This is a genomic window from Methylobacterium sp. Leaf123 (assembly GCF_001423405.1).
GTDB lineage: Bacteria > Pseudomonadota > Alphaproteobacteria > Rhizobiales > Beijerinckiaceae > Methylobacterium.
In genome coordinates this window covers 54,139-109,560 of record NZ_LMNS01000002.1, presented here as the reverse complement: position 1 = coordinate 109,560, position 55,422 = coordinate 54,139, and the positions used below count along the sequence as shown (strand labels likewise).

56 protein-coding genes (2 of these 56 cut by a window edge) are annotated in these 55,422 nt (G+C 69.0%); 17 read left to right on the top strand and 39 right to left on the bottom strand.

The features are described 5' to 3' along the window. Positions 1-1,624: the 3' portion of a methyl-accepting chemotaxis protein gene (locus tag ASF53_RS04045; protein ID WP_056194243.1), read on the top strand. 74 nt of this gene lie to the left of the window's left edge; the window shows 1,624 of its 1,698 coding nt (coding positions 75-1,698); its start codon lies beyond the left edge, outside the window; its stop codon occupies positions 1,622-1,624. Between the two features lie 521 nt (positions 1,625-2,145). On the opposite strand, the gene fliQ is transcribed toward ASF53_RS04045, so the two are convergent. The 11 genes from fliQ to ASF53_RS03990 form a co-directional block, all read right to left on the bottom strand. Next, positions 2,146-2,412, bottom strand: a complete 267-nt coding sequence (fliQ, locus tag ASF53_RS04040) for a flagellar biosynthesis protein FliQ (protein ID WP_056194240.1) — start codon at positions 2,410-2,412, stop codon at positions 2,146-2,148. Positions 2,413-2,580: 168 nt separating this feature from the next. Continuing rightward, positions 2,581-2,988, bottom strand: coding sequence for a flagellar hook assembly protein FlgD (gene flgD / locus ASF53_RS04035; RefSeq protein ID WP_056194238.1), 408 nt, complete (start codon positions 2,986-2,988; stop codon positions 2,581-2,583). Positions 2,989-2,994: 6 nt separating this feature from the next. Then, on the bottom strand, positions 2,995-3,480 hold the full coding sequence (flbT, locus tag ASF53_RS04030; RefSeq protein WP_502690552.1) for a flagellar biosynthesis repressor FlbT: 486 nt from the start codon (positions 3,478-3,480) through the stop codon (positions 2,995-2,997). A 46-nt stretch (positions 3,481-3,526) separates the two neighbouring features. Next, a complete protein-coding gene (gene flaF / locus ASF53_RS04025; protein WP_056194231.1) occupies positions 3,527-3,877 on the bottom strand; it encodes a flagellar biosynthesis regulator FlaF in 351 nt (116 codons plus the stop codon). A gap of 41 nt (positions 3,878-3,918) precedes the next feature. Beyond that, positions 3,919-4,971 (bottom strand): flagellar hook-associated family protein, encoded by a 1,053-nt coding sequence (locus ASF53_RS04020; RefSeq protein ID WP_056194229.1) that lies wholly within the window; start codon positions 4,969-4,971, stop codon positions 3,919-3,921. A gap of 7 nt (positions 4,972-4,978) precedes the next feature. Continuing rightward, a complete protein-coding gene (gene flgK / locus ASF53_RS04015) occupies positions 4,979-6,442 on the bottom strand; it encodes a flagellar hook-associated protein FlgK (RefSeq protein WP_056194225.1) in 1,464 nt (487 codons plus the stop codon). A gap of 78 nt (positions 6,443-6,520) precedes the next feature. Next, entirely contained in the window at positions 6,521-7,732 is a 1,212-nt protein-coding gene (locus ASF53_RS04010; protein ID WP_056194222.1) for a flagellar hook protein FlgE, read from the bottom strand. Positions 7,733-7,934: 202 nt separating this feature from the next. Further along, positions 7,935-9,263, bottom strand: coding sequence for a flagellar protein export ATPase FliI (fliI, locus tag ASF53_RS04005; RefSeq protein ID WP_003606033.1), 1,329 nt, complete (start codon positions 9,261-9,263; stop codon positions 7,935-7,937). Between the two features lie 4 nt (positions 9,264-9,267). Further along, the gene (gene flgF / locus ASF53_RS04000; protein ID WP_056194219.1) at positions 9,268-9,996 is read right to left on the bottom strand and encodes a flagellar basal-body rod protein FlgF; all 729 of its coding nucleotides are present in this window, start codon (positions 9,994-9,996) and stop codon (positions 9,268-9,270) included. A 5-nt stretch (positions 9,997-10,001) separates the two neighbouring features. Next, a complete protein-coding gene (locus ASF53_RS03995; RefSeq protein WP_056194216.1) occupies positions 10,002-11,255 on the bottom strand; it encodes a DUF1217 domain-containing protein in 1,254 nt (417 codons plus the stop codon). A gap of 181 nt (positions 11,256-11,436) precedes the next feature. After that, positions 11,437-12,006 (bottom strand): hypothetical protein, encoded by a 570-nt coding sequence (locus ASF53_RS03990; protein WP_056194213.1) that lies wholly within the window; start codon positions 12,004-12,006, stop codon positions 11,437-11,439. Between the two features lie 203 nt (positions 12,007-12,209). On the opposite strand from ASF53_RS03990, the gene ASF53_RS03985 reads away from it, so the two are divergent. Together ASF53_RS03985 and ASF53_RS03980 are read left to right on the top strand one after the other, a co-directional pair. After that, on the top strand, positions 12,210-12,509 hold the full coding sequence (locus ASF53_RS03985) for a PilZ domain-containing protein (RefSeq protein WP_056194209.1): 300 nt from the start codon (positions 12,210-12,212) through the stop codon (positions 12,507-12,509). 453 nt (positions 12,510-12,962) lie between these two features. Continuing rightward, a complete protein-coding gene (locus tag ASF53_RS03980) occupies positions 12,963-14,750 on the top strand; it encodes a flagellin N-terminal helical domain-containing protein (protein ID WP_056194206.1) in 1,788 nt (595 codons plus the stop codon). A 105-nt stretch (positions 14,751-14,855) separates the two neighbouring features. Here the strand turns inward: ASF53_RS03980 and ASF53_RS03975 are convergent, their stop codons facing one another. Next, the gene (locus tag ASF53_RS03975) at positions 14,856-15,536 is read right to left on the bottom strand and encodes a response regulator transcription factor (RefSeq protein ID WP_056194201.1); all 681 of its coding nucleotides are present in this window, start codon (positions 15,534-15,536) and stop codon (positions 14,856-14,858) included. A gap of 391 nt (positions 15,537-15,927) precedes the next feature. On the opposite strand from ASF53_RS03975, the gene ASF53_RS03970 reads away from it, so the two are divergent. Further along, on the top strand, positions 15,928-17,199 hold the full coding sequence (locus tag ASF53_RS03970) for an aspartate aminotransferase type Ic (RefSeq protein ID WP_056194198.1): 1,272 nt from the start codon (positions 15,928-15,930) through the stop codon (positions 17,197-17,199). Here ASF53_RS03970 and ASF53_RS03965 read toward each other — a convergent pair. The 9 genes from ASF53_RS03965 to ASF53_RS03925 form a co-directional block, all read right to left on the bottom strand. Next, the gene (locus tag ASF53_RS03965; protein WP_056194195.1) at positions 17,196-18,299 is read right to left on the bottom strand and encodes a Fic family protein; all 1,104 of its coding nucleotides are present in this window, start codon (positions 18,297-18,299) and stop codon (positions 17,196-17,198) included. The genes ASF53_RS03970 and ASF53_RS03965 overlap by 4 nt on opposite strands. Before the next feature lie 53 nt (positions 18,300-18,352). Next, on the bottom strand, positions 18,353-19,474 hold the full coding sequence (locus ASF53_RS03960) for an ATP-dependent DNA helicase (RefSeq protein ID WP_056194192.1): 1,122 nt from the start codon (positions 19,472-19,474) through the stop codon (positions 18,353-18,355). Between the two features lie 47 nt (positions 19,475-19,521). Continuing rightward, entirely contained in the window at positions 19,522-20,445 is a 924-nt protein-coding gene (gene hemF / locus ASF53_RS03955) for an oxygen-dependent coproporphyrinogen oxidase (protein ID WP_056194189.1), read from the bottom strand. A gap of 43 nt (positions 20,446-20,488) precedes the next feature. Next, positions 20,489-22,666, bottom strand: a complete 2,178-nt coding sequence (locus ASF53_RS03950; RefSeq protein ID WP_056194185.1) for a TonB-dependent siderophore receptor — start codon at positions 22,664-22,666, stop codon at positions 20,489-20,491. Between the two features lie 191 nt (positions 22,667-22,857). Next, positions 22,858-24,564: a flotillin family protein gene (locus tag ASF53_RS03945; protein WP_056194181.1), complete on the bottom strand. Its 1,707-nt coding sequence runs from the start codon at positions 24,562-24,564 to the stop codon at positions 22,858-22,860. Between the two features lie 36 nt (positions 24,565-24,600). After that, complete coding sequence (locus tag ASF53_RS03940) at positions 24,601-25,269, bottom strand: OB-fold-containig protein (RefSeq protein WP_056194176.1); 669 nt, start codon at positions 25,267-25,269, stop codon at positions 24,601-24,603. After that, positions 25,266-26,405, bottom strand: coding sequence for a PspA/IM30 family protein (locus ASF53_RS03935; RefSeq protein ID WP_056194172.1), 1,140 nt, complete (start codon positions 26,403-26,405; stop codon positions 25,266-25,268). The genes ASF53_RS03940 and ASF53_RS03935 overlap by 4 nt, the downstream gene beginning before the upstream one ends. A gap of 263 nt (positions 26,406-26,668) precedes the next feature. Continuing rightward, positions 26,669-28,366 (bottom strand): methyl-accepting chemotaxis protein, encoded by a 1,698-nt coding sequence (locus ASF53_RS03930; protein WP_056194169.1) that lies wholly within the window; start codon positions 28,364-28,366, stop codon positions 26,669-26,671. A 195-nt stretch (positions 28,367-28,561) separates the two neighbouring features. Further along, on the bottom strand, positions 28,562-29,011 hold the full coding sequence (locus ASF53_RS03925) for a tRNA (cytidine(34)-2'-O)-methyltransferase (protein ID WP_056194166.1): 450 nt from the start codon (positions 29,009-29,011) through the stop codon (positions 28,562-28,564). Between the two features lie 124 nt (positions 29,012-29,135). Here ASF53_RS03925 and ASF53_RS03920 point away from each other — a divergent pair, with 124 nt between their 5' ends. From ASF53_RS03920 to ASF53_RS03910, 3 genes are all read left to right on the top strand, one after another. Further along, the gene (locus ASF53_RS03920; RefSeq protein ID WP_056194163.1) at positions 29,136-30,992 is read left to right on the top strand and encodes an ABC transporter ATP-binding protein; all 1,857 of its coding nucleotides are present in this window, start codon (positions 29,136-29,138) and stop codon (positions 30,990-30,992) included. Positions 30,993-31,016: 24 nt separating this feature from the next. Then, the gene (locus ASF53_RS03915; RefSeq protein ID WP_056194159.1) at positions 31,017-32,435 is read left to right on the top strand and encodes an MATE family efflux transporter; all 1,419 of its coding nucleotides are present in this window, start codon (positions 31,017-31,019) and stop codon (positions 32,433-32,435) included. Positions 32,436-32,499: 64 nt separating this feature from the next. Continuing rightward, positions 32,500-32,847, top strand: coding sequence for a DUF3140 domain-containing protein (locus ASF53_RS03910; RefSeq protein WP_056194155.1), 348 nt, complete (start codon positions 32,500-32,502; stop codon positions 32,845-32,847). A gap of 15 nt (positions 32,848-32,862) precedes the next feature. Here the strand turns inward: ASF53_RS03910 and mtnA are convergent, their stop codons facing one another. From mtnA to ASF53_RS03870, 8 genes are all read right to left on the bottom strand, one after another. Beyond that, positions 32,863-33,954, bottom strand: coding sequence for an S-methyl-5-thioribose-1-phosphate isomerase (gene mtnA, locus ASF53_RS03905; protein WP_056194152.1), 1,092 nt, complete (start codon positions 33,952-33,954; stop codon positions 32,863-32,865). Positions 33,955-34,021: 67 nt separating this feature from the next. Next, positions 34,022-34,216: a type II toxin-antitoxin system HicA family toxin gene (locus ASF53_RS03900; RefSeq protein ID WP_056194150.1), complete on the bottom strand. Its 195-nt coding sequence runs from the start codon at positions 34,214-34,216 to the stop codon at positions 34,022-34,024. A gap of 85 nt (positions 34,217-34,301) precedes the next feature. Then, a complete protein-coding gene (locus tag ASF53_RS03895) occupies positions 34,302-34,529 on the bottom strand; it encodes a DUF1902 domain-containing protein (protein WP_056194147.1) in 228 nt (75 codons plus the stop codon). A gap of 75 nt (positions 34,530-34,604) precedes the next feature. Further along, on the bottom strand, positions 34,605-34,808 hold the full coding sequence (locus tag ASF53_RS03890) for a DUF1902 domain-containing protein (protein ID WP_056194144.1): 204 nt from the start codon (positions 34,806-34,808) through the stop codon (positions 34,605-34,607). A 124-nt stretch (positions 34,809-34,932) separates the two neighbouring features. Beyond that, on the bottom strand, positions 34,933-36,555 hold the full coding sequence (gene serA / locus ASF53_RS03885) for a phosphoglycerate dehydrogenase (RefSeq protein WP_056194141.1): 1,623 nt from the start codon (positions 36,553-36,555) through the stop codon (positions 34,933-34,935). A 159-nt stretch (positions 36,556-36,714) separates the two neighbouring features. After that, complete coding sequence (locus tag ASF53_RS03880; RefSeq protein WP_056194138.1) at positions 36,715-37,890, bottom strand: phosphoserine transaminase; 1,176 nt, start codon at positions 37,888-37,890, stop codon at positions 36,715-36,717. A 254-nt stretch (positions 37,891-38,144) separates the two neighbouring features. Further along, a complete protein-coding gene (gene trmD, locus ASF53_RS03875) occupies positions 38,145-38,867 on the bottom strand; it encodes a tRNA (guanosine(37)-N1)-methyltransferase TrmD (RefSeq protein WP_056194135.1) in 723 nt (240 codons plus the stop codon). 72 nt (positions 38,868-38,939) lie between these two features. Next, the gene (locus ASF53_RS03870) at positions 38,940-39,242 is read right to left on the bottom strand and encodes a hypothetical protein (RefSeq protein WP_056194133.1); all 303 of its coding nucleotides are present in this window, start codon (positions 39,240-39,242) and stop codon (positions 38,940-38,942) included. Positions 39,243-39,351: 109 nt separating this feature from the next. Between ASF53_RS03870 and ASF53_RS03865 the strand changes: the two genes are divergently transcribed. Both ASF53_RS03865 and ASF53_RS03860 read left to right on the top strand, forming a co-directional pair. Next, on the top strand, positions 39,352-40,083 hold the full coding sequence (locus tag ASF53_RS03865; RefSeq protein WP_056194390.1) for a class I SAM-dependent methyltransferase: 732 nt from the start codon (positions 39,352-39,354) through the stop codon (positions 40,081-40,083). 68 nt (positions 40,084-40,151) lie between these two features. Continuing rightward, positions 40,152-40,946, top strand: coding sequence for a bestrophin-like domain (locus tag ASF53_RS03860; RefSeq protein WP_056194128.1), 795 nt, complete (start codon positions 40,152-40,154; stop codon positions 40,944-40,946). On the opposite strand, the gene rimM is transcribed toward ASF53_RS03860, so the two are convergent. From rimM to ASF53_RS03835, 5 genes are all read right to left on the bottom strand, one after another. Further along, positions 40,947-41,618 carry a ribosome maturation factor RimM gene (rimM, locus tag ASF53_RS03855; protein ID WP_056194124.1) on the bottom strand — a complete coding sequence of 224 codons (672 nt, stop codon included), beginning with the start codon at positions 41,616-41,618 and terminating at the stop codon, positions 40,947-40,949. Positions 41,619-41,743: 125 nt separating this feature from the next. Further along, positions 41,744-42,106, bottom strand: a complete 363-nt coding sequence (rpsP, locus tag ASF53_RS03850; protein ID WP_012452566.1) for a 30S ribosomal protein S16 — start codon at positions 42,104-42,106, stop codon at positions 41,744-41,746. Further along, entirely contained in the window at positions 42,106-42,453 is a 348-nt protein-coding gene (locus tag ASF53_RS03845; RefSeq protein ID WP_056194122.1) for a chorismate mutase, read from the bottom strand. The genes rpsP and ASF53_RS03845 overlap by 1 nt, the downstream gene beginning before the upstream one ends. Beyond that, entirely contained in the window at positions 42,450-44,012 is a 1,563-nt protein-coding gene (gene ffh, locus ASF53_RS03840; RefSeq protein WP_056194118.1) for a signal recognition particle protein, read from the bottom strand. Before ffh ends, ASF53_RS03845 begins: the two co-directional genes overlap by 4 nt. 18 nt (positions 44,013-44,030) lie before the next feature. Continuing rightward, positions 44,031-44,252 (bottom strand): hypothetical protein, encoded by a 222-nt coding sequence (locus tag ASF53_RS03835; RefSeq protein WP_056194115.1) that lies wholly within the window; start codon positions 44,250-44,252, stop codon positions 44,031-44,033. Positions 44,253-44,747: 495 nt separating this feature from the next. Here ASF53_RS03835 and ASF53_RS03830 point away from each other — a divergent pair, with 495 nt between their 5' ends. The 3 genes from ASF53_RS03830 (at position 44,748) to ASF53_RS03820 (ending at position 48,011) form a co-directional block, all read left to right on the top strand. Further along, positions 44,748-45,254, top strand: coding sequence for a hypothetical protein (locus ASF53_RS03830; protein WP_056194112.1), 507 nt, complete (start codon positions 44,748-44,750; stop codon positions 45,252-45,254). A gap of 560 nt (positions 45,255-45,814) precedes the next feature. Then, on the top strand, positions 45,815-46,900 hold the full coding sequence (locus ASF53_RS03825; protein ID WP_056194109.1) for an aromatic ring-hydroxylating oxygenase subunit alpha: 1,086 nt from the start codon (positions 45,815-45,817) through the stop codon (positions 46,898-46,900). A gap of 49 nt (positions 46,901-46,949) precedes the next feature. Further along, positions 46,950-48,011 carry an MBL fold metallo-hydrolase gene (locus tag ASF53_RS03820; RefSeq protein ID WP_056194106.1) on the top strand — a complete coding sequence of 354 codons (1,062 nt, stop codon included), beginning with the start codon at positions 46,950-46,952 and terminating at the stop codon, positions 48,009-48,011. Between the two features lie 53 nt (positions 48,012-48,064). On the opposite strand, the gene ASF53_RS03815 is transcribed toward ASF53_RS03820, so the two are convergent. The 4 genes from ASF53_RS03815 to hslV all read right to left on the bottom strand — a co-directional run bounded on the left by ASF53_RS03815 (position 48,065) and on the right by hslV (position 51,614). Continuing rightward, the gene (locus ASF53_RS03815; RefSeq protein ID WP_056194387.1) at positions 48,065-48,928 is read right to left on the bottom strand and encodes an EamA family transporter; all 864 of its coding nucleotides are present in this window, start codon (positions 48,926-48,928) and stop codon (positions 48,065-48,067) included. Between the two features lie 13 nt (positions 48,929-48,941). Beyond that, positions 48,942-49,622 carry a hypothetical protein gene (locus ASF53_RS03810; protein WP_056194101.1) on the bottom strand — a complete coding sequence of 227 codons (681 nt, stop codon included), beginning with the start codon at positions 49,620-49,622 and terminating at the stop codon, positions 48,942-48,944. Between the two features lie 6 nt (positions 49,623-49,628). Then, the gene (gene hslU / locus ASF53_RS03805; protein ID WP_056194098.1) at positions 49,629-50,942 is read right to left on the bottom strand and encodes an ATP-dependent protease ATPase subunit HslU; all 1,314 of its coding nucleotides are present in this window, start codon (positions 50,940-50,942) and stop codon (positions 49,629-49,631) included. A gap of 111 nt (positions 50,943-51,053) precedes the next feature. After that, entirely contained in the window at positions 51,054-51,614 is a 561-nt protein-coding gene (hslV, locus tag ASF53_RS03800) for an ATP-dependent protease subunit HslV (RefSeq protein ID WP_200943161.1), read from the bottom strand. Positions 51,615-51,814: 200 nt separating this feature from the next. Between hslV and motA the strand changes: the two genes are divergently transcribed. Genes motA through ASF53_RS03785 form a run of 3 tightly spaced genes read left to right on the top strand, consistent with a single transcriptional unit; the run spans position 51,815 to position 54,053 of the window. Further along, positions 51,815-52,690, top strand: coding sequence for a flagellar motor stator protein MotA (gene motA / locus ASF53_RS03795; RefSeq protein WP_003601565.1), 876 nt, complete (start codon positions 51,815-51,817; stop codon positions 52,688-52,690). A 12-nt stretch (positions 52,691-52,702) separates the two neighbouring features. Continuing rightward, a complete protein-coding gene (locus ASF53_RS03790) occupies positions 52,703-53,773 on the top strand; it encodes a FliM/FliN family flagellar motor switch protein (protein ID WP_056194095.1) in 1,071 nt (356 codons plus the stop codon). Beyond that, positions 53,757-54,053 carry a hypothetical protein gene (locus ASF53_RS03785; RefSeq protein WP_056194092.1) on the top strand — a complete coding sequence of 99 codons (297 nt, stop codon included), beginning with the start codon at positions 53,757-53,759 and terminating at the stop codon, positions 54,051-54,053. Before ASF53_RS03790 ends, ASF53_RS03785 begins: the two co-directional genes overlap by 17 nt. Positions 54,054-54,066: 13 nt before the next feature. On the opposite strand, the gene ASF53_RS03780 is transcribed toward ASF53_RS03785, so the two are convergent. Beyond that, positions 54,067-54,339: a PepSY domain-containing protein gene (locus ASF53_RS03780; protein WP_056194089.1), complete on the bottom strand. Its 273-nt coding sequence runs from the start codon at positions 54,337-54,339 to the stop codon at positions 54,067-54,069. Positions 54,340-54,538: 199 nt separating this feature from the next. Here ASF53_RS03780 and fliN point away from each other — a divergent pair, with 199 nt between their 5' ends. Together fliN and ASF53_RS03770 are read left to right on the top strand one after the other, a co-directional pair. Then, on the top strand, positions 54,539-54,865 hold the full coding sequence (fliN, locus tag ASF53_RS03775; RefSeq protein WP_003601570.1) for a flagellar motor switch protein FliN: 327 nt from the start codon (positions 54,539-54,541) through the stop codon (positions 54,863-54,865). A gap of 22 nt (positions 54,866-54,887) precedes the next feature. After that, on the top strand, positions 54,888-55,422 hold the 5' end (the start) of the coding sequence (locus ASF53_RS03770) for a flagellar motor switch protein FliG (RefSeq protein WP_056194086.1). Its footprint extends 545 nt past the window's final position; 535 of the gene's 1,080 nt are visible here — the first part of the coding sequence; it begins with the start codon at positions 54,888-54,890; its stop codon lies beyond the right edge, outside the window.

Genomic DNA, 55,422 nt, shown 5'->3' with positions numbered 1-55,422 from the left:
TGCGATAATTTTTTATGCCCATGGGACGATATCGAGCGTCTCCGATCAGACAAAACGGATCGTCGATGTTCAGGTCAAGCGCCTGGAGGCGATGCTTTTGCTCAGGCATTATGCAAACGAGACTGCGATTTTGGTTCGGAACATCGTCATCGAGACGCGCCCAAAAGAGTTGGAAGTTTACAGGAAACGTTACGATGCGGCCGTTGCTTCGACATACGCTTTCGTCGAACAACTCAATGAGGTCGCCGAAACGCCAGAACGTCGCAAGGTCAACGAAGAGTTGCGCGATGCCGCTGCAGCCCTGTTTTCCGTCAACCAGCGCGTCCTTCAACTGGGGCTCAAGAACCAGAACGACGCGGCTACCGAAGTTTTGCTGACGGAAGCCGCGGTCTCCCGCGTCAAGCTCCGCGATGCCGTTCAGGGGCGTGTCAGGGTGCTGAGCGAGGAACTCGCCGCGGCGCGAAACGAGGCGGAGCGGGCTGCGAGCCGCTCGAGCACGATCCTCAGCATCGCCTCCGCTTTGGGCTTCCTGGCCGCCCTCGCGCTGGCCTCCGTCATCACCGTGTTCGGCATCACCCGGCCGCTGGCCGGCCTCGTCGCCGTGCTGCGGCGCATGGCGGAAGGGGATGTCGATGCGCCGATCCCCGAGGCCGCCCGCGGCGACGAGATCGGCGCGGTGGGTCGGGCGGTCGAAGGCATCAAGGCGATGGTGGCGCAGAAGGCGGCGGAGCAGACCGAAATGCGCCGTATCGCCGACGAGGCCGCCGCCGCCGAACGCCGCCGCACCATGATCGAACTCGCCGACGGCTTCGAGCGGGCGGTCGGCGACATCGTCGGTCGCGTCTCCTCTTCGGCGACCGAGCTTCAGGCGACCGCGCAGCAGATGTCCTCGACCGCCGACGAGACGGCGAACCAGTCGGGCACCGTCGCCGCGGCGGCGGAAGAGGCCGCGAGCAATGTCGGCACCGTGGCGGCGGCGGCGGAGGAACTCGGCGTCTCCGTCCAGGAGATCGGACGGCAGGTGCAGGGCTCCGCCGGGCTCGCGCAGGCCGCTGTCGCCGATGCGGATCAGACCGGTCAACTGGTGCGCGAACTCAGCCGGACCTCGGCCCGCATCGGCGACATGGTCAGCATGATCTCCAACATTGCCTCGCAGACGAACCTGCTCGCGCTCAATGCCACGATCGAGGCGGCGCGGGCGGGCGAGGCCGGGCGCGGCTTCGCCGTCGTGGCGACGGAGGTGAAGGAACTCGCCAGCCAGACCTCCCGCGCGACGGATGAGATTTCCAGCCAGATCGGCGAGATCCAGGGCGTGACGGAGCGGGCCGTCTCGGCGATCGGCTCGATCACCGGGCGCATCGGCGAGATCAACGCCGTCGCCGCGACCATCGCGGCGGCCGTCGAGCAACAGGGCGCGGCCACGCAGGAAATCGTGCGCAACGTGGCCCAAGCCTCCACCGGCACGACCGAGGTGACGCGCAACGTCGTCGGCCTCGCTCAGGCGTCCGACGAAGCGGGCGCGGCCGCGAGCCAGGTTCTGGTGGCGGCCTCCGAGCTGTCGCGCGAGTCGGAGTACCTCACCAGCGAGGTCGATCGCTTCCTGGCCACCGTCCGCGCGGCCTGATCCCCGCTGCGCAAAGCCACGGCACGAACCCGAAGCCCAAGGGGCGCGGAACGGCGATGTCGTTCCGCGCCCCTTGTCATGACCGGGGCAGCCATTCGAAACCGCCGCTCGTCACGAATGGCGAGACGCCCTGAATGACGTGAACCGATTCCCTCACGGTCGCGCCGGTTGGGGCGCGGCCAGCGTGTGCGGGGGGGCGCGGGAAAGGGCGGGTCGCGAGTGGGCGAGGGGCAGGCAGAAGCTCTTAACCGTGACTCTCGAAGCCGGCCGTCACCCGTCGCATGGCTGGGCGTCGAATCGGGTGCTGCCGTGGCCTGCTCTTGGTGTTAAGGTCTTCTGTGTCGAAGCTTTTGTCCTTCCCAAGGTCGAGGCTTTCGCGCGGGACCGGGCGGTCAAGTCTCGACAGCTTCCTCCGCCCGGTCCCAACCGTTCTCCCAAGGTCGAGCCGGTCCGTGTCGGCGCCCTGGCGCCGGATGCTTCGCTTCCCAGGCGGACCGCGTTTGCGAGACGGCGACCGCGTTTCAGAACCCGGTCGCGATCCGGCCGTAGGTCATCTCGGCGAACGCATAGATCTGTGCGCCGACGAAGGTGCCGGTCACCAGCATCACCAGCAGGATCGCGACGATCTTCGGGACGAAGGTGAGCGTCACCTCCTGGATCTGCGTCAGCGCCTGGAGCAGGGCGACCGCGATGCCCACCAGCATCGCCGCGCCGACGGAGGGCCCGGCGGCGACCAGCACCGTCCAGATCGCGGAGCGGACGAGTTCGAGGGCGTCGACCTCGTTCATGATCGGGTCTTCGCAGGGCGCATCATCGTTTCAGACAAGCCGGCCGCCACCTTTCGGGACGATGCCTAGAGCGCATTCCGACGAAGCGGTCGCCGGTTCGTCGAAAGAATGCGCGTCAAAACAAGGAGCTGGAGACGCCGGCCTGATGCCGTCAGGTCGGACACGGCTCTAGCTGATCGAGATGCCGGAGGCGAGCAGCATCTCGCGGCCGTCGGTGAGCTTGGCCATCACGCCGTCGCCGGTGACCCGCACCGACTGCACCGTGCCGGTCGTCAGGCCGTCGGCCGAGCTGAGGCTCCGCCCGATGATCGCGTCGGCCTGATTCAGGAAGCTCGAGGTGAGCAGCGAATCGAGCTTCTGGTTGGTCTTGGTGGCCTGCTCGACCTGCGAGAAGGTGGCGAGCTGGCCGACATATTCCGTCGAGTCCATCGGCTTCGTCGGATCCTGGTTCTGAAGCTGGGCCATCAGCAGCGTCAGGAAGGTGTCGGCATTCATCTTGGAGGCGACCGAGGTCGCCGCCTTCGCCGCCGCGGCGGTGGTCGTGCTGGTGCTCGTGCCGGTGCTGGGGATGTCCATGGACGTTCAGGCCTTGTCGGAGGAGAGGGCCGGCCGGGTCCGCGGCCGGCGGCGTGGGCCGGAGCGGGCGGATGGCACGAGGGCGGCGGGCGGCACCTCGGGGAGGGGCGCCAACGGGCCGAGCAGGGTGGCCTCCGTCGTGTAGAGGGCGCGAATGAGCTTCAGCGCCTCGAAGGCCCGGCCCGCCTCGACGAGGGCATGCGCCGCCGCCAGCCCGTCCCGGATCGCCGGTTCGGTCGTCACGGCGAGGATGCCCTCCTCGATCCGGGTGTAGAGCGACCGGGCCGGGCCGGCCTGGGCCGGAGCGATCAGCATGGTCTGCGCCGCGAAGTAGAGCTGGCGCAGGGGCGTCGTCGCCTCCTCCGCCTGGAGGACGTGGCCCTCCAGCAGGAAGGTCGCGTCGTTCATCAGTTCGAGCGCGACCTTGCGGTCGACGCGCACCACCGCGCCGTTGATGTAGACGCGCTCGCCCGCTTTCAGGCTCAGGTGCATGGTGCGGGCAGCGGCCCGTCCGGTGTCGCGCGTCATCGCCCGCCCCTTACTGCAATCCGTCGCGGATCGAGGTGTTGACCTCGATCAAGGCTGCGAGGCTGCGCTCGGGTGTGCTCAGCACTTCTCCGGCCTCGCGCATGTTCCACAGGCCGATGGCGACGAGGTCGGCGCGCAGGGCTTCGGGCAGAGCGTTTTCGGGGTCGAGCAGGTCGGCGATCAGCACGTTCCACAGATCCTGGATCGAGCCGACGGCGGCGCTCCGCGCCGGGCCGGCCGCAGCGCCCCGTGCTTCGGCCGTGCGGAGCTGGTTGAGCGCCCGGTCGAAGGCCTCGCGCTCGCGCTCGCGACCGAGGTCGGGCGCGTCTTCCATGATCTCGGCATAGGACAGGCGGTACATCGGGGCCGACGCTCCGTACTCGGTTTCAAAAAGGCGGGCGTTCAGGAGATGAAGTTGATCAGGCTGAGGCTGCGCAACTGCGCGGTCAGCCCATAAGACATCTGCATCTGGGTCGTGATGGCATCGACCCGGCTCTTGGCTTCGGCCGGATCGACGTTTTCCAGATCCCGGATCTGCCCGGTCAGCAGGCTGGTCTGCCGGGCCATGCGCGCATTCGCGTCCGTGATCTGGCTCTGGGTGCGGCCAAGATCGGCCTGCATCGTGGTGAGGCTTCCGCTGACTTGGCCCAGCAGGTCCATGACCTTGCCCGTCGCCACGTTCTGCGCCTCCTGCGAGAGGCCGGACAGGCCGAGCCCCGAGGCGATGACGTAGGCCATGCCGAGCTTGCGGAAGGGCTCGGCGTTGGCGCTCACGGAGGTGGTGACGGTCTCGGTGAGGGAGATCTGGCTGTCGAGGGTTCGGCTCGATGCGCCCGACCACGTCTGGCCCCACTTCACCTCCGTGAACAGGCCGGTGAGCGGCCCGTCGAGGAAGCCCTTGAGCTGGTTCGGGGTGATGGTGGACGCCGCCGAAGAGCCGGGCGCGAAGCCGAAGAAGTCCGAGAAGAGCTTATCGACCGCCGTCTTGGCGGCGGAGGTCGGGTTGCCCTCGTAGGATGTCAGCGGTGCCGTCCCACTGTTCGTGCCGGCGAACACGAACTGACCGCCCGTGCTGGTGTTGAGCGCGCCCGCCAGCGCTGCGAGGCGGCCGCGCGCGGCGTCCACGAGCGTCTTCGCCCGTTGGTCGGCGGGGAGCGCGGTCAGTTCGTTGAGCGTCGCGTCGGCGGAAGAGCGAATCTCGTTGAGCGCGCCCTGCGTCGCCGCGAGCCGGGACGTGGCCGCGGTGTTGCTCTGGGTCAGCGAGGCGAGCACGGCGCTCTGCCGCCGCAGGCTGAACGCCCCGGCGACACCGCCGCCGAGCGTCGCACCGACATCGGCGAAGCGGCCGGTGGCGATCTCCTTGGTCGCGTTGGCGAGTTCGCTCTGGAGCCGTGAGGCGCCGGTGCGCGGCGCGTTCCAGAGGTTGAGGCTTGAGATGAAGCCGGTCGTCATCATGGCCGTATCACCGCACCGCGTCGAAGAGGGTCTTGAGGAGGTCGTTGACGACCGAGAGGAGCTTGGCCGACGCGCTGTAGGAGCGCTCCAACTGAAGGGCGAGGGCGGTCTCGTCGTCGCCGTTCACGCCCGCGACGTTCGAGAGCGCCTCGTTGGCGCGCGTCAGCAGGGTCTTCTGGTAGGAGGCATCGGTCGACGCGTCCTTGCGCTGCGCTTCGAGCCACCCTGCGGAGGCCGAGGCGAGGTCGGGCAGGCCGGCGGAGGTGCCGAGGCCGAGGGCCGGATCGACGGGCTGGGCCGCCGTCAGCGCGGTGAGAAGCCCGCGAAGGCGGCCCGCATAGGCCGCGTCGCCGCCCGCCGCCGGGTCGATGTAGTCGCTGCCGTTCATGCCGCCGTTGCGCAGCAGGGCGACGGAGCCGCCGCGGGCCGGATCGACCGCCGCGTGGACCGAAATCGAGGCCGCGAGGCCGGTGCGCCCGGCGCCCGTCGGCAGGATGCCGCTGCCGCCCGCGGTGAACAGGCCGGCTCGCGGACCTTCGTCAATCAACGAGAAGTCGGTCTCGGCGAAGGCATCGATCAACCCGCCGGCGAGGGCGTCGAGCTGTGCCTCGTACTGGACCGCCGCCCCGTCGCGCAGGGCCGCGAGCCCGGCGATCCGCCCGGACCCGAGCGGCATCGGCGAGGCGGGTCCGGTCACCGGCACGCCGTCGATCCTCACGCCGCCGCCGACGGTGCCCGCGGCAAAGACGGAGGTGTCCGTGAACGTGACCGTGCGCGGGCCGCGCTCGAACAGGGTCACGCCGCCATCGGTGTAGAGCGCCATGTCGCCGCCCTCGCGGGCCACGGCGTGAACGCCGATCTCCTGCGACAGCGCGGTCAGGATACGGTCGCGGTCGTCCAGTGCGTCGGTGGCATCGCCGCCGAGGGCTGTGGCCTTGGTCACGGCGCGGTTGGCGGTGTCGAACCGGACGAGGAGGTCGTTGATGCGGGTCACCGAAGCGGCGATGCCGGCATCGGCCTCCGCCCGTGTGGCGTGCACGGCGTCCGCCGCTTGGTTCAGGCTTCCCGCCAGGGCCTTGGCGGACTCGACCGCGTCACGGGCGAGCTGCGCGTTGTCGGGCTGGTTGGCGGCGGCCTGGAGCGCAGCCTGAAAAGCCGTGAGGCGCGCGGCCGGCGCTGTGGGGTCCGCGGTGTCGCCGATGGTCTGGGCGAGCTTCGTCAGCCCGGTGAGAAGGGCGTCGCCGCGGGCGGCGTCGGACGAGGCGGTGAGCGTGCGGGCATAGAGCGCCGGGTCGCCCGCACGGGTGATCGTCACCGTGGCGCCGCCCGCGCTGCCGGCGACCAGCGTCGCGATCTTGCGCGAATAGCCGGGATCGTTCGCGCCCGCGACGTTGCGCGCGGAGACGGCGATCTGGTTCGAGTTCGCGAGCAGCGAGGCGCGCGCGGTGTTGAGCGCGAGGGTGAGACCCATCGGTCGGTTCCTGGGACGCGATACGAGACGGGGGCGCCGGTGTCGGGCCGGCGCCCCCGGATGCGACGATGGTCCGCGTCAGCGCTTCAGGTTCATCAGGGTTTCGAGCAGCTCGTTGCCGGTCATGAACACCTTGGAATTGGCGGTGTAGACCGTCTGCGACTCGATCATCGTGGTCAGTTCGGTGCTGACATCGACGTTGGACTGTTCGAGTGCGCCCGCCTTCAGGATGCCGCGCCCGCCCTGGCCGGCGAAGCCGACCTGGATGTCGCCGGATTCGGCGCTCGTGGTGAAGACGTTGCCCGCCCGCGGCGCGAGGTTGTCGGGGCTCGCCACATCCGCCAGCGGCACCTTGAACGCGGCCTTGCGGGTGCCGTCGGTGTAGACGGCGTAGACCGTGCCGTCCTCGCCGAAGGCAGTTCCGCTCACGGAGGTGGGCGAGGAGCCGTTGGCGGTGCCGGAGAGGTTGTGGTCGCCGGAGAGCTGCGTCAGGCCGCCCAGATCCACGGTGATGCTGCGGCCGTTCGGCACGTTCACCAGGGCCGAGCCGCCGCCATTGACCTTGCCGTTGCCGTCGAAGGTCACGCTGGTCGAGCCGACGGACGCGCCCGGCGTCGCCGGATCGAAGAATGCGACCGTCCACGTATTGGCGGCGGACTTGGTCATCTGGACGTCGAGCGTCACCGGCCGGCCGACATTGTCGTAGACCTTGAGCGAGTTCTTCTTCGAGTAGCCGATGGCACCCGTCGCCGTCGGATCGTAGACCGGCGTCTCGAAGGAGAGGTTGCCGCTGACCGTCGCCGAGGTGGAGGGACGTGCCTCCTGGCCCATCACGCTGACATTGACCGGCTTGAGGTCGGCCACGCCGTTGAGGACCGGGTTCGGGGTGCCGTTGGCGAGGCTGTATCCCATCAGGGTGAAGCCGCCGGCATTGACGAGGTTGCCGGACTTGCCGTCGACGACGAAGTTGCCGGCCCGCGTCATGAAGGGCGCGCCGCCCGCGTCGCTCACCACGAAGAAGCCGTTGCCCTGGATCGCGAGATCCTTGTCGGAATTGGTCGAGGCGATGGGGCCGCCCTCGCTCACCGAACGGCGCAAGGTGGTCTCGACCGCACCCGAGTTGTAGTTGCCGACATCGCCGGAATCGAGCAGCAGCGATGAGAACTCGGCCGAAGTACGCTTATAGCCGGTGGTGCTGGCGTTCTGAATGTTCTCGGCCACCGTCGAGATACGGTTGGACTGAGCGTTCATTCCGGAAACGCCGGTGCGGAGCACGCCGATGAGACTCATGCGGACACCTCGTTGACTTTCGAATTCTTGCGCACTGGACACGGTGTCGCTTGCGCGGGGCTGAAGGCGTGGTCGATCACGGACGGCGATGCGTTCGGCGCTTCGTCGTCTGCCCCCGCGAGGGCGGGGCGGCGCAGGCAAGTTTTCGCAGCCTGCATAGATTTGGCTGCGTCCGCCGGGTCATCGAAATGCAAAGTCATCCTCATCCCCGCAGGGACTGGGCGAGTTCGAGGAAGGCGTCGCGGCTCGGCGGCTGGCCCGGTTCCTGGCGCAGGGCTTCGTAGATCCGCGGCACGAGGCTCACGGCCTGGTCGAGGTCGGGATCGCTGCCGGCGCGGTAGCCGCCCATGAGGCGCAGATCCCGCGTCTCCTCGAACCGCGCCATCATGCTCTTGAGCTTGCGCACCAGCTCGCGCTGGTCCCCGGTCCAGACCTCGCCCGCGAGGCGCGAAATCGAGCCGAGCAGCTCGATCGCCGGGTAGCGGCCCTGCTCGGCGATGGCGCGGTCGAGCACCACGTGGCCGTCGAGGGTGCCGCGGATCGAGTCGGCGACCGGGTCGTTGTGGTCGTCGCCATCGACCAGCACCGAGAAGATGCCGGTGATCGTGCCGGTGCCCTCCGCGCCGGGGCCGGCGCGTTCCAAGAGCCGCGGCAGGTCCGAAAAGACGCTCGGCGGATAGCCCCGCGCCACCGCCGGCTCGCCCGCGGCGAGCGCCACGTCGCGGGCGGCGTGGGCGTAGCGGGTCACGGAATCGACGATGAGCAGCACCGACTCGCCGCGGTCGCGGAAGGACTCGGCCACGGCCAGCGCCACCTTCGGCGCTTGGCGACGCATCATCGGGCTCTCGTCGCCGGTCGAGACCACGATCACGGCGCGGTCGCGAGCCGCCGCAATCGGCCCTTCGAGGAACTCGCGTACCTCGCGTCCGCGCTCGCCGACGAGCGCGACCACGACGCTGTCGAAGCCTTGCGCCCCGGCCAGCATCGCCAGCAGGGTCGATTTGCCGACGCCGGAGCCGGCGAAGATGCCGATGCGCTGGCCGGCGCAGAGCGGCGTGAACAGGTCGATCGCCCGCACCCCCGTGGGCAGCGGCGTCTTCACCCGGGCGCGGGTCATCGCGGCGGGCGGGTCAGCGTCGAGCGGAACGCTGGCAGGCCCCTCGGCCAGGGGGCCGAGCCCATCGACGGGGCGGCCGAGCGCGTCGATCACCCGGCCCTTCCAGCGCGGGTCCGGGCGCAACTGCGCCGGGCCGATGCGGTGGGCGAGGCTGCCGATGCCGGCCTCGATCCGGCTCTCGAACGGCTTCACCGTGGCGCCGGCCGCATCGATGCGGACCACCTCGCCGACCTGCGTGCGGCCGTCGGCGGAAAAGCCCATGCGGTCGCCGAGCCGCACGAAGGCGGACACGCCCGCGACCCGCGCCGCGCTGGCGGTCACCTCGCGCACGGGGCCGGCGACCCGCACCAGCGGCAGGTCGCGGCGCCCGGCCTCCATCGCCCGTTCCAGGCGCTCGATCGCGTTGAGGGTCATCGCATCACCCCTGCGGTCCCAGCGTCTTGACGGCGCCGGTGAGGGTGGTGTCGGCCTCCGAGGTCATCGTCGCCGCGCTCTCGAAGGCGCGCTGGATCGCGATGAGCTTGGTCATCTCCAGGATCGGGTTGACGTTGGCGCCCTCGACATAGCCCTGGACGAGGCCGATGCGGGTGAAGTCCTGAACCGGCCGGGCGGGCAGGCTCGCGGCGACGGCATTCTCGCCCGAGCGCGTCAGCGTCGCCTTCGGGTCGATGCTGAACAGGCCGAGCGCGCCGACTTGGTTCACGCCCTGGTGGATGCTGCCGTCGCGGCCGATCTTCGGCGGCCCGGCCTGGGGATCGAGCAGCAGGGGGCCGCCGCCGGGATCGACCACCGGCAGGCCGCCCACCGTGCGCAGCTGCCCGTTTGCGTCCATCGTCAGGCGGCCGTCGCGGGTATAGAGCGTGTCGCCCTTCGGGCCCTTTACGCCGAGCCACGCATCACCCTGCACGGCGACATCGAGGGTGGAATCGGTCTTCGTCGTCGGGCCAGCGGCCCGCGAGATGGTGTTCTTGCCCGGACCGACGAAGGCGACCTCGCCGCGGTTCGAGCGGGCGAGCAGTTCGGAAAAGCTGACTTCCTCCGCCCGGAAGCCCACCGTCGCCATGTTGGCGACGTTGTTGGCGGTGGTGGTCAGGCGCTTTTCGAGGGCGATCTGGCTCGACAGGGCGACGTAGAGGCTGCTCTGCATGGCCCTTAAGCTCCGAACCGCGCCGTCTGCACGCTCTGGAGCGTCTCGGCGTCGAGGCTGCCCGTGCCGGTGAACAGGGCGAGGATGGGGGCGCTGGCGGTGTTGTTCTGCGCGTCCCAGATCGCCGCGAAGCGCCGCACGAAGGCGTCGAGCTTGGCAGGGTCGCGGAAGCTCGCGACGTCGATCTTGCTGGCAATCATTTGGGCGCGCTTGGCCAGGGCCTCGCTCGTCGCCGCGCCGCTCGTCGCCGGCAGGCCGATCACGGTGTTGGCGACTTGGCTCAGCGCCGCGTCGCCGAGGATGTCGTAGGCGCTCGTCAGCGTCGATGCCTTGCGGGCGAAGTAGAGCGCGAGGCGCACGCCGGTATCGGCGTCGCCCGCTTCGCTCTCCAGCGATTGGCGCAGATAGGCCTGGGTGACGGTCTGGGCCATCTTGTCCGGTCCCAGATCCGTGCCGAAGCCGACATCGACGGCGGTTCGATCGGCGGAGAGCGGCGCGTTGCGGATCGTCAGGGTGCGGTTCTGCCCGCCCGCATTCACCAGCGTGTCGGCATTCGGGCCGGTGCCGCCGTAAGCGCCGTCGGCGCCGAGATCGGTCAGCGCGGTGGTCTCGAAGAACAGGCTCCCGTCGGCGGCAAGCCCCGCCTGGACCTTGCCCTTCAGGGCGGAGGCCTCGATCTGCGCCGCCACCGCCGCCGCGATCTCCGACGGCGTCACCTTGGCGGGATTCGCGACCCGCCCGGCCAGGGTTTGCGCGTTGAGCCGGATCGTGACCGATTGCGTCGTCTTGGCGTCGAGTTGGGACTCCACGAGGAAGCTCGCCTCGGCCCGGCCGCTGAAATCGTAGGTGTCGGCCAGGAGCTTCGGCGCGCTGAGCGAGGCGGGGCGCGGCGCGTCACCGAAGCGTGCGGGATCGGCGCCGTTGGCGGTGACGCCCTGGCCGAAGCTGAATGCCTTGGCGAAGGCGGTGTAGCGGTCGTCCGCAAGGCGGTTGGCGAAGCTCGCCGCGCTGGCCGCCCCTTCCTCCAGCACCTTGCGCATGAACGCCTTGGCGTAGGTCATGTCCTCCAGGCCGTAGGCCTTCATGGCATAGGCATAGAGGCGCTGGTCGCCGAGCAGGTCGTCGACCGATTTCACCCCGCCGATATGCGCCTCGTAATAGGCGGTCTCCCGGGCCACCGTCGGCTCGGCCGCCTTGCGCGAGAGCGAGGCGGGGAGATCCTTGGCGATCAGCCGGTAGCTGGTGAGGGTGTCGGTCACGGGCAGGCGCCTGAGTGGGAGCGCGGGAGGGAGGCAACCAGCGGCCCGGCGGTGCGAGCCGGATCCGACGCGTGAGGGTCTTGTTTTCGCGTCGTCTTGTCCGAAAGCCGGTTGCCGCCTTTCGGGCCGATGCTTAGGGCGGTTCCCTTGTCCCAGGCTTGTCCGCCTCCGGCCGGTCGCGTCACGGCGCCACCGGGCCGATGATCGTTTCGGTCGTGATCACGACCCAGCCCGCGCCGGTCCGGCGGATCGACAGGACGCGGCCCGCGCCGGGCAGCACGCTGCCGAGCGCGGCGGTGCGCTGGCCTTCCCGGTTCTCCAGGATTGCGATGCCGTCGGTGACCCCGCGCAGGGCGTAGGCGCCTGCGGGCGGCAGGGCCGATGACTCCGCCGGACCCTGAAGGCCGGCGGTTGCCGCCGCGGGCCGGTCGGGCAGCGAGCCGGTGGTGGCCGGATCGAAATCGGGGTCGGCGAGGCGGCCCTGCGCCACGGTCTTCTTCCAGGTGAAGGGCGCGGTGCCGGCGGGCAGCACCGCCTGCACCGAATAATCATGCGTTCCGGTCGCGATGGCGTAGCCTGCGAACCCGCTGGCGGTCAGGGCGAGCAGGACGAGGCCGGCCAGGACGGTGCGTTCGCCGGCCGCCTCGCGGGCGCGGCGGGCGGCGATGCTCCCCGCCACCGGCCGCGCCGGCAGACGGGCGGCGCGTGCGGCGGTGCCGAGGGAGGATCGCCGTGCGGAATCGGACGTCATGGAGGTCTCGGCAGGTGATCCCGGGGCGCCGCGCGAAACCGATCCGCTGCGCGTGCCCCGGGGGCGGAAGCGTCATCCTTCATGAACCGTCTACAAATATGCTTGACGTCCGGTTAACGATGCTGCGCGAAGGGACGTCCCGTCTCATCGACAGCGCCGGGGACGGTCATTAAGCCGATGGGTGAGGGCGCCGGGGAGCGAGCATGGCCGATCCGCGGGAAAATGTTTCGCCGGAAGCCGCCCCGCCCGTCGAACGGGTGGGCAAGCGCCACCGCGTCGTCCAGCAGGGCCGCATCGTCCTCGGCCCCGAACACCTGATCGCCTGCACCGTGCGCGACCTCTCGCGCCAGGGCGCCAAGATCCGCGTCGCCCCCGAACATGACCTGCCGGAGATGTTTTCTCTCGTGATCGCCGCGCATGACCTGCGCACGATGACCGTCCGGCTGTGCTGGCGCCGCGGAGATTTCGCCGGTGTCGCCTTCGAGGGCGAGCCGGTCGTTTAGAGCCGCGTCCGATCGGACGGCATCAGGCCGGAATCTCCTAAGTCTCTGTTTCGAAACGAATTATTTCGACGATCCGGTGACCCCTTCGTCGGAATGCGCTCTCGCCGCTTCTCCACAGGCACGAGGCCGACCTGTGGAGGACACGCGGCGGGACGGTGCCGGGCGGGCTCGCTTAATCGCTTCGTAACGGGGTGCGGCCATTGTCGGCTCATCGCGAGGCGCCTTCGGCAACCATACGAAGCCGCCTTCGAGAAGAGGCCAGCGGGTGAACCCTCCGACGGGTTCACAGACATGATGTCGGTCCGTTGATCCGGTGCGAGTCCGGAGGTGTGATGCGCGGCGAAACGAGCCTCCAGGGGCTCGCCGCGGCCCTCTCGATAGGGTCGTGCGGCCGCACCGGTGCAAGTCCGGTCCTGAGAACCGTCCCCCCTCTTTTTGCCGGAAGTCTGACCTGTGACCAGCTTGCTTACCAACATCTCCGCCATGACGGCGCTGACGACGCTCAAGGGCATCAACAGCCAGCTCGACGCCACCTCCAACCGCGTCTCCACCGGCCAGCGCGTCTCGACCGCCTCCGACAACGCCGCCTACTGGTCGATCGCCACCACCGTGCGCACCGACAACGCCTCCCTCTCGGCGGTCAAGGACTCGCTCGGCCTCGGCTCTTCGGCGGTCGACACCGCCTATAACGGCCTGAACTCGATCCTGTCCGACATGCAGAACCTGCGCGCCAAGCTGCAGACCGCGCTGCAGCCGGGCGTCGACCGCGCCAAGGTGCAGACGGAAGTCGCCGCTCTCCAGAGTAAGATGAAGGCAACGGCCGACTCCTCGAACTCGTCGGGCCAGAACTGGCTTTCGGTCAACTCGTCCGCCTCCAACACCGGCTATCAGGCAACGCAGAAGGTAGTGGCGGGCTTCTCCCGCGATAGCGGCGGCACGATTAACTTCTCGATGATCAACGTGAACGTGCAGAGCATCAAGCTGTACGACACCAACTCCACCAGCGTAACGACGGCAGCAACGAACGCGCAGATCGTCGGCACGACCTCGTTGACGGGAACGGCCGCCTTCAGCGCCGGTGCCGGCACGGCTGACTTCAGCGGTCCGAACGAAGTAAGCATGACTTTGACTCTGGGTGCGACCGCCACGACGGTTAGCCTGAATGCCGCTTCACTGAAATCAGCCGCGAAGGATCTCACCAAGGTCACGACTGACGAGTTCCTGAAAGCCGTCAACAACCAAATCTCTGCCTCCTCCCTGAGCGGCAAGATCTCGGCAGGCCTTGATGATGCCGGCCGTTTGACCTTCACCACCGCCGATACCGGCGCCTCCACTTCCCTGAACGTCACTGTAGCCGACCCCTCCGCCACCAATAAGAAACTGATCGACGTCGGCTTCGGCACGACCACGGGCGTCGCGACTTCGGCAATCGTTACCGGTAGCACCGTCAGCTCGTTCAACCTTTCCGGTGCCAACACCAGGGTCATCACCATCAACGATGGCACGACCGCGAAGACCGTGACCCTGAACGCGGCGAGCTACGCGGCGCTCGGCTCGCCGACGTCGGGGGGTAACACCGCCGTCAACGGCAGTGACGTCGCGGCGATGATCAACACGCAGCTTGCGAACGCTGCGACGGGTACGCCTGCCGGTGCCAGCAAGGTGACCGCTGCGTTCGCGGGTGGCCGCCTCACTCTGTCGAGCTCCGACACGGGCACCGCCAGCACGGTGACCATCGGCGGTGCCGACGCTGCCGCCTTCGGCTTTGCCGCCGCCACGACGAACGGTCTGGCCGCCGGCACGGTGGTGTCCCGGACGGCGTCGGGCACCGATGCCGGCACCACGCAGGCACAGGGCATCCTCGACACCAACGTCGGCACCTACAATGCACAGTTCGGCGGCGGCACCTACTCGATCGCCAACATCGACATCTCCAAGCTCGTCGGCACTAACGGTGACGCGGACCTCTCCGCCGTGATCACGGCAGTGGACAAGGCGATCGCCAAGGTCACGGATGCCGGCACCAAGCTCGGTGCCAACAAGACCCAGATCGACGGCCAGAAGACCTTCGTCGATACGCTGATGAAGGCCAACGACCGCACGATCGGCATCCTGGTCGATGCCGACATCGAGGAAGAATCGACCAAGCTGAAGGCGCTCCAGACCCAGCAGCAGCTCGCGGTTCAGGCGCTCTCGATCGCCAACTCCGGCAGCCAGACCGTACTCTCGCTCTTCCGCTAAGCCGAATGACCGGCCCGCCCCACCGGGCGGGCCCCAGGGAAACGGAAAAAGGCCGCGCTCTCACCGAGCGCGGCCTTTTTCATTGAGGGATCGTGTGGGGAGTCTTCAGCCGACGAAGGTGTAGCCCGCCATCCGCTTGGCCTCGATCGGGTCGTAGCCCAGACGCATCCGCAGCTTCTTGCGCAGCTTGCTGATATGGCCCTCGACCACGCTCTCCTCGACGCTGGTGTCGAGGTCGCCGTAGACCGCCGTGAAGATCTGGCCCTTGGTCACCTGCCGGCCGCGGTTCTTCGAGAGATATTCGAGGATGTGGCGCTCGCGCCGGGGAAGGATCAGGCAGGCGCCGTCGATCTCGGGGTCGCGGCCGTCGGTATAGACCTTGAGGCGGCCCGCCCGGTCGGGGGCCGGTGCCGGCTCGACGCCCCGGCCGGTCCGGCGCCGGATCGCGGTGGCGCGGGCGATGATCTCGCGGACATGGACGGGCTTGCGCACCACGTCGTCGATGCCGACCGTGAACAGCGCCAGGGTCTGCTCTAGGGAGCGGGTCTCGTTGAGAGCGATGATCGGCGCCCGGCTGAGCGAGCGGATCGCCACCGTGCAGGAGGCGCGGTCGGCGCAATCGCCGATCAGGAAGCCGTCGATCGCCTCGACGTCGATCCGCGGCGCGGCGTCGAGCCAATCCTTCATCGACCCGATGGCCAACCCCTGCGCCTTCACGCCCTCCGCGCCGAAGCCAGCGACGTAGTGGTCGGTCACGCTCTGCCGCTCGTCGACAACGATGTACATCGTCTGTGCCCGAAGATGTCCAAGGTCATTGCGTCAGACGCGGGTGTCACCCGCGCACCGCTATGGCCGCTTGAACTGTTGAGGACTGTCGAATTCTTTCGGATCACGGTTTGGGAGCGTATTCGCTGTCGCGAGACGTTCCTGCCTGCCGCTCCCTCCATCATTTGACGGATTTAGCTTTTTGGTTGGAATGGTTAACGGCGCGTTAAGGCCAAGCTCGCACTTCGTCCCATGTTAGGAGTTTGATCATCTCGCACTTGCACACGTGGCAGATGCGCCACAGTGCGGTGGGGCGCCCCCCGCGCTCGCCCACGTCTTTCCGGCGGGATGGGCTTGACCGGGCGCGCGCTGCGGGTTCGAACGCGGGCTCGGCACCGCCACGAGGAATCCCATGCCGTCGCTGTCCACCCTGTCGCCCGAAGCGCTGTCGGAGCTGCGCTCCCGCCTGCGCGGCGAGTACGAAGCCCTGAAAGCACAGGGGCTCAAGCTCGACATGACCCGCGGCAAGCCCGCCTCCGATCAACTCGACCTCGCCGCCGAGATGCTGGCGCTTCCCGGCAACCGCGACACCACCGCCGAGGACGGCAGCGACGCCCGCAACTACGGCAACCTCCAGGGCCTGCCCGAGACCCGCGCGCTGTTCGCGCCGGTGCTCGGCGCGCCGCCGGAGCAGATCGTCATCGCCAACAATTCGAGCCTCGCGCTGATGCACGATGTGCTCGTCTACGCCCTGCTGAAGGGCGTGCCCGGCGGCGCGGGTCCATGGTCGAAGCAGGAGCCGATCACCATCCTCTGCCCCGTTCCGGGCTACGACCGCCACTTCGCGCTGTGTGAGGGCTTCGGCATCCGCATGATCCCGATCCCGATGACGGGGGAGGGGCCGGACATGGAGGCGGTCGAGCGCGAGGCCGCCGACCCTTCGGTGAAGGGCATCTGGTGCGTGCCGCAATATTCGAACCCGAGCGGCGAGACCTATTCCGACGCGACCGTTCGGCGTCTGGCCTCGTTCAAGGCGGCGGCGCCCGATTTCCGCATCCTGTGGGACAACGCCTACGCGGTGCACCATCTCACCGAGGCACGGCCCGCGCTCGTCAACATCCTGGAGGCCTGCGCCGAGGCCGGGAATCCCGACCGGCCGATCGTGTTCGCCTCGACCTCGAAGGTGACGCTGGCCGGCGCCGGCCTCGCGATGCTGGCCGCCTCGCCCGCCAACGTGAAATGGTATCTCGCCCAGGCCGGGCGCCGCAGCATCGGGCCGGACAAGCTCAACCAGCTCCGCCATGTCCGCTTCCTGCGCGACGCCGCCGGGATCGCCGCGCATATGGAGCGCCACCGCGCCCTGATCGCCCCGAAATTCACCGCGGTGGAAGAGGCGTTCGCCGCCCGTCTCGACGGTTGGGAGGTCGCGCACTGGAGCCGGCCGCTGGGCGGCTACTTCATCACGCTCGATGTCGCCGACGGCACCGCCTCGCAGGTCGTCCAGCTCGCGGGTGAAGCGGGCATCGCGCTCACGCCCGCCGGCGCGACGCATCCCTACGGCAAGGATCCGCACGACCGGACCCTGCGCATCGCGCCGACCTTCCCGAAGCTCGACGCCGTGCGCAAGGCGGCCGAGGCGGTGGCTTTGTGCACGCTGCTGGCCGCCGTGGAGGTGCGGGTTTAAAGAGCGAGCGCGTAGTTCGTGCTGCGTCCGCCGCCGGGTTCCTTGATCAGGAGGCCGGCGGTGATCAGTCCTTCGATATCGCGAAGGGCCGTATCCTGCGAGCACTTGGCGATCTTGGCCCATTTCGAGGTCGTCAGCTTGCCCTGGAAGCCGTCGAGCAGACGGTTGATCATCAGGCGCTGGCGGTCGTTGAGCGTCTTTGTCGCCAGGATCTCCCAGACCTGTGCCTTGCGGAGGACGGCTGCGAGCGTCGTCTCGGCATCGCTCAGTGCTTGGTCGAGCACGTCGAGGAACCAAGCGAGACGCACCGTGATGTCGAGGTCGCCCTTCTGAGTGGCTTCGAGGGTCGCGTAATAATCGCTCCGCTCGACGCGAAGCCGCGACGACAGGCTGTAGAAGCGCTGCCCCGTTCCCTCGGAGCGCGCCAGGGCGAGATCGGCGATGGCGCGGGCAATCCGCCCGTTGCCGTCGTCGAACGGATGGATCGTCACGAACCAGATATGGGCCACGGCGGCCTTGAGGACGGGATCGATCCCCGGGTCTCGCGCTTCGAACCACGCCAGGAACGCATCCATTTCCGTGGCGATCCGCTCGGCAGCCGGCGCACGGAAGTGGACCCGCTCGCGGCCCATCGGGCCGGAGACGACCTGCATCGGGCCGAGTTCATCCGTTCGCCAGCCGCCGACCGTGAAGGCCTTGCGCCCGTGCCCGCCTTCCGGGAACAGCTCCCTGTGCCAACGGAACAGCCGTTCCGTCGTCAGGGGTTCAGCATAGCCCTGCGTGGCATCGAGCAACATGGCAACGAGGCCTTCGACCGGGCGCTCGACGGGGACCATCCCGGCACGGTCGAGACCGAGCCGTCGGGCCACCGACGAGCGGACCTGCTCTCGATCGAGGATCTCCCCCTCGATCTCGCTCGTCTTCAAGGCGTCCTGAACAAGGGTCTGGAAGACGGCCTCTGTCTCTAGCTCGAACCCGAGCGCCTCCATGCGGCCGAGCACGCGTCCCTGATGGTGGCGGACCTCGGCCAACCGCACGGCGAGCGCGCTGACGTCCCAGCGGAAATGCGGCCAGTCGGGTCGATCGTAGATGTACGCCACATTCTCCGCATATCATGCGGAGATTAGCGATCGCAATCTCCGCATGATGTCGATCACACCACCACGGTGATCGCCTGCGCCGCGCGCGTCAGGCCGGTATAGAGCCAGCGGGCGCGGTGCTCGCGAAACGCGTAGGATTCGTCGAACAGGACCACCTTGTCCCATTGCGATCCTTGCGCCTTGTGGACGGTGAGCGCGTAGCCGTAGGTGAACTCGTCGGTCTCGCGGCGTAGGAAAAGTGGGATCTCTTCCTCCGAGCCCTCGATCACCTGCCGCAGCACCTTGATGTCCACGGCGCGGCGGCGCGCGGCCGGATCGTCCTCGGGCACTACGTCAAGGCGGATCGTGTCCGGGCGGGGCGGGGCGCGCAGGGCCTGCACCGTCCAGGTCGAGCCGTTGAGCAGGCCCTTGGTGCGGTCGTTGCGCAGGCAAACCAGCTTCTCACCCACCGACGGCATCGGGTCGGTGTGGCCGGCGAGTTCCCGCAGGCGGTTGTTGTACAGGCGCCGCGTCCGGTTGAGGCCGACCAGAACCTGATCGCAGTCGAGCACCTGGGCCGGGTCGATGTCGCGGCGGCGGACCACCCGGCTCTGGCCATACTCGCCGACTTCGAGCCGGCCGCCTTCGCGGATCGTCATCGCCATGCGCACGATCGGATCGTCGGCGGCCTGGCGGTGGACGTCGGTGAGCATCACGTCGGGCTCGGCTTCGGTGAAGAAGCCGCCGCCGCGCACCGGCGGCAACTGGGCGGGATCGCCCAGCACCAGCACCGGCTTGTCGAAAGAGAGGAGGTCGTGGCCGAGGTCGGAATCAACCATCGAGCACTCGTCGATGACGATGAGATCGGCCTTAGTCGCCGGGCCGGAGCGGTTGAGGCTGAAGGTCGGGCCGCCCTCGTCGCCCTCCTTGGTGCGGTAGATCAGCGAGTGGATCGTCGCCGCCTCGTCGCAGCCCTTCTGGCGCATGACCGAGGCCGCCTTGCCGGTGAAGGCGCCGTAGACGACCGGGCCGTCGATGTCGTCGGCGATGCGGCGGGCGAGCGTGGTCTTGCCGGTGCCGGCATAGCCGAACAGGCGGAAGACCTGGGAGCCGCCCTCCTTGCGCCAGCGGGCGATGGCTTTCAGCGCCTCGTCCTGTTGCGGGGCGAAACGGGTGGGAAGGGACGACTCGGCCATGGCGTCACGTCATAAACGAGTCAGCCGATTTGTGGACCGTCTTCCGGTCAGGGCCAACGCACCGTTGGCGGCAGGGAGGACAGGATCGAGGCGACGTTGCCGCCGGTCTTCAGGCCGAAGATGGTGCCGCGGTCGTAGAGCAGGTTGAACTCCACGTAGCGTCCGCGCCGCACCTGCTGCTCCTCCCGGTCGGCCTCGGTCCAGGCCTGTGCGAGGTTGCGCCGGACGATCTCCGGATAGGCCTTGAGGAAGGCCCCGCCGACATCGCGGGTATAGGCCAGATCCGCCTGCGGATCGCCGGTCCAGTGATAATCGTAGAAGATGCCGCCGATACCGCGGGGCTCGTTGCGGTGCTTGAGGTGGAAATACTCGTCGCACCACGCTTTGTACTTCTCGTAGTCGGCGGCCGGCGCGTGTTTCTCGCAGGCCTCGCGCAGGCAGGCATGGAAGAACTGGGTGTCCGCATCCTCCTGCGTCCGGCGCCGGTCGAGCACGGGGGTGAGGTCGGCCCCGCCGCCGAACCACGCCTTGGTCGTCACGACGAAGCGGGTGTTCATGTGCACCGTCGGAACGTTCGGGTTCCAGGGGTGGACGATCAGCGAGATGCCGGTGGCGAAGAAGCGCGGATCTTCGGCCGCACCCGGCATCTGCGCCCGGAATTCCGGCGCGAACTCGCCGTGCACGGTCGAGATGTGGACGCCGGCCTTCTCGAAGACGCGGCCCTTCAGCATCGCCATGACGCCGCCGCCGCCCGGCGTGCCGCTATGGTCCGTGCGCTGCCACGGCGTCTTCTCGAATTTGCCCGCCTCTTTCGGCGCATCTGGATGGAAGGGGCCGGTCGCCTCCGCCTCCAGCGTCTCCAGCGCGGCGGTGATCCGGTCGCGCAGGGTGGAAAACCACGCCGCCGCCTCGCTCTTCAGCGCGGCGAGGTCGTCGGGTGAGGGGAGGGGAGAAGCCGTCGCGTCGCTCATGCGAGAGGCTTTCCCACTCGGACCGCGATCCGTCAATTCGGGCTCAGAACTTGTAGGTCAGGCTGCCGAGGATGGTGCGCCGCGTGCCGACGAAGCAATCGCCGCGGGCCAGGCAGGTCGAGAGATACCGCGTGTCGGCGATGTTGGAGACGTTGAGCTGCGCGCGCCAATGCGCGTCCTCCCAGCCGACCAGCGCGTCGGCGAGCGTCACGGCCGGCGTGTTGAAGCTGTTGAGCGAGCCGTCGAACGATTCGCCGATATGGCGCACGCCGCCGCCGACGAGGAAGGTGCCGGGCATGTCGGCCAGGGTGAAGCGGTGCGTCACCCAGAGCGAGGCGAGGTGCAGCGGCTGGGTCTCGACCCGCGCCCCGGCATTGTCGCCGGCCGCGTAGCGGGCATCGGTATAGGCGTAGCTCGCGATGATGTTGGTGTCGGTGTTGATGGTGGCGATCGCCTCGATGTCGCCGCCCTGGATCTTGACCTTCCCGGTCTGGATCGAGATCGGCAGGCCGCTCGGATCGGGGGTGAGCCGGTTGCGCTCCACCGTGTCGTAGATCGCCGCGTTGACCGCGAACCACGGGGTCGGGTTGTACTTGAAGCCGCCCTCGATCTGCTCGCCCTCGATCGGCCGGCAGGCCCCGCCGGCACAGACATTGGCGCCGAAGATCGGGGTGAACGAGGTCGCGTAGGAGACGTAAGGGGTCAGCCCGTTCTCGAAGGCGTACATCAGGCCGATGCGGCCGGTGGTTGCCTCGCCGGCGACGCTCTCCGCGCCGCGCGTGGCGCTGTTCACCCAATCGTGCCGTATTGTGGCGAGCACGATCCACTGACCGAACTTGATCTGATCCTGAAGGTAGAGGCCGGTCTGGCTCTGCGAGAGCGCGGTCGGCACGCCGAGGGTCGGCGGCGTCACGCCGACATAGACCGGCGCGTAGAGATCGAACGGGCGGGCATCGGTGCCGAAGCCGGTGCGGGTGCTGTCCCATTGCTGGCGGAAATCCACGCCGCCGAGCACGAGGTGCGAGAGCGGCCCGGTATCGAATCGCCCCTGCAGGTTGGTGTCGGTGGTGATCCGGTCCTTGATCGAACTCACGCGGTAGGTGAACCGATCGACCGTCCGGCGGGCCGGGTCGAGGAACGGCGCGTTCGGCCGATCCGCGCTCGGTGTCAGCGTGTAGACGTTGCCGTAGGCCGATTGGTACGTGCCGTCGATGTGGCTGTAGCGCAGGTTCTGCCGCAGGATCAGGTTGTCGTCGAAGCGGTGCTCGAACAGGCTGGTGATTGAACTCGTCTCGGTCTCGTAGCGGTTGAAATTCGGATCCCCCGTGAAGCGGTTCAGCGGGATGAAGCCGTTCGGGCCGGCATAGAGCGAGCCCTCGCGCGGCAGGAAGGCGTCGGAGGCGCCGAACGCATCCTTCTGGTGCAGGCCGATCAGGGTCCAGTTCGTGTCGGCGGAGGGGCGCCACGTCACCGAGGGGTTGATGACGTAGCGGTCATTGGCGACGAAATCGGTCTGGGCATCGGCGAGCCGCCCGACGCCGACGAAGCGGTAGAGGAACTGACCATCCTCGGTCAGGCGCCCGGTCGAATCCGTGAAGGCTTCCTTCCAGCCGAAATTGCCGAACCGCACCCCGGCCTCGGTATAGGGCACGTCGAGGGGACGTTTCGAGACGAGGTTGATCAGGCCGCCCACGGGGCTCGACCCGTAGAGGGTCGAGGCGGGGCCGCGCAGCACCTCGAAGCGCGAGAGGGTGTAGGGATCGGGCCGCGGCTCGTTGAAGACGTCGGGATCCTTCAGGCGCAGGCCGTCGAGGAAGATCGCCGCGTCCGAGCCGCGGATGCGCGGATAGTCGCCGCGGGTGCTCGGGCCGTAGGCCTCGGCGGCGACGCCCGCGGTGTAGCGCAGGGCCTCCTGCACGCTGGTGGCGGCCTGCTCGCGGACCTGCTGCTCGCCGACGACGCTGATCGATTGCGGCGTCTCCTTCAGCGCCGTGTCGGTCTTGGTGCCGGTGGCGCTGCGCTGCGCGACGTAGCCGGGGACCGGGCCGAAGGCGCTCTCGGTGCCGGCCCCGCTGGGGCCGCTGCCTGAACCCTCGACGCTGAGCGTCTCCAGCGTCACCACCTCCTGCGCCCAGGCCGCGCCCGACGAACCGAGGGCGGCCGTGCCGGCGAGAAAAGCGGCAAGGCCGTAACGCAGTCGATCACGCAACGCAGACGACATTCAGAAACCCTATTTTGTTACTCGCTGAGGATGCAGCTAGAACGAGGGCCTGAGCTTCGCAACACAGGTTATGTTTCTGGAAATGGAACGATTCAACTCTTCAAGGGGATCCGGGTTTATCTTCAAGCATCAGGCATGACCTTTGGGAAGATCATGCCTGTGCACATTCCGTCTTCGTTGTTTCTTTTCGGTCACTCGACCGCGGCGGCATGCCCGTTGGCGGCCGGCTCGACGGCCGTGCCGTTGCGCAGCCCGCCGACCAGCGTATCGAGGCTGCCCTTGCCCTCGGCGAAGCCTGCCTCGTTCAAAATCGCGCCGAGGATCGGGCTGTTATACTGGTAGCGCAGCAGGTGGCCCGAAAGGCTGTCGCCGAAATTGGCCGAGACGCCGCCCGCGCCGTTGCCGCCGCCCATCATCCCGCCCGCATCGAAGATGCGGATCGAGTCGATCTTCTCCACCGCCCGCATGCTCTCGCGCAGGGCGTCCGGGATGATGCCGAGGCGCTTGAGGCCGGTCTCGAAGGCGCGGGCCTCGGCCGAGAGCGCGTTGCGCGCCTCGTTCATGGCCCGCTCGCGCTCGGCCTCGGCCTGTCCGAGCTTGGCGATGGCCTCCGCCCGCGAGGCGGCGGCGGTCGCCTCGGCCTCGGCCAGGGTGATGATGGCGTTGGCGCGGTCCTCGGCGGCGCGCCGCTCGGCCTCCGCCGTCACGGTGACGCCGGTCGCCTCCCGCTCGGCCTCCTGCTTGGCGGCGATGACGGTGACCTCGCGCTCACGCTCGGCGATCTCCTTGGCTTTCGCCGTGGCGACGCGCTCCTCCGCCGCTACGGCGAGTGCCTCCGCTGCCTTGGCGGCGGCACGGGCCTGCGATTCCTTCTCCGAGCGCTCGGCGATCTTGATGGCGTTGTCCTGCAGGATGAGCTGGCGCTCGCGCTCGGCCTCCGCGTTGCGCTGGGCGATGGCGAGATCCGCCTCGATCCGCGCGCCCTCCGAGTTCTTGCGCGCCTCGGCCTCGCGCAGGCGCACCACCTGCTCGCGCTCGATCCGCGCGGTCTCCTCGCTCTGCTGGGCACGCTGCTCGGCCTGGGCGGTCTCGGCCCGAGTCTCAGCGGTCTTGTTGGCGATGTCGCGTTCCTGGGCGAGTTCCGCCTCGCGGGTGGTGCGCTTGATCTCGAGCTGCTTGAGCGCGGTCTCGCGATCCTTCTCGGCGACCGCGACCTCGGCGTCGCGCTCGGTGGCGTTGCGCTCCTTGCGGCGCTGCTCGGTGATCTCCTTGAGCCGCGCCAGACCTTCCGCGTCGAACGAGTTGTCGGGGTTGAAATGTTCGATCGAGGTCTGGTCGAGGCGGGTCAGCGAGGCGGATTCGAGTTCGAGGCCGTTATGGCGCAGATCGCCCGAGACCGCCTCCTGCACGCCCTTCACGAAGGCGGCGCGCTTCTCCTGAAGGTCGGGCAGGGTCATGCCGGCGGCGACCGAGCGCAGGGCATCGACGAACTTCGCCTCGATCAATTCGCGCAGCAGCATCGCGTCGTTGGTGCGGTCACCCAGCGTCTGGGCGGCGAGCGCGATCGATTCCTCCTTGGGTTCGACGCGGACGTAGAACTCGACGGTGATGTCGGCCCGCAGACGGTCCTTGGTGATGAGCGACTCGTTGCCCGAGCGCTTCACTTCGAGGCGCAGGGTGTTGAGGTTCACCATGGCGATGGAGTGGAACACCGGCAGCAGCACCGCGCCGCCATCGACCACGACCTTGCGCCCGCCCAGACCCGTGCGGACGAAGGCGGTGTCGCGCGTCGTGCGCCGGTAGAGCCGGCTGAACACGAAGCCGATGCCGAGCAACGCGACGACGATAATGCCGGCAATCACCAGCAGGTTGACGATGCCGGAGCTGACCAAATCCATCGTGAGCGACCCTTTCGGTGGGGAGAGAAACAGCGATCAGAGATCCGGCGTGGCGGGCACCGCGACGTAGACGGCGTCGGCCCGGTCCACGATCAGGACGCGGGCGCCGACTTCCATGGCCGGGGCTCCGGGGGCGGCGCGGGTGCGCAGGAAGTGCGTGTTGCCGTGGCGGTCCACCGCGCGGACTTGACCCGGAAGGCCTTGATCGAGCGGGCCGAGGGTGACCTCCGCCGTCGCGCCGATCAGGTCGTCGGCGGTGACGACGTAGCTTTCGTCCCGCGGGATCAGCCGGGCGATGGCCTTGGTCGAGACCCGCAGGGCCGGCAGCGTCGCCGCGCCCGCGAGCAGGATCGCGGCCGGTGCCGGCAGGGGCGCGAGAAGGGCGGCAGCAAGGCCCTGGAGAACGAAGCCCGCTAGCGCGAAGACGGCCAGGGCAAGAATCAGCAGGATCAGGAACGGAACCCGTCCGAGATTGATCCACGACATCAGCGCGGCGGGCGAGAGCGCCCCGCCGGCATCCGCCGCGGTCGCGAGGTCGCCCCCACCGCCCGCCTCGTGGCCGAGGGCCCCCTCCACCGCCGCCGAGAGCGACTGCCCGAAGAGGAGGGACAACGCCTCCACCACGACGAGGCCGGCCATCACCGCCGCCGCCAGGGTAAAGGGGAACAGGGCGGGAGCGACCCAGGGCGCTACCAGGGCACTCACGAAGGGCGGCCCTGCTTCAGCGCGGCGAGGCGCCGCTCGATGGCGTCGTCGCGGTGCAGCCGGTCGAGTTCCTCCACCGAGGGGTCGGCGACCGATGAGGCCGTGCCGGTGACCCGGTCGATCGCCCGCAGCGATTGTTCGAGTTGGCGGGTGCGCGCCGCCTCCTCGCTGCCGTAGCCGTCGAGCGGGTCGGCCGCCTTCGCCGGGGGCCGGCGCAGCAGCGCGATCCGGTGCTCGGCGTCGCGCCGGGCGGCGGTGGCGGCCTGCATCGCTTTCGTCGCCGCCGCGTGCCGCTCCGCCACATCCGCGAGGCTCGAATCGATCGCCTCGATCTGGCTCTCCAGGTCGAGCTGACGGCTGATGCCGGCCCGTGCCAGATCCTCGCGCCCGCTCGACAGCGCCAGGGACAGCTTCTCGGGCAGGGAAGTCCGCTCGCCGTCGAGCTGGCCGCGGCGGGCGGTGAGGCGGTGCTCCTCGGCCTTGATCTTGCCGAGGTCGAGCCGCGCCTCGTGGATCACCGCGTCGATCTCGCGAAGCGCCTGCTCGGCGATCGCGAGGCCGTTGCGGTCCTCCACCGCGTCGATGGCGGCATTGGACAGGCCGCCGATGATCCGGCCGACGCGGGTCAGGATGTTCTCGGGCATGCGGGTCTCCTCCTTCGGTGCGGTGACGGAGACGCCCACCTGGATGGTGAGCGTGTCGCCCGCGAGCGTGAGGCGGGCGCTGGAGAGTTCGCGCCAGGGGCCGTCATAGCCCTCGACGCGGTAGGGCATCGTCCGCCGGCCGTTCATCGTGGTCAGCGCGATCTCCGAGGCGCCCTTCACGCTGAACAGCTTGTCGTCGAGCGGCATCGACGTGACGGTCTCGGGGTCGAACCCGGCGGGGCGTTGCGCGAAGTCGCGGATGCCGAGCGTCACGAGGCGGGCCGGCAGCCCGGTCTCGTCGCGCACGCGTCCGTAGCCGTGCTCGATCAGGGCGACGACGTTGGCCCGCAAACCGTGCTCCCGGCGGATCTCCTCGAGCAGAACGAGCATCCGCCGATAGGCCGCGAGCAGGGCGCAGACCGCATCGAGATCGGCCGGCTCGGGAAGGAGCCGGTAGGTGAGGCGAGAGGGAAGGGTTCCTGAGCGGGTCACGACTCGAAGCTAAAACACCGTTTTGGTGTCTTCAAGCGTCACACACGCTTCAGATGTAACATTCGAGGGTTGCTGCCCGTGATGGGTGTGCTGCGGCACATCGTTCCCACCCCGATGGGCCGGCGTCGCGTTTCGTCATCGGGCTGTTACGCCACGGCGCCGCGACCTCGCCCTGCGATTCGCGGGGCGCCGAACCGAGCGCCAACGAAAAAGACCCCGCCCGTTGGGGCGAGGTCTTTCGGTCATGCCGTTCTGCGTGGGTCTCAGGCGGCCCGGACGGTGGCAAGGAAGCGGTGCACCTCGGCCGACAGGTGTTCGGATTGCCGTGACAGTTCGGAGGAGGAGGTGAGCACCTGGCTCGCGGCGATGCCGGTCTCCTCCGAAGCCTGGGCCACCCCGGAGATGTTGCGCGTCACTTCCGACGTGCCGCTCGACGCCTGCGCCACGTTGCGCACGATTTCCTGCGTCGCCGCGCCCTGTTCCTCGACGGCGGCGGCGATGCCGGTGGCGACGTTGTTGATCTCGCGGATCCGGCTGGTGATCGCGCCGATCGCCGTGACCGCCTGATCCGTGACCCCCTGGATCTCACCGATCTGACCCGAGATCTCCTCGGTGGCGCGCGCCGTCTGGCTGGCCAGTTCCTTCACCTCGGACGCCACGACCGCGAAGCCGCGGCCGGCTTCGCCCGCGCGGGCCGCCTCGATGGTCGCGTTCAAGGCGAGGAGGTTGGTCTGCGAGGCGATGTTCGAGATCAGTCCGACCATGTCGCCGATCCGGGCCGAAGTCGTCCGCAGCGCCTGCACGAGATGGGTGGTCTGATCGGCCTCGCCGACGGCCGCCTGCGCCAGGCCGGCGGAGCCCTGCACCTGACGGCCGATCTCCTGAACGGAAACCCCGAGTTCCTCGGCGGCCGCCGCGACCGTGCCGACATTGGAGGCGGCTTCCTCGGCTGCCGCGGCGACCGTGGTGGATTGCGAGGCGGTCTCGGTCGCGCTTGCGGTCATCTGCTGGGCCGTCGCCTGCAATTCGGTCGCCGAGGCGGACACCATGCCGACGATGCCGCCGACCGCGGCCTCGAAGCCGTCGGCCAGTTCGATCATCGTGCGCTTACGCTCGGCCGCTGCGGCTTCGTCCGAGCGCCGACGGACCTCGGCCTCCTCGGCGGCCTTGCGGGCGACCATGGCCTTGATGCCCTCGACGGCCCGGCCGACGGCGCCGATCTCGTCGCCGCGGGTGGCTTCCTTGATCTCCGCATCGATCTCGCCGCGGGCCATCCGCTGGAGGACGCCGACGAGGCTGCTGAGCGGGCGGTTCACCCCGAGCGTGACGATGAGGGCGGCCAGGACCAGGGCGCCCAGCAGGCCGACGGTCGCGAACCCGATGAGGGTGTAGGTCCCGCGATCGGAGGTCTCCATCGCCTGCGCCTTCGCCGTGGCCAGTTCGGTGGCCAGCAGCGTGGCCCGTTGCTGCATCCACTCGTTCAGCTTGAGTCGGGCCGGGATGCCGATGTCACGCGCGACGCGGAAAGCCTCTTCACCCTGCTGGCGCATGCCGAGGTCGTACACGCGATCGAGCGTCGCGAGGAAGCTTTCGACCTCCCGGCGCATCGCCTCGTTACCGCTCCGCCGCTCCGGTGTGTCCGCGAGGGCGACGAGCCGGTCGGCCGCTTCGCGGGCCTCCGCCATGCCAGCTTGCTGGCGCGTCCGGAAGCGTGTCCTGTTCTGCGGATTGCTCTCGAGCAGCATGTTGCGGTCCATGAGGGCAGCTTCGGTGATGCCGCCGCGCAGGTGCATCAGCGCATCCAGGCGCACGGCCTGGACATCGACGATCCGGGCCGTCTGTTCCGACAGGCCGCGCATCACGTCACGGGCATAGACGATCAGGCCCGCGCTGATCATCAGCGTCAAGGCTAGCGGTAAAGCGATCTTAACGATCAGCTTGGCGTTGCTGAGGAACCGCATCGAAATATCCAAAAATTCGGCAAAATGCCTAAAAGGTATTCAGCGATCTGCGCGTAAAAACCGAGTTAACATTTCTTGTAAGGCGGACTGCCTTGTCACGCGCCACCGGGCCCGGCGACGGAACGGCGAACGGGTGTCCCCTCCGAAATCGGAAGCTGTATCCGTTCGGGCACACAGCTTCCGGGCGGCCCGCCGTCACCCCACTTGTCGGATCGCTTCCCCCACCATCATCGCGGCGCAGACCGCGACGTTGAGCGAGCGCAGGCCCGGCCGGATCGGCACCACCACGCGGGCATCGGCCGCCGCGTGGACCGTGTCCGGCACGCCGGCGGATTCACGGCCCATCAGCAGGCAGTCGCCGTCGCGGAAGGCATGCTGGGTGTAGGGCACCGAGCCGGTGGTGGTGGCAAGCACGAGGCGGATGCCGGCCTCGCGCCGCCACGCCTCGAAGGCGTCCCAGGAGCGGTGGCGGGTGATGGTGACATGGTCGAGATAATCGAGCCCCGAGCGGCGCAGGTGCCGGTCGGACACGTCGAAGCCCGCCGGCTCGATGATCTCCACCGCCACCCCGAGGCAGGCGGCCATGCGCAGTATCGTGCCCGTGTTCTGCGGGATATCGGGCTGGTAGAGGGCGAGGCGCAGCATCGGCGGGCAGGGTTTGCGAAGGGGCAAGGCGGGGCAGGGTCTTGCCTGCGGCATGGGCGCGGGGTTGGCCCGGCGTCAAGGAGGCTTACCTGAGCCTCTCATTCCTCACGTGGTCCCAAAACGCATGTTCCTCGATTGGCTCGAGCGCCGCATCGATCCGTTCGCGCCCTTCGATGACCGGCGCGTGCCGCCGAAGACGGTGCTCGGCTTTGCGGGTTTTTATCTGCGGCCGATCCGCTTCGCGCTGCTGGCCCTGTTCGTCATCGCCGTGGTGGCGGGCGGCATCGAGGCGTCGCTCTATCTGCTGATGCGCTGGTTCATCGACCTGATGAACGCGGCCGACCGCACCACCGTGCTGAGCGACAACGCCGTGCCGCTGACGCTCGCCGCGCTGCTCCTCCTCGTGGTGCGCCCGCTGGCGGCCTTCCTGCACGAACTGGCCTCGAACCAGCTCATCGTGCCGCAATCGACCAACCAGATCCGCTGGCGCACCCACCTCTACACGCTGGGCCACTCGCTCTCGTACTTCCAAGCGGATTTCGCCGGGCGGCTCGCCAACCGCACGGTGCAGGTCGGGCCGGCGGTGCGCGAACTCGCCGTCGTGTTCATCGACACGCTGCTCTACGTGGCGATCTACGCGGTGACTGCGATCGGGCTGTTCTCCTCGATCTCCGGCTGGCTGGCACTGCCTGTCGTCGTCTGGGTCCTGGCCTATGCCGGGCTGACGGCGTGGTTCGTGCCGCGCGCCCGCAAGCGCTCGCACCTCACCGCCGAGACCCGCTCGACCCTGATCGGCCGGGTGGTCGACAGCTACACCAACATTATGACCGTGAAGCTGTTCGCCCGTGACCGCGAGGAGCGCGCCACCGTGCGCGATGCGGTCGATACCCACACCCGCGCCTATCTCCACCAGTTCCGGCTGACCACTCTCACGACGAGCCTGCTGGCGGGGCTCAACAGCCTGCTCCTGTTCGCCACCGCTGCCGTCTGCTTCGCGCTGTGGCAGCGCGGTGCGCTGACGACCGGCGAAGCCTCGGCCGGCCTCGCGCTGATCCTGCGGCTGATGGCGATGTCGGGCTGGGTGATGCAGACCGTGCGCGGGGTGTTCGAGAATGTCGGCGTGATCCAGGAGAGCATGCAGACCATCGCCCGTCCGCACGGCCTCACCGACGCGCCCGATGCCAAGACGCTGCAGGTCACCGGCGGCGACATCCGCTTCGAGAACGTGGATTTCCACTACGGACGGGGCGATGCCAGCATCATCGAGGACCTGTCCTTCCATATCCGCCCCGGCGAGAAGGTCGGGCTCGTCGGCGTCAGCGGTGCGGGCAAGAGCACCATCACCGCGCTGCTCTTGCGCCTGCACGATGTCGAGGGTGGTCGCATCCTGATCGATGGCCAGGACATCGCCGGGGTGACGCAGGATTCCCTGCGCGAAGCCATCGCCATGGTCAGCCAGGACACCTCGCTGCTGCACCGCTCGATCCGCGACAATATCGGCTACGGCCGCCCGGGTGCCACCGATGCCGAGATCGAGCAGGCGGCGCGGCTGGCGCACGCCCACGACTTCATCCTCGACCTCGTGGACCACAAGGGCCGGCGCGGCTACGACGCGCATGTCGGCGAGCGCGGGGTGAAGCTCTCGGGCGGCCAGCGCCAGCGCATCGCGATCGCCCGCGTCATCCTCAAGGATGCACCGATCCTGATCCTCGACGAGGCGACGAGCGCCCTCGACAGCCAGGTCGAGGCGGCGATCCAAGAAGCGCTCGACACGCTGATGGGCGACAAGACCGTTCTGGCCATCGCCCATCGGCTCTCGACCATCGCCGCACTCGACCGGCTGATCGTGATCGACAGCGGTCGGATCGTGGAGGAGGGCACCCACGCCGAACTCATCCGCCGGGGCGGGCTCTACGCCGACCTGTGGCGGCGCCAGTCCGGCGGCTTCCTGGGGGATCGGGCTGAGGCTCCGGCCTCCTGAGCGAACGAACGGAGCTGAGAACACGTGACGTCTTCACCGAGCCTCGCGGCCAGCGACCTTCGCCGGCCGCCGGCCTCGCCCTGGCTCGACGAGCTGCGCGCGACGCTGAAGCTGTCGGCGCCGCTCGTCCTCATCAACCTTGCCCAGCATGGGCTGGTCGCCTCGAACGCGGTGCTGCTCGGCCGGCTCGGCGCCGAGCCCATCGCCGCGGGTGCGCTCGCCACCAGCCTCTATCTGCTGCTGTTCATCGGCGGCATCGGCCTCACCTCCAGCGTCGCCCCCCTCGTTGCGGAGGCCGTCGGACGGGCGGCGGGCGCGGGGGCGGACGAGGTGCGGCGCACGGTTCGGGCCGGCCTGTGGGTCGGCTTCCTCGTGACCCTCGCGCTGATGCCGGGGCTCTGGTTCACAGAAGGCCTGCTGATCGCGCTCCATCAGGACCCGGCCGTCGCCCACGAGGCCGGCGCCTATATGCGGGTGCTGCAATGGTGGATGTTCCCGGCCCTCGCCTTCATGGTGCTCAAGGGCGCGCTCGCCGCGCTCCAGCGCCCGGGGCCGCCGCTCGCCGTGAGCCTCGCCGCGCTTCCGCTCAACATCGCGCTCGGGGCCTTCTTCGCCTTCGGCCCGCCGGACCTCGGCATCGTCGGCGTGGCGCTCGGCACCGTGATCACCGAGTTCCTGGCGATCGCCGCCCTGGTCGCGGTGATCCGGTTCGATCGGGGTCTGCATCGCCACCGGATGTTCGCCCGCCTCTGGCGCTTCGACGCCGAGCGCCTCGCCCGCGTCGTGCGGGTCGGCCTGCCGATGGGCGTGGCGGGCATCGCCGAGGCCGGTTTGTTCGAGGCGGCCACGGTGGCGATGGGCACCTTCGGCACGCTGCCGCTCGCCGCCCACGCGATCACGCTGCAGATCGCGGCGACCTGCTTCATGGTGCCCAACGGCATCGGGCAGGCGGCAACGGTGCGGGTCGGCCGCGCCTATGGTGCCGCCGACCGAGCCGGTCTGAGTCGCGCGGGGGCCGTCGCGCTCTGGCTCGGCTTCGGCTTCATGGTGGCCTGCGCGCTGGTTCAGCTTTTGGCCCCGCACACTCTCATCGGCCTGTTCCTCGATGCCGAGGCACCGGGCGCGGCACAGGTCTATCCCGTGGCCGCCGGCTTCCTGATCTTCTCGGCCCTGTTCGCGATCTCGGACGGCGTGCAGTCCGTGGCGCTCGGCGCTTTGCGCGGCTTGCAGGACACCAAGGTGCCGATGCTGATCGCGCTGTTCGGCTATTGGGGCATCGGCGTGCCGCTCGGGGCGGCGCTCGCCTGGGGCACCGGCATGGGCGGGCGCGGCATCTGGGCGGGCTTCTGCGCCGGCCTTCTCTTCGTCTCGATCGCGCTGGTGATGCGCTGGCGGCGGCTGAGCGCCCGTCGCCCGCGCGTCGCAAGCGCGCAGGCGGCGTGAGGCCGGAACCGCGTCCGAAACGCCGCCGTTCCCGCCCGACGACACCGGGAGGACGAGGGGCGCCATGGCCGACAAGGACGATCACGAGGCGATCTGGAAGGACTTCAAGGGCGCGGTGAACATGACCGCCTCGGCCCTCGAAAAATTTCTGGAAACCGACGAGAGCCAATCGGTCGGCCAGAAGAAGGATGGCGGCGAGGCCACGGGCCACAAGGAGGGCCGGCGCATCGTCGAGATCCTTCACAAGAAGAAGGCCGACCTCAGCGACGACGATTACGCTCATATGAAGAAGGTGGTGGGTTACGTGAACCGCCACCTCAAACAGGGCGGGCCGGAGGACAAGTCCAAGATCGAGGATTCACCCTGGCGGCTGTCGCTGATGAACTGGGGCCACGATCCGCTGAAGGATTGAGGCCCTGTTCGTCCGTCAGGCGGCCCGGCGCCGCTCCGGATAGAGCCTGGTCAGGCCTGCCTCGGAGGCATCGCAGACGCCGCGCTCGGTGATGATGCCGGTCACTAGGCGGGCGGGGGTCACGTCGAAGGCCGGGTTGGCCACCGGGCTTCCCGGCGAGACCACGGCGATTGTGGCGAAGGCGCCCTCGTCGGTGCGGCCGGTGAGATGGGTGACCTCGCGGGCGTCGCGCTCCTCGATCGGGATGTCGCGCACCCCGTCGGACAGGGTCCAGTCGATCGTCGAGAACGGCAGCGCCGCGTAGAACGGGATGCGGTTGTCGGTGGCCGCCAGCGCCTTAAGATAGGTGCCGATCTTGTTGCACACGTCGCCCGACGCTGTGGTGCGGTCCGAGCCAACGATGCAGAGATCGACTTGCCCGTGCTGCATCAGGTGGCCGCCGGCATTGTCGGCGATGACGGTGTGCGGCACGCCGTGGGCGTTCAGCTCGAAGGCCGTGAGCGCCGCGCCCTGGTTGCGCGGCCGGGTCTCGTCGACGAAGACGTGGACCGGCACGCCGGCATCGTGCGCGACGTAGATCGGCGCCAGCGCCGTGCCCCAATCGACGGTGGCGAGCCAGCCGGCGTTGCAATGGGTTAGCACGTTGACCGGCCCACCCTTCTTCGCGGCGATCTCGGACAGGATTTTGGCGCCGTGCTCGCCGATGGCGCGGCAACTCGCGACATCCTCGTCGGCGATGGAGGCGGCCTCGGTGAAGGCCAGCGCCGCGCGCGCCGCTTCCGGGGCGCGGCGCAGCACGGAAGCCATCCGGTCGAGCGCCCAGCGCAGGTTGATCGCGGTCGGCCGCGTGGCGGCAAGCGTCGCCGAAGCCCGCTCGATCCCCGCCTCGCTCGCATCCTGCCTCATGGCCAGCGCCATGCCGTAGGCGGCGGTGACGCCGATCAACGGCGCGCCGCGCACCACCATGGTGCGGATCGCCACCGCGGCGTCGTCCAGGTTCGCCAGCCGCTTGAGTTCGAAGGCGAAGGGCAGCCGGGTCTGGTCGATGACGGTGACGTCATCGCCGTCGAGGAAGATGGTGCGGTAGGGGCGGCCGTCGATCTTCATGGGGTGCTCGTGCGATATGTTCAGGCGGAGCCGTTCCGAGGCATACGTCTGGAAGATCGGTGACGGATCAGAAGGCCTTGGGCAAGCCGGCTTGCTTCAGGATGCCGTTGGCGGTGTGCCGCGATTTGATCGCACCGTCCACGATGACCTTCTTACCTGTCTCGTCGTTTCGCCAGACCTCGTGATCTCCGCGACCGCTCCTCAAAAATGCATAGCCTTGCTGACGCAACAGCTTTTTCAAAGCTGGAGTGTAGTCGGTCACCTGTCACTGCCCTCACAAACCTTGGTTTGTCCGTTAATGGCACAGGTGGCGCGACGGTGCGTCAACGCTGGCGCAAGCCGTTCGATTAGGCAGCTTGCACCCGTACGCGATCGTGGGCGTAAGCGATCAGATCAACCTCGATATCCATCGCGGTCTCCACCTCGAGCAGATCTTGGATCATCCCCGGCAGTTTGCGGCGGAGAGCTTCCAAAGTGTCCGCCTCGGTGACGAGGCCCGGCACGTCAGATTCCTGCACGAACCACACGTCCGCCTCATCGTCCCAAGCACAGCGTACGACAATGTGCCGGTTCATCGCAGCTTCCTCATGATCGATCAGAGGATGACTGCGCGAAGCGCATCACGCAATCCCTCCGATCAGCTGTGGCTCTTATCGCTGCACCCGTTCGACGTAGATGTCGATATAGGCGCTGTCGTCGAGGCCGAGCAGATCGCGGATCATGCCCGGCAGCTTGCACAGCAGGGCCGGCATGGTCGGTGCCTCGGTGGCGAGGCCCGGCACCGGCGAGTCGTGCACGAAGAAGACGCCGGCCGCCTCGTCCCAGGCACAGCGAACGGTCAATTTGCGGTCCATCGCGCGATCCTCATGCTCAGGGGAGAGGGGGGACGGCGCGGGAAGCGCCGTGCCGTCGTTGTGAAGGGGGCGGTCGGGGGCCTCCGCCGGGGCCTTGCTGGCCTCAGCCGGGGGCTTGCCGGCCTCAGAAGCGTACGGGGCGGACACGCTTCACCTGTGGGATCGCTTCGATCGCCTTCAGAACCTCGGGAGAGACTTCGGCATCGACCGCCACGAAGGCGATGGCGTTGCCGCCCTCGGCCTCGCGGCCCATCGCGAAGGTCGCGAGGTTGACGCCGGCCTCGCCGAGCACGGTGCCGAAGCTGCCGACGAAGCCCGGCCTGTCGTGGTTGCGCACGTAGAGCATCAGCGGCGCGAAGGGGGCATCGATGTTGATGCCGCGGATCTCGATGACGCGCGGCTTGCCGTCGTTGAAGACGGTGCCGGCGGCGTCGCGCGGCAAGTCCTCCGCATCGACGGTGATGCGCACCACCGATTCGTAGTCGCTGGCCCCGCCCTCGCGCTTGATCTCGTCGATGACAATGCCGCGATCCCGCGCGATCACGGGAGCCGAGACCATGTTCACGTCCTGCAGGATCGGGCGCAGCACGCCGGTCACCGCCGCCGAGGTCAGCGCCCGGGTGTTCATGCCGGCCACGGCGCCCTCGTAGGTGATGCGGATGCCCTTGATCGGGGCTTCCGTGAGCTGGCCCAGGAACGAGCCGAGTTTCTCGCACAGAGCCACGAACGGCTTGAGGCGGGGTGCTTCCTCGGCCGAGATCGAGGGGAAGTTGATCGCGTTGGTGATGGCGCCGCTGAGCAGGTAGTCGGTCATTTGCTCGGCGATCTGGAGCGCGACGTTCTCCTGCGCCTCGGAGGTCGCGGCGCCGAGATGCGGCGTGCAGATCACGTTCGGGTGGCCGAAGAGCGGGTTCTCGGTTGCCGGCTCGGTCACGAACACGTCGAGGGCGGCGCCCGCGACATGGCCGGACTCGAGGGCGGCCCGGAGGGCGGTCTCGTCCACGAGCCCGCCGCGGGCGCAGTTGACGATGCGCACGCCGCGCTTGGTCTTGGCGAGGTTCTCTTCCGAGAGGATGTTGCGGGTCTTGTCGGTGAGCGGCACGTGCAGGGTGATGATGTCGGCCCGCGCCAGCAACTCGTCGAGTTCGACCTTCTCGACGCCGATCTCGACGGCGCGCTCCGGCGTCAGGAAGGGATCGTAGGCGACGACCTTCAGCTTGAGCCCGATCGCCCGGTCGGCGACCACGGCGCCGACATTGCCGCAGCCGACGACGCCGAGCGTCTTGGCCGTCAGCTCGACGCCCATGAAGCGGTTCTTCTCCCACTTGCCGGCCTGGGTGGAGGCGTCCGCCGCCGGAATCTGGCGGGCGAGGGCGAAGATCAGGGCGATGGCGTGCTCGGCGGTGGTGATGGAGTTGCCGAACGGCGTGTTCATCACGATCACGCCCTTGGCGGTCGCGGCCGGCACATCGATGTTGTCGACGCCGATGCCGGCGCGGCCGACCACCTTCAGCCGGGTGGCTGCGGCGAGCAGCTTGCCCGTCACCTTGGTGGCGGAGCGGATCGCGAGGCCGTCATACTGGCCGATGATGGCGGCCAGGGCTTCCTTGTCCTTGCCGAGGCCGGGCTGGAAATCGACCTCGATGCCGCGATCGCGGAAGATCTGGACGGCGGCGTCGGACAGGGCGTCGGAGACGAGGACTTTCGGCTTGGTGGTGGCGGGCTTGTTGGCAGCAAGCTTGGGCATGGAAGCACCTCGCGTCGGGCAGGCGCGCAGGATCGCTCGCGGGTTCGCGAGACGTGTCCGGCCGGCGCCGTGCGCGGACAAAAGACCGGCGGATCGCTAGGAGCGCGTCGATAAGCAAATGGCCGGTCTCGCGACCGGCCATCCTGACGTCTCAGACCCTCAGGCTGCCGTGGCGGCGAGCGCCGCCTTTTCCTGGGCGAAGGCCCAGTCGAGCCAGGGGGTGAGCGCCGTGAGGTCGGAGGCCTCGACGGTGGCCCCGCACCAGATGCGCAGGCCGGCGGGTGCGTCGCGGTAAGCGCCGAAGTCGTAGGCGACGCCTTCCTTCTCCAGCCGCGTGACCAGGGCGGCGGCGAACGCCTTCACCGCGGCATCGCCCTTGGCGAGCACATCCGAGTCGGTGATCACGAGGCAGACGCCGGTATTCGAGTAGGTCGCCGGGTCCGCCGCGAGATGGCCGATCCAGGGGGTGCGCGCCACCCAGTCGTGGATCACCCGCGCATTGGCGTCCGCCCGCGCATGGAGCGCGTCGAGGCCGCCGATGCTCTGCGCCCATTTCAGGGTGTCGATGTAATCCTCGACCGCGAGCATGGAGGGCGTGTTGATGGTCTCGCCCTTGAAGATGCCCTCGATCAGCTTGCCGCCCTTGGTCAGGCGGAACACCTTCGGGATCGGCCAAGCCGGCGTGTGGCTCTCGAGGCGCGCGACGGCGCGCGGCGAGAGGATCAGCATGCCGTGCGCGGCTTCGCCGCCCATCACCTTCTGCCAGGAATAGGTGACGACATCGAGCTTGTCCCACGGCAGCGGCATCGCGAAGGCGGCCGAGGTCGCGTCGCAGATCGTGACGCCCTCGCGGTCGTCGGCGATCCAGTCGGCATGCGGAACCTTCACGCCGGCGGTGGTGCCGTTCCAGGTGAAGACGATGTCGTTGTTCTTCGTGTCGATCGCGTCGAGCTTCGGCAGGATGCCGTGCTCGCCGATATGCACCTTCGGATCGATCCGGAGTTCCTTGAGCGCGTCGGTGACCCATTCGGCGCCGAAGGAATCCCAGGCCATGACCTCGACCGCCTTCGGGCCGAGCATCGACCACATCGCCATCTCGACGGCGCCGGTATCGGAGCCGGGGACGATGCCGATACGGTAATCGGCGGGGATGCGCAGAACCTTGCGGGTCAGCTCGATGGCTTCGGCGAGCTTCGCCTTGCCGATGGCCGAGCGGTGCGAGCGGCCGAGCGCTGCGCCGGAAAGGGCATCGAGACTCCAGCCCGGACGCTTGGTCGTGGGGCCGGACGAGAAATTAGGCACGCGCGGACGCGCGGCGGGCATTGGAGCCGTCATGTCATCCATCCTTCCAGATGGTTGCCTCCCGTTGGGGGGAGGTGTCCCGTTGCCGGAGATGACGGATCACGCGCCGCAATGCAAGCGGCTCTTCTCACATTCGACGCGGTGTGTGCTGCCGATGACAGAACCCTCGTTCATCTGCCGGAAGAACAGCCGCGTAAAGGAGGCCTCCGAGTGCCGGTCGCCAAGCGCCCGCTACGCTACCGTGCCCGGAGCGGCGGCGATCGGTGATCGGCGTGTCGTGAGGCGGTTCACGGCTTGTCCTGCGCCAGAAGGTCGGGCCGGCGCGCCTGCGTCAGTGCGCGGCTGCGCTCGGACCGCCAGCGGGCGATGGCGGCGTGGTTGCCGCCCATCAGCACGTCCGGGATCGTCCGGCCCTCCCATTCTCGGGGCCGGGTGTAGTGCGGGTATTCGAGCAGGCCGCCCTCGAAACTCTCCTCGACGCCCGAGGCGTGCTTGCCCATCACGCCGGGTAGTAGGCGCACGCAGGCATCGATGAGCACCAGGGCCGCGATCTCGCCGCCCGAGAGCACGTAATCGCCGATCGAGACCTCCTCCAATTCACGCGCCTCGATCACACGCTCGTCCACGCCCTCGAAGCGGCCGCAGACGATGATGGCGCCCGGCCCCTCGGCCAGCGCCCGCACGCGGTTCTGCGTCAGCGGTTTTCCGCGCGGGGACATGAGGAGGCGGGGGCGGGGATCATCCGCCGGTGCCGCGGCGTCGATGGCGGCGCCGAGCACGTCGCAGCGCAGCACCATCCCGGCCCCGCCGCCGGCCGGCGTGTCGTCCACGTTGCGGTGGCGGCCGAGCCCGTACTCGCGGATCTGACGTGGCTCCAGGCTCCACGTCCCCCGGCCCAGCGCGTCCCCCGACAGCGATTGGCCCAGGGGCCCCGGAAACATCTCCGGGTAGAGGGTCAGGACGGTGGCCCGCCAGGGGGCCGCCGTGCCGGGGAGGATGGGTTCGCTCATGCCGCTTGATGGCGGCGCAGGGCGGGCCGGTCAACGGAGGTGGCCTGCCGAAGCCCCGTTACGAAGCGGCGATCAGCGCCGGGCCATCGGCGCCCGCCGCTTCGGTACGGAATTCCGATGGCTCTTGAGCCGCCGCTGCGAGCGTGGGCGGATGCGGCGCTCGGCCGGCTCCATGCCGGGCTCGGCATAGGGCTCGGCGGAATAGCCGGAGGGCCGGTTCACCGTGGAGAGGCCGAACGTATCCGGCGAGCCCATGGGAAGGCCGACCGTCGCGCCGGGCATGCCCTGCGCCAGGGCGAGGCTCGCCGGGAGGAGCGTCAGCGCCAGGGCGGCGGAGGCCGCGAGGATCGAGCGGCGAAGAATCGGGTTGTGCATGGGGCTCTCGTTCGCGCCTGGGTTCGGACCTGCTTCGATTGAACGGGGAAGGTTCGCGAAGGTTCGCCCGGGCGGGTGCGTTCCGCGCATTTGTGCGTTGGAAGCCGGCATGATCCGTTTTGCCGCCGCCCTCGTTCTCCTGTCGCTTCCGGCCATCGCGGCCGAGCCTCTCGCGCCTCCCGGCGCGCCGGCCGAGCGATTCCCGAGGCCGGATCGCCCGGTCGCCGAGATCGTCGCGCCGCAATGGGCGCATGAGCGGGAGCGGGACAAGGCCGACGAAGTGGGGCAGGTCGCCCGCCTGATGCGGATCGCCCTCGGCGAGACGGTGGCCGATATCGGCGCGGGCAGCGGCTACTACGTGTTCCGCCTGAGCCCCCGCGTGGGCCCGCAGGGGCGCATCCTCGCGCAGGACATCACGCCGGATTATCTCGCCGATCTGGAGCGGCGGCTCGCGGAATCGGGATTGTCCAACGTCACCGTGGTGCGCGGCGAGGCGCACGACCCGCGCCTGCCGCCCGGCGCGGTCGATGCGGCGGTGCTGGTCCACATGTACCACGAGATCGCCCAGCCCTTCGGCCTGCTCTGGAACCTCGCCGCCGCGATGAAGCCCGGCGGCCGGGTCGGGATCGTCGATGCCGACGCGATCCCCTCGCGCCACGGCACGCCGCCCAAGCTCCTGCGCTGCGAACTCGCAGCGGTCGGCTACCGCGAGGTGTCGATGACGCGGCTGAAGGGCGGTGTCGGCTATCTCGCCGTCTTCGAGGCGCCCGCAACCGAACGGCGGCCGGCATCGGAGACGATCCGGCCCTGCCGGGACGAGGCCACACGCGAGAAGCGCTGAGCGGTCTTTACCGAATCGGAGGGGTTGGCCGGCCCTGCTACGGGCCCGTCCTCGAAACCCGTTCGGCAATGATCCTCGACCTCTGGCTCGACCAACCCGTCTGGTTGATGTTCACCCTCCTCTCGGGCGTCTTCCTGGCGATCTGTCTGCTGTTGAGCCTGCTCACGATCCTGCCGTGGACGCGGGCGGGGATGCGCCTGCTCGCGACCGGAATCGTGCCGCCCTATATCGGCGTGATCGCGGTGCTGCTCGCGCTGCTGACGGGCTTTGTCGCCAACGATGCCTGGGAGCGCCAGCGGCAGGCCAGCCGCGTGGTCCAGGCCGAGCGGTCGCACGCGCTCGCGGTCTATGATCTCAGCATCGCCTCGGCGCCGGACATGAGCGGCTTGCGCACTTCGCTATTCGCCTATCTCGATGCCGTCGTGAAGGAGGAATGGCCGTCCATGGCTGCGGACGGCGCCTCGGCTCCGGCGGTCGGCCAAGCACTCGGGCGCCTGCTCCAGACCGCGGCCGACCCGCGCACGGCCCCGGAGGCGGGCGAGGCGACCTATGCGGCCCTGCTCGATGCGGTGATGCAGCTCCGTTCAGCCCGCAGCGAGCGCCTCGCGATCAGCGCCGCGCGCAGCGACGAGAGCAAGTGGCTGACGCTGTTCGTGCTCGCCGTCCTGACGCTGACCGCGATCGCCCTCGTCCATTGCGAGCGCCCGTTCGCACAGGCGACGACGCTCGTGCTGTTCTCCGCGGCGATGGTGACGACGCTGGGCGTGATCGCCCTGCACGAGCGGCCCTTCGACGGGCCGCTGGCGCTGTCGTCCGAACCGATCCGCCTCGCCCGCACCGTGATGGCGGCGGGCGGACGCTGATCAGCCCGGATCGTCGTCGGGCTTCGGCCCCGGCGGGGCGAACAGATCGTCGGGCGGGTCGGCGACGACCTTTCCGCCGGCGATGTCGAGGCTCGGCACGAAGGCCTTGGTGAAGGGCAGGAGCGCGGTCGGGCCGCCGGCCGCCGGGCGGATTTCGAGCAGATCGCCGCCGCCGAAATTCGGCACCGCCACGATGGAGCCGATCACCGTGCCGGCACTGTCCTCGACGGTGAGGCCGATCAGGTCGGTGAGGAAGAATTCGTCCTCGCCCTCCACCTCGCCCAGACGCTCGCGGGCGATGGAGAGGGTGACGCGGTTGAGCGCTTCGGCGCCGCTGCGGTCGTTCACGCCCTTCACCCGCACGATCAGCAGGTCGGGGGAGCTGCCGCCGGCGGGGCGGACATTGGCGAGTTCGAGGGTGCGCCCGTCGGAGGCGTGCAACGGGCCGTAGCCCGCGATCGCCAGGGGCTCGCTGGTATGGGATTTCAGCCGGACTTCGCCGTGCAGCCCGTGCGGCCGGCCGAACTCGCCGAGCAGGACGAGTCCCGGATCGGGGGAGGCGGGCGGGGTGGGCGCGGGGGCGTGCGGCTTACGGGCCGAGGTGACGGCCTCCGCAGGGAGACGGTCGGACCGCGCAGGTCCGCGCGATGAGGATCCGGGGCGGCGGGCCATGCAGTCTGCCTGTCTCGATCGGTCAAATGTCCCGCCCCGGACCAAGCCGGGTCCGCCCGGCTCGGGCGAACCGTGGCGGATCCCGGGCAAGCCCGGGATCCGTCGTGGGGGAGGGACGGCCTGGCTTACGCCGCGGCGTCTTCGGCCGGGGCGGCAGCCTTCTCGGCGCGCTTGGCGGCGCGCTCCTTGGACTTCTCGCCCGGCTCGGCCTTCTGCGGGTTGTTGCGGGCCGGGCGCTTGGCGAGGCCGGCGGCGTCGAGGAAGCGCAGGACGCGGTCGGTCGGCTGCGCGCCCTTGGCGAGCCAGGACTGGATCTTCTCGTTGTCGAGCACGATGCGGGCCGGATCGTCCTTGGCCTTCATCGGGTCGTAGGCGCCGACCTTGTCGATGAAGCGGCCGTCGCGCGGGGCGCGGGCGTCGGCGACGACGATGCGGTAGTACGGGCGCTTCTTGGCGCCGCCGCGGGTGAGACGGATCTTGAGGGACATCAGTCGTTCCTTTCGGTGTCGGGGTTCGTTGCGGTGTTGTGATCGACGCTTTCGGCGATCGTCCGGTGGTGCCGAATGACTTCCTTGACCACGAAGGCGAGGAATTTCTCGGCGAAATCGGGGTCGAGCTTGGCTTCGACCGCGAGATTTCTCAGGCGCTTGACCTGACGCGCCTCCCGATCCGGATCGGAGGGAGGCAGACCCTTGCGGGCCTTCAACTCGCCCACCCGCTGCGTGCAGCGGAAGCGTTCGGCGAGCAGATGGATGAGCGCGGCATCGAAGTTGTCGATGCTCTCGCGCAGGCCTGCCAGCTCGGGATCGATCCCCTGTGCGGACAAGACCGTCATTTCTTCTTCCCCGGCAGGAAGCCGCCCAGGCCCGGTATCTTGGGCCCGCCCAAGCCCGGCAGGCCCGGCATCTTGCCAGCCCCGAGCCCCGCCGGCATCGGCGGCAGCTTGCCGCCGAACTGCTTCTCGATCTCGGCGATCTGCTCCGGCGTCGGCTCCGGCATGCCCGGCGGCAGCTTCATGCCGCCCGGCAAACCGCCCGGCATGCCGCCGCCCAGCCCGAACATGTTGCCGAGCGCCTGGCCGATGCCGCCGCGCTTGCCCGAGCCCATCGCCTTCATCATGTCGGCCATGGTCCGGTGCATCTTGAGGAGCTTGTTGATCTCCTCGACCTTGACGCCGGCACCCGCCGCGATGCGCTTCTTGCGGCTGTTCTTGAGAAGGTCGGGATTCTTGCGCTCGCCCGGCGTCATCGAGGAGATGATGGCGCGCTGGCGCTTGAACATCTTCTCGTCGAGGTTGGCGCCCTCGACCTGCTTCTTCATCTGCCCCATGCCGGGCAGCATCCCCATCAGGCCGCCGATCCCGCCCATCTTCTCCATCTGGGCGAGCTGCATCGACAGGTCTTCGAGGTCGAACTTGCCCTTCCGCATCTTCTCGGCGGTGCGCAGGGCCTGTTCGTGGTCGATGGTCTCGGCCGCCTTCTCGACGAGCGAGACGATGTCGCCCATGCCGAGGATGCGGTTGGCCACCCGCTGCGGGTGGAATTCCTCCAGCGCATCGACCTTCTCGCCGACGCCGACGAGTTTGATCGGCTTGCCCGTGACCGCGCGCATGGAGAGCGCCGCGCCGCCGCGGGAATCGCCGTCCATGCGGGTCAGCACGATGCCGGTGACGCCGAGGCGCTCGTCGAAGGCGCGCGCGGTGTTCACCGCGTCCTGGCCGGTGAGCGCATCGGCCACCAGCAGCACTTCGTGGGGTTTCGTCGCCGCCTTGACCTCGGCGGCTTCGTTCATCAGGCCCTCGTCGACCGTGGTGCGGCCGGCGGTGTCGAGCATCACCACGTCGAAGCCACCGAGGCGGGCGGCTTCCATGGCGCGTTTGGCGATCTGCACCGCCGACTGGCCGGCGACGATCGGCAGGCTCTCGACCTCGACCTGCTTAGCGAGCACCGCCAGCTGCTCCATCGCCGCGGGACGCCGCGTGTCGAGGGAGGCGAGCAGCACCCGGCGCTTGTCGCGCTGGTTCAGCCGCCGGGCAATCTTGGCCGTGGTGGTCGTCTTACCCGAGCCCTGAAGGCCGACCATGAGGATGGCGACGGGGGCCGGGGCGTTGAGATCGACGACGCTTGCATCGGTGCCGAGCATCTCGATGAGTTCGTCGTTGACGATCTTCACGACCATCTGGCCGGGCGTCACCGACTTGAGGACGACGGCGCCCACCGCCTTCTCGCGCACCTTGTCGGTGAACGAGCGCACCACCTCCAGCGCCACATCGGCTTCGAGAAGCGCGCGGCGCACCTCGCGCATGGCGGCGGTGACGTCGGCTTCGGTCAACGCGCCGCGGCGCGTCAGGCCGGAGAGGATCCCGGAAAGGCGGTCGGAAAGGCCTTCGAACATGTGTCGCGTCAGCCTGGGCTACTGGTGAAGGCCGGCATTGGCCACGCGGCGCGCGCGGAGCGCATCCTCGAAGGACGCCACCGCGCGGGCGAACTTGTCCCGGCACGCTGCATCGCAGAAGCCAACCACCGCCCCGTTGTAGAGGGTCAACGCCTCGGGCACGATCGGCTTGCCCGACCACGGGCAGAGGTCGTTGACCGCATCCTCGATGCGAAGGGTGGTGTCGTTCGCGGGCGCCATGGCAGGGCTCGTTTGACGCTTCGGCGCACGCCCGGCAACGACAAGGGCGCCCGAGGGCGCACACGCGCTGTCGGACGTTGACCTCCGGCCCCTCGGGCCGGTCGGCGGCTCATCGTGACGTTCGAACGTCGAAATGGAGCCGGGCGGATAGGCCCTGGACCGCTTCAAGTCAATCCCGGGCCCGTATCCATCAGGGCCATCGCCTGAAGGCGATCACCCTGATTTCTTGACGGTTTGCCTCAGTCGCCGGCGCCCGCCTCCGCGGGCTTAGGCTTTCGCTCCGCTCGACGCTTTCCGGAGCTCACGCCCCAAAAAGCCCGCTCCGCGCGGCGCTCTTCGCGCCGCGAAGCCGCTCATGCGGCTTCGAGCGGTGGCCCTGATTTCCCCTATCGATCCCGAAGGAGGATCTGGCCCGTGGGCCGATGCGGGACTGTACCCGAAACAGACGTAAGCGGACGGTTAAGCTTTACGCTTCGTTAAGCATGTTCGGCTCTGATGATCGTCAACGCACCGCTGGAGGTGCCCGAGGACCACCCGATGTCGGAACCCGCGCGACAGGCCCCGTCCCCCGAGCCCGGTCTCCGGACTCCCGCTGCCACCGCTCCGTTGCGGGATTGGCTCGCGACCATGCGCACCACCGTCGGCGAAACGCCCGCCGTCGAAACGCGCAGCGCGGAACCGGCTCCCGCCGAGCCGGAGGCCGAGGCCCGCAACAGCGGCTGGTCGCCCCGCCTCGTCTCCGTCGCCGCGAAGTCGGTCGAGGCCGCCGACGAGGACGTCGCCGAGATCATGGCCGAGAACATGATGCTCAAGGCCCGGCTCCGGCTGGAGGCCGAGCGCCGCGACGAGCTTCAGGTCATCCTGGCCCAGGAAATCCGCGAGCTGCGCGCCCACATCGCCGAAGAGGTCGGCAAGATGGATGACCTGCGGACCGAGCGCGACCTCTGGCGCGCCCGTTGCGAGGCCCTGGCCGCCCCACTGTTTCAGGTTCAGCACCGCTGAGCCGTTTAAAGGCACCTGACATGCGAAGGGCCGCCCCGAGGGGCGGCCCTTCCATTGTCGAACCGGTCAGTCCGACGAAACCTGCTGAGATCCCGCGGGTGCGTTAGGCGCACACGCCGGAGGCAACAGTCCAGGTCTTGGTCGTCGGCGACGGCTGATGACAATGAGACACTGGATCACCTCCTTTCGTTCGTTGCGGATGAGCCCAAGGTAGGGGCGATTTTCGCCGTGCGAAAGACCCCTGGTGGCCGATCCGGTGCGTTGTCTCGCCGCGGTGCAGCATGCGGTGTGGCCACGGCGATCGCTCAACGCGATCCCCCCGGCTTTTCCTTCGGCCTCAAGCGCCGGCGCCCGCCTCCGCGGGCTTAAGCTTCCGCTCCGCTCGATGCCTTTCAGGAGCAAAGTCCCGAAAGGCCCGCTCCGCGCGGCGCTCTTCGCGCCGCGAAGCCGCCCGAGCGGCTTCGAGCGATTGCCCTGAAGGTCTCACCTGCGTGCCGCTGGCCGACGGGCGGCGAGGAGCCTAAAGAGGGCGCCCGTCAGCATCGGGCCCTTCAGACGCCATGTCCTCCGCCACCGCCCCGCGCATCTCCGCCGACGACGCCCTCGATCCGCGCGCCATGCGCGAGCCGTTGTCGAACGCATGGTACTGCGCCGGCCGCGCCGCGGCGGTCTCGGGCGGAAAGATGCGGGCGGTCGCGCTCAACGGCGAGCAGGTCGTGCTCGGCCGGGCCAAGGACGGCAGCCTGTTCGCCCTGCGCGACCGCTGCCCCCATCGCGGCATGGCTTTGTCCAAGGGCCAGTTCGACGGCGACACGCTGATGTGCCCGTTCCACGGCTGGCGCTTCGGCACCGACGGGCGCTGCCGCGACGTGCCGACGCTCTCCGCACACGACGCCTCGGACTTTTCGCGCATCGCGGTCCAGCGCTTCCCCATCGTCGAGAGCGCGGGCTTCCTCTGGGTCAACCCGCATCTCGGACCGGCCGATCCGGAAGCCGTGCCGGCGGTGCCCTCCCTCGATTTCGAGCCGGCCGGCTGCCTCGTTCTCGAATTGGAGGTCGAGGCTTCGTTCGACCTGACGACGCTGAGCCTCGTCGATCCCGGCCACGTCGCCTTCGTCCACGATACGTGGTGGTTCCGGCCCTCGAAGGAGTTGCGGGAGAAGGTGAAGACCTTCCAGCCCGTGCCGCACGGCTTCGTCATGACGAGCCACGCGACGACAACGAGTTCGCCGGTCTACCGCCTGCTCGGCGGCGCACCGGAGGTCGAGATCGAGTTCCGCCTGCCCGGCGTGCGGCTGGAGCGGATCAAGGCGGGCACGAAGCGCGTGGCGAACTACACCTTCGCCACGCCGATGGGCCCCAACCGGACGATGCTGACCAACGCGCTCTATTGGAGCATGCCGGCGCTCAACCTCCTGAAGCCGATCGCCCGGCCGCTGATGCGCCAGTTCCTGACCCAGGATCAGCAGGTGCTCCAGCACGCGCAGGCGGGTCTCGACCGCAAGCCGACCATGGTGCTGCTCGGCCAGGGCGATCTGCCCTCGCAATGGTATTTCCGCCTCAAGCGCGAGGCCCTGGAGGCGGCGCGCGAGAGCCGCCCCTTCGCCAACCCGCTGACCCGCCAGGAGCTGCGCTGGCGCTCATGAGGCCCTGCGCCGCGCTTGAACCGCGGACCGAACGGGCCATCTTGGCCGTATGAAGAAGCGTGGCCTGCTCACGGTCGCCAGCGCGGCCACTGTGATGACCCTCGGGGGTGTCGGTTACGCCGCGCATCGCCGGAGCAAGAACCCCTATTATCGCGGCCCCCAGAGCGCGCATTTCGACGGGCTGCGCTTTCACGCCCCGAACCAGCCGCCCGACAAGTCGCTCTCCGACATGGCCCGCTGGCGCCGGACCGGCAAGCCTGAGGCATGGCCGGCAAGCTTCCCGAGCCCATTTCCGGCGGACAAGCCGCCGGAGCGGTTCGAGGGGCTTCGCGTCGTCCTGATCGGACATGCGAGCTACCTGTTCCAGGTCGCGGGCCGCAACATCCTGGTCGACCCGGTCTATGCCAAGCGCGCGAGCCCGGTCCGCTTTGCCGGGCCGAAGCGGGTCAACGCGCCGGGCATCGCCTATGCCGACCTGCCGCCGATCGATGCGGTGCTGATCACCCACAACCACTACGACCATCTCGACGGGCCGACGATCGCCCGCCTGTGGCAGGACCACCAGCCGCTGATCGTTGCCCCCCTCGGCAACGACGCGATCCTGCGCGGCTACGACGAGACCATGCATGTCGAGACCCACGATTGGGGCGAGTCGGTCGATCTCGGCGCCGGCATCACCGTGCATCTGACGCCGGCCAACCACTGGTCGGCGCGCGGCCTCAACGACCGGCGCATGGCCCTGTGGTGCGCCTTCCTGCTCACGACGCCGCGCGGCGTGCACTACCATGTCGGCGATACCGGCCTCGGCGACGGCACGATCTTCCGCGAGATCCGCGCCCGGTTCGGCCCGCCCCGGCTCGCCACCCTGCCGATCGGCGCCTACGAGCCGCGCTGGTTCATGCAGCCCCAGCACATGAACCCCGCCGACGCGGTGGAAGCGCTGAGCCTCCTCGGCGCCGATCAGGCGCTCGGCCACCATTGGGGCACGTTCAAGCTCACCGACGAGGGCATCGAGCGCCCCGTCGAGGCGCTGGGCGAAGCGCTGACAGGGGCCGCGCTTCCGCCGGAGCGGTTCCTGGCGCTGCGGCCGGGGCAGGTCTGGGAAGGGTAGGGGCGGCGGATCGGGATCACGCCCGTTCACCCCACGTCGTTCGATTCCCGTCCTCAACTGCCGGGCTTGCGGTTTGCCAGCGTGATCCCCGCCGAAGCCGCCACGATGCAGGCGATGGCCCCGCCCTGCACCGGACTCAGCCGCTCACCGAGCAGGGCGAGGGCGGCTACCGAGGCGACGGCGGGTTCCAGGCTCATCAGCACGCCGAAGGCCGGGCGGGGCAGGCGCGTGAGGGCGAACATTTCGAGCGAGTAGGGCAGGGCGCTCGACAGGACGGCGATGACGAGACCCGTCGCGAGCGTCGCCGGGGTGAACAGGTCGGCGCCGGCTTCGACGAAGCCCACCGGCGCGACGACGAGGGCGGCGACCAGCATTCCGAGCGACACCGCCCGCCCGCCGCCGGCCCGGCCGGCGCGCTGGCCGAACACGATGTAGGCCGCCCAGCACAGGCCCGCGCCGAGGGCCAACGCCGCGCCCGTGGGATCGAGGGTGCTGGTCTCGCCCAGCGGCAGCAGCAGGCCGAGCCCGAGCACCGCGAGGCCGATCCAGGCGAAGTCGCGCGCCCGGCGCGAACCCGCCAACGCCACGGCCAGCGGGCCGGTGAACTCGATGGCCACCGCGATGCCGAGGGGGATCGTGCGGAGCGAGAGGTAGAACAGCAGGTTCATGAGCCCGAGCGCCGCGCCGTAGAGCGCGATGGCGCCGATCTCGCCCCGCTCCAGACTGCGCCGCCATGGCCGCCAGATTGCGAGCAGGATCAGCGCCGAGAAGCCGACGCGGAGCGTCGTGACGCCCGCCGCGCCGATGACCGGAAACAGCCCCTTGGCCAGAGCCGCGCCGCTCTGGATCGAGACCATCCCCGCCAGGAGAGCGAGGATCGGCAGGGCGATGTCGGGCGTGGCGCTGCGGCCATTCATGGGCGAGGCGGCCTCACCGCGCATCCGGGGCACCCGGACGGGACCCTGTCTCGCCTGCCTCGTCGGAACGCAGGTAGGTGACGCCGAGCGAGCCGCCCGGCTTTCGCGTCGGCAGACAGCGCAGCTCCGGCACGGCCGAGACGACCCAGGTCCGCAACCGGTCCCGCGGAACCCATCCGGGCTGGCCGTCGGGCCGCAGCATCCGCGCATGACCGTTCACGACCTGCACGGGATCGGCCATGATGACGGGGTCCCGTGATAGGCCGAGGCGCCGACTTCCCGCTCTGGGCTGCGAGCGGATGGGCACAGGATGGTCGCCGGTCGAGTCGCCCCCGGCCAGCGCCATGCAGCGATGGCCCGGCAAGGCGGACGCCAGCCCGTCGTGACGGACAGGCGCCAAGCGGGCGCACCGTATGATGGCGGGTACGACATGGCCCTCGTCCCGTGCGGACGGGCTGCCCTCCGCCCGGCCCGCGGCGGTCAGGAGGACGGCGCATGCCGTCTCGAGCCAGGGCACCTCGTTCGCCCCGGCCGACACGATCAGAGGGCTCTGCTTCAGCAGCGTGGCCTCGCTCTCCGCATCGGCTGCGCCCGCTCGGACGGCACCGAGCAGACCGGCGGCCAGGATGCCCAGGGCCAGGCCTCCACGCGCCAGGGGACGATGGCTTGCGCGTTCCTTACGGCCGCTGCTCATCCCGGATCAGAGGATGAAGCGGCTGAGATCCGCGTTCGCCGCCAGATCCTCGACGCGGTCGCGGACATAGGCCGCATCGATCGGCACCGTCTCGCCGGAGCGGTCGGTGGCGGTGAACGAGATCTCGTCGATCACCCGTTCCAGCACGGTCTGAAGCCGGCGGGCGCCGATATTCTCCACCGAGCCGTTCACCTCGACGGCGACGCGGGCGAGCGCATCGATGGCATCCTCGGTGAAGTCGAGGGTGACGCCCTCCGTCTGCATCAGCGCCACCGTCTGCTTGATCAGGCTCGCCTCCGTCGCGGTGAGGATCTGCTTGAAATCCTCGACGGTGAGCGGCTGTAACTCGACGCGGATCGGCAGGCGGCCCTGCAATTCGGGCAGGAGGTCGGACGGCTTCGAGACGTGGAAGGCGCCCGACGCGATGAACAGGATGTGGTCGGTCTTCACCGGCCCGTGCTTGGTCGCCACCGTGGTGCCCTCGATTAGGGGCAGCAGGTCGCGCTGCACGCCCTCGCGGGAGACGTCGGCGCCGGAGCGGCCCTCGCGGGCGCAGATCTTGTCGATCTCGTCGAGGAAGACAATGCCGTTATCCTCGACCTCACGGATCGCCTCGCGGGTCAGGGCGTCGTCGTCCACGAGCTTGTCGCTCTCCTCGGCGATCAGCGGCGCGTAGGCTTCCGCCACGGTGATGCGGCGCGGCTTGCCGCGCTGGCCGCCGAGCGCCTTGCCGAGCATGTCGGAGATGTTGATCGCGCCCATCGAGGCGCCCGGCATGCCGGGGATCTCGAACATCGGCATGCCCTGGGAGCCGGAGGGGGCCAGCTCGATCTCGACCTCCTTGTCGTCGAGTTCGCTCGCCCGCAGCTTCTTGCGGAAGCTTTCCCGCGTCGCCTGGCTCGCGGTCGGCCCCACCAGCGCGTCGAGGATGCGGGATTCGGCCGCCGCCTCTGCTTTGGCTTTGACCGCCTTGCGCTTCTCCTCCCGCGTCAGACCGATGCCGACCTCGACGAGGTCGCGCACGATCTGCTCCACGTCGCGGCCGACATAGCCCACCTCCGTGAACTTGGTGGCCTCGATCTTGAGGAAGGGCGCGCCCGCGAGCCGGGCGAGACGCCGGGCGATCTCGGTCTTGCCGCAGCCCGTCGGGCCGATCATCAGGATGTTTTTGGGCGCCACCTCGTCCCGCAGCGGCCCTTTCAGTTGCTGGCGCCGCCACCGGTTGCGCAAGGCGATCGCAACCGCGCGCTTGGCGTCCTTCTGGCCGACGATGAAGCGGTCGAGCTCGGAGACGATCTCGCGGGGAGAGAAGGTGGTCATCGGGCTCCTGCGGCCGTTTTTTGGGGAGGTATGGGGCGGCGCGTCGGGCGCGGGGCCTTCCCCGAGGACGATCTAGGCGGGCGAGGCCCGGCTTTCCAGGGAGCGCGGCCCTCAGGCCGCGTCGAGGGTTTCGATCACGAGGTTGCCGTTGGTGTAGACGCAGATCTCGGCGGCGATCTTCATCGACCGGCGCACGATCGCCTCGGCGTCGAGTTCGCCGTCCTCCAACGCGCGGGCGGCGGAGAGGGCGTAGTTGCCGCCCGAGCCGATCGCCATCACCCCGGTCTCGGGTTCCAGCACGTCACCGGCGCCGGACAGCAGCAGGCTGACCTCCTTGTCGGCGACCAGCATCATCGCCTCCAGGCGGCGCAGATAACGGTCGGTGCGCCAATCCTTGGTGAGTTCGACGCAGGCGCGGGTGAGCTGGCCGGGATACTGCTCCAGCTTGGCTTCCAGCCGCTCGAACAGGGTGAAGGCGTCGGCGGTGGTACCGGCAAAGCCGCCGATCACGGTGCCCTTGGCGAGCCGCCGGACCTTGCGGGCATTGCCCTTCACGATGGTCTGGCCGAGGCTGACCTGACCGTCGCCGCCGATCACCACCCGGCCGCCCTTGCGGACCATGAGGATCGTGGTGGCGTGCATCTGCGGCAGGCGATCGTCGGTTTGGGCCAAGGAAACGCTCCGGTTCGAGGACATAAGGCCGAGCCTCAGTTAGGCGCTCGAACGCCCGGCTCCAAGGTCGGCCCCGGCGATGACAGGCCCTGGCGCTCCGTGAAAAAGCTCCGCGCAAGCCACTATGCCTATTGGCTCGGACAAAGGGCTGCCGCGCGTCGGCACCCGTCCCCGCAGCGGTGTCCCCCCGGAGTCTTCTCATGGGAATCCTCGTCGGCCTCGTCATCGCGATCGGCTGCATGCTCGGCGGCTTCGTCGCCATGGGCGGGCACCTGATCGTGATCTGGCAGCCCTGGGAGTTCGTCATCATCTTCGGGATGGCGGCGGGCACCTTCGTCATCGCCAACCCGATGAAGACGGTCGTCGATTCCGGCAAGGCGACGATGGAAGCCTTCACCAACAAGGGGCCGAAGCGCCAGGACTTCCTCTCGCTGCTGGGGCTCCTGCACGCCCTGATGCGCGACCTGAAGACCAAGCCGCGCAACGAGGTCGAGACGCATTTCGACGATCCGGCGAATTCCGAGATCTTCAAGAACTATCCCGAGGTGACCAAGGACCAGGATCTGGTGCTGTTCATCTGCGACTATTGCCGCCTGATTCTCATCGGCAACGCCCGCTCGCACGAGATCGAGGCGCTGATGGAAGAGGAGATCGGCACGCACAAGAAGTACAAGCTCAAGCCCTATGCCGCGATCAACACCGTGGCGGAGGCGCTGCCGGCGCTCGGTATCGTCGCGGCGGTGCTAGGCATCGTGAAGGCGATGGGCGCGCTGGACCAGTCGCCGCAGATCCTCGGCGGCCTGATCGGCGCGGCGCTGGTCGGCACCTTCATCGGCGTGTTCGCGTCCTACGGGATGCTCGCCCCGCTCGCCGTGAAGATCAAAGGCGTGCGCGAGAAGCAGTGCAGCGTCTACACCATCGTGAAGCAGAGCCTGATCGCCTACATGAACGGCGCGCTGCCCCAGGTCGCGATCGAGCACGGCCGCAAGGGCATTGCCGGCGCCGACCGCCCGACCATCGACGAGGTCGAGAGCGCCACCGTGCCCGGCGCCCGCGCTGAACCGGCCGCGGCGTAAGGGATTTCGCAGATGGACGAGACCGAGACCCCCGAAGCGGCGCTCGACACGACCCCCGAGCCCCGGCCCGACACGACCCCCGAGCCCCGGCCCGAGGCGACCCCCGAACCCCGGCCCGAGGCAGCCCCCGAGCCGCGGCCCGAGCTTCCCCCCTTCGTCACGGCAACGCGGCCCGCGACCGATATCCGCGCCCGCATCCAGGAGGCCGGCGGCCTGTCGCTCGACCGGCTGCCGATGCTCAGCGTGGTGCTCGACCGCCTCGCCACCGCTTGCACCGATGCGGCCAAGCACCTGGCCGCCTCCTCGGCCTTCTACTCCCTGAGCGGTGTGGAAAGCGGGCGCTTCGGCGAGTTCCTCGATGCCTACGACGCCAACGCCGTGGTCGGCATCTTCCAGGCGCCGGAATGGGACGGCCACGTTCTGGTCGGGCTCGATCGCGACTTCATCTACACCATGGTCGAGGTGCTGTTCGGCTCCGACGGCACCGAGCCGCCGGTGGAGGACGAGCGCACCTTCTCGGCGCTCGAACTGCGCATCGCGCAGATGGTGTTCGAGCAGGTCGGCAAGGGGCTCGAATCCTCCTTCGGCCTCGTCTCGCAGACCGCCTTCCGCCTCGAGCGGATGGAGACCCGGATGGAGTTCGCGGTGATCGGCCGGCGCTCCAACAAGGCGGTGCAGGCCAAGTTCCTGCTTCAAGCGCTCAACCGCGGCGGCGAGATGTTCCTCATCATCCCGCAGACGATGCTGAACCCGCTGCGCCCGGCGCTCGGCAAGGTGCTGACCGGCGAATCCGCTGCCCGCGACCCGCGCTGGGCCGAGCAGATCGCGGCGGAGGTGCAGAAGACGACCGTGCGCCTGCGCGCCGTCCTCGAAGAGCGTCACCTGACGCTCGGCGAGATCGCCGGCCTCAAGGTCGGGCAGGTGCTCACCCTCGACGCGACGCCCGCGACGCGGATCAAGCTCGAGGGCAACGACCGGCCGCTCTTCTGGTGCCGGGCCGGCCAATCGCAGGGCAGCTACGTCCTGCGGGTGGAGGAATCGATCAATCCGGAGAAGGAGGGCGGCCATGGGCTCCTTGGTTGACGGCGTATTGCTCGTCGCGCTCGTGGTGACGAGCGCCTGCGTGGTGCCGATGTATCTGAAGCTGAAGCGCCTCGACCGGACCCAGGCCGAGTACGGCGCGGCGGTGGCCGCCTCCGGCGTGGCGCTGACCCAGGCCGGCGAGGCGGTGCGCTCCTTCAAGGAGGAGGGCCGCGAGGTTCTGGACGCCTTGAGCCTCAAGATCGAGGAGGCGCGGGCGGTGCTCGATTCGCTGGAGGCGTCGCGCGCGGCCCTCGTCGCCGCGCGCTCGCAGAAGCCGTGAGGCGGCTTCCCCCTCAATCGTCGCTCGGCTTCTTGGTTTTCTCGACGATGGCGCCGGTCTGCGGATCGAGCTGAACTTTGACGCTCCGGCCGTCCCGGACCGCCTTGGCCTTCCACACCCCGTCATCGGCTTCGATGCTGCGCACCGTGCCGTAACCGGCCTCCGCCAGCTTGGTCAGCACCTGATCGATCGGCATCCAGTCTTTGCCGGGCGTGTCGGCCTGTGCCGATGCCGCGAGGAGGCCGGTGGCCAGCGTGGCGGCGAGAAGGGTCTTGAAGGCGCTCATGCGTTCGGTTCCTGTCGGGGGTCGTGATGCCCCCTTCTGTCACCAGACCACCCCGCGAAGCTGACGGCCGGCGTCAGCGAAATGTCAGCTGGGGTCGGCCGCGCGAAGCGGGTCTCCTCGAACCTGCGGCGACAGCCTCGCGTCAGCCAAGCCGGCTAGACCATTCTCACGCACCAAGCGGACCCGAAGAGCCCGAGCGATGAGCAGCAGCCCCTTCCCCGATACCGATCTGGCCGGCACCGAGCCCCGCGTCGGCGACGGGCGCAACCTCGACTCGATCCTGCGCATCCCGGTGCTGATGCAGGTCGTGCTCGGTTCGGCGACCATGCCGGTGGCGGATCTGATGAAGCTCGGCCGCGGCGCCGTCGTGCCCCTCGACCACCGGGTCGGCGAGCCGGTGGACGTGATGGTTAACGGCCGGGTCATTGCCCGGGGCGAGATCGTGATCGTCGAGGAGGACAATTCCCGGTTCGGCGTCTCGCTGACCGAGGTGGTCGGGCCCTCCGCCACCGATCAGAACACCTGAGCCTCGGCGAGAGCGGGCCGCCATGTCTTCGAGCCCTCTGGCATCGAGCCCCGTCCCATCGGACGCCATCGCCGCGGGCGCCGTCGCTCCCCGTGTGGTGGCGGGCCGGCGGCTCGAGCCCGTCGATCAGGTCGCCGCGCTGCTGCTCGCCATGGGCAAGCCCGCGGCCGGCCGGCTGATCAAGTATTTCGAGCCGGATGAGCTCAAGCGCATCACCCGCTCGGCCTCGAATCTCGGCGCGGTCAGCCCCGAGCAGCTCGACACCGTGGTGGAGCATTTCTCCGCCGAATTTTCCGCCGGCAACAGCCTGATCGGCACCGCCAGCGAGGTCGAGAAGCTGCTCAGCGGCCTGCTGCCGGCCGACCAGATCGCCGACATCCTCGCCGACGTGCGCGGCAGCGCCACCCGCTCGGTCTGGGAACGGCTCGGCACCGTGCAGGAGAGCGTGCTGGCGAGCTACCTCGTCAAGGAGCACCCCCAGACCGCCGCTTTGATCCTGTCCAAGGTGAAGCCCGCCACCGCCGCCAAGGTGATGGGCCACCTGCCCGCGCCGGTGC

Coding starts and splice junctions, on each gene's coding strand:
- ASF53_RS03890 (WP_056194144.1), bottom strand. CDS start 34,808: ATGGACCGCAAATTGACCGTTCGCTGTGCCTGGGACGAGGCGGCCGGC.
- ASF53_RS03895 (WP_056194147.1), bottom strand. CDS start 34,529: ATGAACCGGCACATTGTCGTACGCTGTGCTTGGGACGATGAGGCGGAC.
- flgF (WP_056194219.1), bottom strand. CDS start 9,996: ATGCAGAGCAGCCTCTACGTCGCCCTGTCGAGCCAGATCGCCCTCGAA.
- ASF53_RS03835 (WP_056194115.1), bottom strand. CDS start 44,252: ATGGCGCCCGCGAACGACACCACCCTTCGCATCGAGGATGCGGTCAAC.
- ASF53_RS03925 (WP_056194166.1), bottom strand. CDS start 29,011: ATGCTGCGCCTCGCCCTCTACCAGCCCGATATCCCGCAGAACACGGGC.
- ASF53_RS03825 (WP_056194109.1), top strand. CDS start 45,815: ATGTCCTCCGCCACCGCCCCGCGCATCTCCGCCGACGACGCCCTCGAT.
- ASF53_RS04020 (WP_056194229.1), bottom strand. CDS start 4,971: ATGATGACGACCGGCTTCATCTCAAGCCTCAACCTCTGGAACGCGCCG.
- ASF53_RS03945 (WP_056194181.1), bottom strand. CDS start 24,564: ATGGATTTGGTCAGCTCCGGCATCGTCAACCTGCTGGTGATTGCCGGC.
- ASF53_RS03785 (WP_056194092.1), top strand. CDS start 53,757: ATGGGCTCCTTGGTTGACGGCGTATTGCTCGTCGCGCTCGTGGTGACG.
- flgD (WP_056194238.1), bottom strand. CDS start 2,988: ATGGACATCCCCAGCACCGGCACGAGCACCAGCACGACCACCGCCGCG.
- hslU (WP_056194098.1), bottom strand. CDS start 50,942: ATGACCACCTTCTCTCCCCGCGAGATCGTCTCCGAGCTCGACCGCTTC.
- ASF53_RS03975 (WP_056194201.1), bottom strand. CDS start 15,536: ATGTACATCGTTGTCGACGAGCGGCAGAGCGTGACCGACCACTACGTC.
- ASF53_RS03880 (WP_056194138.1), bottom strand. CDS start 37,890: ATGACGGCTCCAATGCCCGCCGCGCGTCCGCGCGTGCCTAATTTCTCG.
- fliQ (WP_056194240.1), bottom strand. CDS start 2,412: ATGAACGAGGTCGACGCCCTCGAACTCGTCCGCTCCGCGATCTGGACG.
- flaF (WP_056194231.1), bottom strand. CDS start 3,877: ATGTACCGCCTGTCCTATGCCGAGATCATGGAAGACGCGCCCGACCTC.
- ASF53_RS03815 (WP_056194387.1), bottom strand. CDS start 48,928: ATGAATGGCCGCAGCGCCACGCCCGACATCGCCCTGCCGATCCTCGCT.
- serA (WP_056194141.1), bottom strand. CDS start 36,555: ATGCCCAAGCTTGCTGCCAACAAGCCCGCCACCACCAAGCCGAAAGTC.
- ASF53_RS03990 (WP_056194213.1), bottom strand. CDS start 12,006: ATGACGTCCGATTCCGCACGGCGATCCTCCCTCGGCACCGCCGCACGC.
- rimM (WP_056194124.1), bottom strand. CDS start 41,618: ATGGCCCGCCGCCCCGGATCCTCATCGCGCGGACCTGCGCGGTCCGAC.
- trmD (WP_056194135.1), bottom strand. CDS start 38,867: ATGAGCGAACCCATCCTCCCCGGCACGGCGGCCCCCTGGCGGGCCACC.
- motA (WP_003601565.1), top strand. CDS start 51,815: ATGGGAATCCTCGTCGGCCTCGTCATCGCGATCGGCTGCATGCTCGGC.
- ASF53_RS03950 (WP_056194185.1), bottom strand. CDS start 22,666: ATGTCGTCTGCGTTGCGTGATCGACTGCGTTACGGCCTTGCCGCTTTT.
- ASF53_RS03810 (WP_056194101.1), bottom strand. CDS start 49,622: ATGAGCAGCGGCCGTAAGGAACGCGCAAGCCATCGTCCCCTGGCGCGT.
- flgK (WP_056194225.1), bottom strand. CDS start 6,442: ATGGGTCTCACCCTCGCGCTCAACACCGCGCGCGCCTCGCTGCTCGCG.
- ASF53_RS03930 (WP_056194169.1), bottom strand. CDS start 28,366: ATGCGGTTCCTCAGCAACGCCAAGCTGATCGTTAAGATCGCTTTACCG.
- ASF53_RS03820 (WP_056194106.1), top strand. CDS start 46,950: ATGAAGAAGCGTGGCCTGCTCACGGTCGCCAGCGCGGCCACTGTGATG.
- ASF53_RS03845 (WP_056194122.1), bottom strand. CDS start 42,453: ATGACGGTCTTGTCCGCACAGGGGATCGATCCCGAGCTGGCAGGCCTG.
- ASF53_RS04010 (WP_056194222.1), bottom strand. CDS start 7,732: ATGAGTCTCATCGGCGTGCTCCGCACCGGCGTTTCCGGAATGAACGCT.
- ASF53_RS03865 (WP_056194390.1), top strand. CDS start 39,352: ATGATCCGTTTTGCCGCCGCCCTCGTTCTCCTGTCGCTTCCGGCCATC.
- ASF53_RS03970 (WP_056194198.1), top strand. CDS start 15,928: ATGCCGTCGCTGTCCACCCTGTCGCCCGAAGCGCTGTCGGAGCTGCGC.
- rpsP (WP_012452566.1), bottom strand. CDS start 42,106: ATGTCCCTCAAGATCCGTCTCACCCGCGGCGGCGCCAAGAAGCGCCCG.
- mtnA (WP_056194152.1), bottom strand. CDS start 33,954: ATGAAGATCGACGGCCGCCCCTACCGCACCATCTTCCTCGACGGCGAT.
- ASF53_RS03790 (WP_056194095.1), top strand. CDS start 52,703: ATGGACGAGACCGAGACCCCCGAAGCGGCGCTCGACACGACCCCCGAG.
- ASF53_RS03870 (WP_056194133.1), bottom strand. CDS start 39,242: ATGCACAACCCGATTCTTCGCCGCTCGATCCTCGCGGCCTCCGCCGCC.
- hemF (WP_056194189.1), bottom strand. CDS start 20,445: ATGAGCGACGCGACGGCTTCTCCCCTCCCCTCACCCGACGACCTCGCC.
- ASF53_RS03830 (WP_056194112.1), top strand. CDS start 44,748: ATGATCGTCAACGCACCGCTGGAGGTGCCCGAGGACCACCCGATGTCG.
- ASF53_RS03860 (WP_056194128.1), top strand. CDS start 40,152: ATGATCCTCGACCTCTGGCTCGACCAACCCGTCTGGTTGATGTTCACC.
- ASF53_RS03985 (WP_056194209.1), top strand. CDS start 12,210: ATGGCCGATCCGCGGGAAAATGTTTCGCCGGAAGCCGCCCCGCCCGTC.
- ASF53_RS03920 (WP_056194163.1), top strand. CDS start 29,136: ATGTTCCTCGATTGGCTCGAGCGCCGCATCGATCCGTTCGCGCCCTTC.
- ASF53_RS03960 (WP_056194192.1), bottom strand. CDS start 19,474: ATGGCCGAGTCGTCCCTTCCCACCCGTTTCGCCCCGCAACAGGACGAG.
- fliN (WP_003601570.1), top strand. CDS start 54,539: ATGAGCAGCAGCCCCTTCCCCGATACCGATCTGGCCGGCACCGAGCCC.
- ffh (WP_056194118.1), bottom strand. CDS start 44,012: ATGTTCGAAGGCCTTTCCGACCGCCTTTCCGGGATCCTCTCCGGCCTG.
- flbT (WP_502690552.1), bottom strand. CDS start 3,480: ATGCACCTGAGCCTGAAAGCGGGCGAGCGCGTCTACATCAACGGCGCG.
- fliI (WP_003606033.1), bottom strand. CDS start 9,263: ATGACCCTCAACGCGATCGAGCGCCTGGAACGGGCGATGGAGGCCGGG.
- ASF53_RS03910 (WP_056194155.1), top strand. CDS start 32,500: ATGGCCGACAAGGACGATCACGAGGCGATCTGGAAGGACTTCAAGGGC.
- ASF53_RS03780 (WP_056194089.1), bottom strand. CDS start 54,339: ATGAGCGCCTTCAAGACCCTTCTCGCCGCCACGCTGGCCACCGGCCTC.